This window comes from Cellulomonas sp. P2_F12 (assembly GCF_056403775.1).
On sequence record NZ_JBFUEV010000001.1, the window covers coordinates 966755 to 1024425 of the forward strand.

Annotated in this window: 44 protein-coding genes (2 of these 44 running past the window's edge); 17 read left to right on the forward strand and 27 right to left on the reverse strand. The window is 70.6% G+C overall.

The window, feature by feature from the left end; all coding sequences use genetic code 11:
- The 4 genes from lacZ to AC1DWH_RS04450 form a co-directional block, all read right to left on the reverse strand.
- On the reverse strand, positions 1-898 hold the start of the coding sequence (lacZ, locus tag AC1DWH_RS04435) for a beta-galactosidase, LacZ type (RefSeq protein WP_477092638.1). It extends 2111 nt beyond the left edge of the window; 898 of the gene's 3009 nt are visible here — the first part of the coding sequence; its start codon is at positions 896-898; the stop codon falls past the left edge of the window.
- Positions 895-1707 carry a carbohydrate ABC transporter permease gene (locus AC1DWH_RS04440; RefSeq protein ID WP_477092639.1) on the reverse strand — a complete coding sequence of 271 codons (813 nt, stop codon included), beginning with the start codon at positions 1705-1707 and terminating at the stop codon, positions 895-897. Before AC1DWH_RS04440 ends, lacZ begins: the two co-directional genes overlap by 4 nt.
- Positions 1700-2677, reverse strand: a complete 978-nt coding sequence (locus tag AC1DWH_RS04445) for a carbohydrate ABC transporter permease (protein ID WP_477092640.1) — start codon at positions 2675-2677, stop codon at positions 1700-1702. The genes AC1DWH_RS04440 and AC1DWH_RS04445 overlap by 8 nt, the downstream gene beginning before the upstream one ends.
- A gap of 88 nt (positions 2678-2765) precedes the next feature.
- On the reverse strand, positions 2766-4085 hold the full coding sequence (locus AC1DWH_RS04450; RefSeq protein ID WP_477092641.1) for an ABC transporter substrate-binding protein: 1320 nt from the start codon (positions 4083-4085) through the stop codon (positions 2766-2768).
- A gap of 359 nt (positions 4086-4444) precedes the next feature.
- Between AC1DWH_RS04450 and AC1DWH_RS04455 the strand changes: the two genes are divergently transcribed.
- The 3 genes from AC1DWH_RS04455 to AC1DWH_RS04465 all read left to right on the forward strand — a co-directional run bounded on the left by AC1DWH_RS04455 (position 4445) and on the right by AC1DWH_RS04465 (position 7959).
- A complete protein-coding gene (locus tag AC1DWH_RS04455; protein WP_456844750.1) occupies positions 4445-5476 on the forward strand; it encodes a LacI family DNA-binding transcriptional regulator in 1032 nt (343 codons plus the stop codon).
- 108 nt (positions 5477-5584) lie between these two features.
- The gene (locus AC1DWH_RS04460) at positions 5585-6571 is read left to right on the forward strand and encodes a phosphotransferase family protein (protein WP_477092642.1); all 987 of its coding nucleotides are present in this window, start codon (positions 5585-5587) and stop codon (positions 6569-6571) included.
- Complete coding sequence (locus tag AC1DWH_RS04465; protein ID WP_477092643.1) at positions 6568-7959, forward strand: MATE family efflux transporter; 1392 nt, start codon at positions 6568-6570, stop codon at positions 7957-7959. Before AC1DWH_RS04460 ends, AC1DWH_RS04465 begins: the two co-directional genes overlap by 4 nt.
- 36 nt (positions 7960-7995) lie before the next feature.
- Here the strand turns inward: AC1DWH_RS04465 and AC1DWH_RS04470 are convergent, their stop codons facing one another.
- From AC1DWH_RS04470 to AC1DWH_RS04480, 3 genes are all read right to left on the reverse strand, one after another.
- Positions 7996-8832 (reverse strand): glycosyltransferase family 2 protein, encoded by an 837-nt coding sequence (locus AC1DWH_RS04470; protein WP_477092644.1) that lies wholly within the window; start codon positions 8830-8832, stop codon positions 7996-7998.
- Positions 8833-8977: 145 nt separating this feature from the next.
- Positions 8978-12016 (reverse strand): glycosyl hydrolase 53 family protein, encoded by a 3039-nt coding sequence (locus AC1DWH_RS04475; protein ID WP_477092645.1) that lies wholly within the window; start codon positions 12014-12016, stop codon positions 8978-8980.
- 406 nt (positions 12017-12422) lie between these two features.
- Positions 12423-15806: a DUF5107 domain-containing protein gene (locus AC1DWH_RS04480; RefSeq protein WP_477092646.1), complete on the reverse strand. Its 3384-nt coding sequence runs from the start codon at positions 15804-15806 to the stop codon at positions 12423-12425.
- Between the two features lie 68 nt (positions 15807-15874).
- Here AC1DWH_RS04480 and AC1DWH_RS04485 point away from each other — a divergent pair, with 68 nt between their 5' ends.
- Together AC1DWH_RS04485 and AC1DWH_RS04490 are read left to right on the forward strand one after the other, a co-directional pair.
- Entirely contained in the window at positions 15875-16768 is an 894-nt protein-coding gene (locus AC1DWH_RS04485) for a helix-turn-helix domain-containing protein (protein ID WP_477092647.1), read from the forward strand.
- A 47-nt stretch (positions 16769-16815) separates the two neighbouring features.
- On the forward strand, positions 16816-19209 hold the full coding sequence (locus tag AC1DWH_RS04490) for a beta-galactosidase (protein WP_477092648.1): 2394 nt from the start codon (positions 16816-16818) through the stop codon (positions 19207-19209).
- Between the two features lie 69 nt (positions 19210-19278).
- On the opposite strand, the gene AC1DWH_RS04495 is transcribed toward AC1DWH_RS04490, so the two are convergent.
- The 3 genes from AC1DWH_RS04495 to AC1DWH_RS04505 all read right to left on the reverse strand — a co-directional run bounded on the left by AC1DWH_RS04495 (position 19279) and on the right by AC1DWH_RS04505 (position 22319).
- Positions 19279-19824 carry a cupin domain-containing protein gene (locus AC1DWH_RS04495; protein ID WP_477092649.1) on the reverse strand — a complete coding sequence of 182 codons (546 nt, stop codon included), beginning with the start codon at positions 19822-19824 and terminating at the stop codon, positions 19279-19281.
- Positions 19825-20530: 706 nt separating this feature from the next.
- Positions 20531-21049: a peptide-methionine (S)-S-oxide reductase MsrA gene (gene msrA / locus AC1DWH_RS04500; protein WP_477092650.1), complete on the reverse strand. Its 519-nt coding sequence runs from the start codon at positions 21047-21049 to the stop codon at positions 20531-20533.
- Between the two features lie 157 nt (positions 21050-21206).
- Positions 21207-22319, reverse strand: coding sequence for a LacI family DNA-binding transcriptional regulator (locus AC1DWH_RS04505; RefSeq protein WP_477092651.1), 1113 nt, complete (start codon positions 22317-22319; stop codon positions 21207-21209).
- 104 nt (positions 22320-22423) lie between these two features.
- Here AC1DWH_RS04505 and AC1DWH_RS04510 point away from each other — a divergent pair, with 104 nt between their 5' ends.
- Both AC1DWH_RS04510 and AC1DWH_RS04515 read left to right on the forward strand, forming a co-directional pair.
- Positions 22424-24130, forward strand: a complete 1707-nt coding sequence (locus AC1DWH_RS04510) for an acyltransferase (protein ID WP_477092652.1) — start codon at positions 22424-22426, stop codon at positions 24128-24130.
- A gap of 29 nt (positions 24131-24159) precedes the next feature.
- The gene (locus AC1DWH_RS04515; RefSeq protein ID WP_477092653.1) at positions 24160-25146 is read left to right on the forward strand and encodes a hydroxyacid dehydrogenase; all 987 of its coding nucleotides are present in this window, start codon (positions 24160-24162) and stop codon (positions 25144-25146) included.
- A gap of 21 nt (positions 25147-25167) precedes the next feature.
- Here the strand turns inward: AC1DWH_RS04515 and AC1DWH_RS04520 are convergent, their stop codons facing one another.
- From AC1DWH_RS04520 to AC1DWH_RS04545, 6 genes are all read right to left on the reverse strand, one after another.
- Positions 25168-27597 carry a glycoside hydrolase family 2 TIM barrel-domain containing protein gene (locus AC1DWH_RS04520; RefSeq protein ID WP_477092654.1) on the reverse strand — a complete coding sequence of 810 codons (2430 nt, stop codon included), beginning with the start codon at positions 27595-27597 and terminating at the stop codon, positions 25168-25170.
- Positions 27598-27750: 153 nt separating this feature from the next.
- Complete coding sequence (locus AC1DWH_RS04525) at positions 27751-28518, reverse strand: DinB family protein (protein WP_477092655.1); 768 nt, start codon at positions 28516-28518, stop codon at positions 27751-27753.
- Positions 28519-28582: 64 nt separating this feature from the next.
- Entirely contained in the window at positions 28583-29089 is a 507-nt protein-coding gene (locus AC1DWH_RS04530) for a GNAT family N-acetyltransferase (protein ID WP_477092656.1), read from the reverse strand.
- 252 nt (positions 29090-29341) lie between these two features.
- Positions 29342-30553, reverse strand: coding sequence for an MFS transporter (locus AC1DWH_RS04535; RefSeq protein WP_477092657.1), 1212 nt, complete (start codon positions 30551-30553; stop codon positions 29342-29344).
- Between the two features lie 162 nt (positions 30554-30715).
- The gene (locus tag AC1DWH_RS04540) at positions 30716-31246 is read right to left on the reverse strand and encodes a maleylpyruvate isomerase N-terminal domain-containing protein (RefSeq protein ID WP_477092658.1); all 531 of its coding nucleotides are present in this window, start codon (positions 31244-31246) and stop codon (positions 30716-30718) included.
- A 3-nt stretch (positions 31247-31249) separates the two neighbouring features.
- Positions 31250-32326, reverse strand: coding sequence for a cupin domain-containing protein (locus AC1DWH_RS04545; RefSeq protein ID WP_477092659.1), 1077 nt, complete (start codon positions 32324-32326; stop codon positions 31250-31252).
- 192 nt (positions 32327-32518) lie between these two features.
- Between AC1DWH_RS04545 and AC1DWH_RS04550 the strand changes: the two genes are divergently transcribed.
- From AC1DWH_RS04550 to AC1DWH_RS04570, 5 genes are all read left to right on the forward strand, one after another.
- A complete protein-coding gene (locus AC1DWH_RS04550; RefSeq protein WP_477092660.1) occupies positions 32519-33520 on the forward strand; it encodes a fumarylacetoacetate hydrolase family protein in 1002 nt (333 codons plus the stop codon).
- Complete coding sequence (locus AC1DWH_RS04555) at positions 33517-34536, forward strand: cyclase family protein (RefSeq protein ID WP_477092661.1); 1020 nt, start codon at positions 33517-33519, stop codon at positions 34534-34536. The genes AC1DWH_RS04550 and AC1DWH_RS04555 overlap by 4 nt, the downstream gene beginning before the upstream one ends.
- Positions 34537-34562: 26 nt before the next feature.
- The gene (locus AC1DWH_RS04560; protein WP_477092662.1) at positions 34563-35693 is read left to right on the forward strand and encodes an FAD-dependent monooxygenase; all 1131 of its coding nucleotides are present in this window, start codon (positions 34563-34565) and stop codon (positions 35691-35693) included.
- Entirely contained in the window at positions 35690-36730 is a 1041-nt protein-coding gene (locus tag AC1DWH_RS04565) for an amidohydrolase family protein (RefSeq protein WP_477092663.1), read from the forward strand. The genes AC1DWH_RS04560 and AC1DWH_RS04565 overlap by 4 nt, the downstream gene beginning before the upstream one ends.
- An 80-nt stretch (positions 36731-36810) precedes the next feature.
- Entirely contained in the window at positions 36811-37854 is a 1044-nt protein-coding gene (locus AC1DWH_RS04570) for a LysR family transcriptional regulator (protein WP_477092664.1), read from the forward strand.
- On the opposite strand, the gene AC1DWH_RS04575 is transcribed toward AC1DWH_RS04570, so the two are convergent.
- From AC1DWH_RS04575 to AC1DWH_RS04600, 6 genes are all read right to left on the reverse strand, one after another.
- Positions 37817-38827 carry a fumarylacetoacetate hydrolase family protein gene (locus tag AC1DWH_RS04575; protein WP_477092665.1) on the reverse strand — a complete coding sequence of 337 codons (1011 nt, stop codon included), beginning with the start codon at positions 38825-38827 and terminating at the stop codon, positions 37817-37819. The genes AC1DWH_RS04570 and AC1DWH_RS04575 overlap by 38 nt on opposite strands.
- Entirely contained in the window at positions 38827-39852 is a 1026-nt protein-coding gene (locus tag AC1DWH_RS04580) for a VOC family protein (RefSeq protein ID WP_477092666.1), read from the reverse strand. Before AC1DWH_RS04580 ends, AC1DWH_RS04575 begins: the two co-directional genes overlap by 1 nt.
- A 145-nt stretch (positions 39853-39997) precedes the next feature.
- Complete coding sequence (locus AC1DWH_RS04585) at positions 39998-40672, reverse strand: 3-oxoacid CoA-transferase subunit B (RefSeq protein WP_477092667.1); 675 nt, start codon at positions 40670-40672, stop codon at positions 39998-40000.
- The gene (locus AC1DWH_RS04590; RefSeq protein ID WP_477092668.1) at positions 40629-41435 is read right to left on the reverse strand and encodes a CoA transferase subunit A; all 807 of its coding nucleotides are present in this window, start codon (positions 41433-41435) and stop codon (positions 40629-40631) included. Before AC1DWH_RS04590 ends, AC1DWH_RS04585 begins: the two co-directional genes overlap by 44 nt.
- A 52-nt stretch (positions 41436-41487) precedes the next feature.
- Positions 41488-42324: a fumarylacetoacetate hydrolase family protein gene (locus AC1DWH_RS04595; protein WP_477092669.1), complete on the reverse strand. Its 837-nt coding sequence runs from the start codon at positions 42322-42324 to the stop codon at positions 41488-41490.
- A gap of 114 nt (positions 42325-42438) precedes the next feature.
- A complete protein-coding gene (locus AC1DWH_RS04600) occupies positions 42439-43680 on the reverse strand; it encodes an FAD-dependent monooxygenase (protein ID WP_477092670.1) in 1242 nt (413 codons plus the stop codon).
- Positions 43681-43756: 76 nt separating this feature from the next.
- On the opposite strand from AC1DWH_RS04600, the gene AC1DWH_RS04605 reads away from it, so the two are divergent.
- Positions 43757-44539, forward strand: coding sequence for an IclR family transcriptional regulator (locus tag AC1DWH_RS04605; RefSeq protein ID WP_477092671.1), 783 nt, complete (start codon positions 43757-43759; stop codon positions 44537-44539).
- A 9-nt stretch (positions 44540-44548) separates the two neighbouring features.
- Here AC1DWH_RS04605 and AC1DWH_RS04610 read toward each other — a convergent pair whose 3' ends face one another.
- The 5 genes from AC1DWH_RS04610 to AC1DWH_RS04630 form a co-directional block, all read right to left on the reverse strand.
- Complete coding sequence (locus AC1DWH_RS04610) at positions 44549-46780, reverse strand: glycoside hydrolase family 3 C-terminal domain-containing protein (protein ID WP_477092672.1); 2232 nt, start codon at positions 46778-46780, stop codon at positions 44549-44551.
- Complete coding sequence (locus AC1DWH_RS04615) at positions 46777-49431, reverse strand: family 78 glycoside hydrolase catalytic domain (protein ID WP_477092673.1); 2655 nt, start codon at positions 49429-49431, stop codon at positions 46777-46779. The genes AC1DWH_RS04610 and AC1DWH_RS04615 overlap by 4 nt, the downstream gene beginning before the upstream one ends.
- Complete coding sequence (locus tag AC1DWH_RS04620) at positions 49428-50249, reverse strand: carbohydrate ABC transporter permease (RefSeq protein WP_477092674.1); 822 nt, start codon at positions 50247-50249, stop codon at positions 49428-49430. Before AC1DWH_RS04620 ends, AC1DWH_RS04615 begins: the two co-directional genes overlap by 4 nt.
- A gap of 90 nt (positions 50250-50339) precedes the next feature.
- Positions 50340-51224 carry a carbohydrate ABC transporter permease gene (locus AC1DWH_RS04625; RefSeq protein WP_477092675.1) on the reverse strand — a complete coding sequence of 295 codons (885 nt, stop codon included), beginning with the start codon at positions 51222-51224 and terminating at the stop codon, positions 50340-50342.
- A gap of 74 nt (positions 51225-51298) precedes the next feature.
- Entirely contained in the window at positions 51299-52582 is a 1284-nt protein-coding gene (locus AC1DWH_RS04630; protein WP_477092676.1) for an ABC transporter substrate-binding protein, read from the reverse strand.
- A gap of 155 nt (positions 52583-52737) precedes the next feature.
- Here AC1DWH_RS04630 and AC1DWH_RS04635 point away from each other — a divergent pair, with 155 nt between their 5' ends.
- The 4 genes from AC1DWH_RS04635 to AC1DWH_RS04650 all read left to right on the forward strand — a co-directional run.
- Complete coding sequence (locus tag AC1DWH_RS04635; protein WP_477092677.1) at positions 52738-53883, forward strand: LacI family DNA-binding transcriptional regulator; 1146 nt, start codon at positions 52738-52740, stop codon at positions 53881-53883.
- Between the two features lie 35 nt (positions 53884-53918).
- Entirely contained in the window at positions 53919-54146 is a 228-nt protein-coding gene (locus tag AC1DWH_RS04640; RefSeq protein WP_477092678.1) for a hypothetical protein, read from the forward strand.
- Positions 54147-54452: 306 nt separating this feature from the next.
- Positions 54453-56681 carry an MMPL family transporter gene (locus AC1DWH_RS04645; protein WP_477092679.1) on the forward strand — a complete coding sequence of 743 codons (2229 nt, stop codon included), beginning with the start codon at positions 54453-54455 and terminating at the stop codon, positions 56679-56681.
- 436 nt (positions 56682-57117) lie between these two features.
- A protein-coding gene (locus AC1DWH_RS04650; RefSeq protein WP_477092680.1) for a DUF5597 domain-containing protein crosses the window boundary here: on the forward strand, positions 57118-57671 show its start. 1075 nt of this gene lie beyond the right edge of the window; 554 of the gene's 1629 nt are visible here — the first part of the coding sequence; its start codon is at positions 57118-57120; its stop codon lies off the right edge, out of view.

Consider the following 57671-nt stretch of genomic DNA (forward strand, 5'->3'; position numbering starts at 1 on the left):
GCTCGGTCAGCCGGCCCGACGCGTCGTACACGTCGAGCGTGAGGTCGTACCGGTGAGGATCTTCCGCGCTCCACAGCCGCGGACCCTCGATGCGGACCACGAGCTCGTCGTCGCCGACGAGCTGGCCGGCACCGGCGATCCGGGCGTCCACCCTGCCGTCGCCGGCCAGCACGACGCGCACGCGCACCGTCGCCTCGGAGAGGTCGTCGGCGACGTCGGTCACCACCCGGGCGTCCTCGACGTGCACGGTCGGCCGGCGGTACAGGACGACGTCCCGGAACAGGCCGGAGAACCTGAAGAAGTCCTGGTCCTCGACCCACGACCCGGCGCTCCACCGGACCACCTGCGCCACGATGACGTTCTCGCCGTCGACCAGGGCGTCGGTGAGGTCGAACTCCGACGGGGTGAAGGAGTCCGTCCCGTAGCCGACGTAGGCGCCGTTCAGCCAGACGGCGACGGCGCTCTCCGCACCGTGGAAGCTCACGCTCAGCCGCTCGCCGGGCCCGAGCGGGTGCTCGAGGGTGAACGTCCGACGGTAGGTCGCCACCGGGTTGTACCGCTGGGGAACCTGCCCCGGCTCCAGCTGCTCGTAGCCGTCCCACGGGTACTGCACGTTGGTGTACTGCGGGCGGTCGTAGCCGAGCAGCTGGACGTGGGCCGGTACCGGCACGTCGTCCCAGCCGGAGTCGTCGACGTCCACCCGCTCGAAGCCGGGGACGACGAGCGCGGGGCTCTTCGCGTAGTGCAGCTTCCACAACCCGTTGAGCGACTGCTCGAAGGAGCTCGTCCCGGTCGCCGACTCCTGGGGGGAGGCGAACCACCGGTGGTCGGAGTGAGCGTCGAGCCGGTTCTCCTTGACGAACTCGGGGTCGGTGATCCGGTCGAGGTCGAAAGTCACTTGATGGCCCCCGTGACGCCCTCGGCAAAGCTGCGCTGCAGCAGGAGGAAGACGACCACCGTCGGCACCGAGACGATGAACACGGCGAGCATGAGGCTCCCGTAGTCGGTGACGTACCCGGCGCGCATGTTCGACAGCAGCATCGGCAAGGTCTGGTACGCGTTGTCGACGAGGATCACCTTCGGCCACAGGAAGTTGTTCCACGAGAACAGGAAGGTGATGACACCCGCGGCAGCGAGGGTGGGCTTCATCGTCGGCAGGTAGATGCGCGCGAAGATGCTCACCTCGCCCAGCCCGTCGAGGCGCGCCGCCTCGATGATTTCGTGCGGGAACGTCCGCGAGGCCTGCCGGAACAGCAGGATCAGGAACGGCGTCGCGATCAGGGGCAGGATGACCGCGACCGTCGAGTTCACCAGTCCCAGCTGCGCGAAGAGGCGGAACAACGGGATCATCGTCGCCGCGAACGGGATCATGATCGCCAGGAGCAGGAGGCCCATGACGGCGTCCTTCGCCCGCGAGTGGTAGATCTCGAACGCATACCCGGCGATCGAGCACAGGACCAGGGCGAGCAGGGTCGTCGCGATGGCGTTGATCGCCGAGTGGTAGAACGCCGTACCCAGGGGCTGGGCGTCGACGAGCGCCTTGAAGTTGTCGAGGAGGTGGCTACCCGGCAGCAGCTTGGACGCCAGGACCTCGTTGCTCGTGTTCGTCGCCGAGACGGTCATGAAGTAGAGCGGGAAGACCGACAGGACGACGGCGAACGACAGGAACACGTATGCGGGAATCCGGCGAAGTGTTGTTCTAGTCACGCTTGTCGCCCACCTTCAGCTGGATGGCGGCCAGGATGGCCACGATGATGAGGATCGCGTAGGAGATGGCGGCCGCGTACCCGAAGTTCGGGCTGTTGCGGAACGACACGTTGTACAGGTAGTGCGAGACCGACATCGTCGTGTTGCCCGGGCCACCGGCGGTGAGGTTGAACGACTCGTCGAACATCTGCAACGTTCCGTTGGTCGACAGGATCGCGCAGAGCAGGATGATGGGCTTGAGCTGCGGCATCGTCACGTACCAGAAGGTCTTGAACCCCCCGGCACCATCGACGCGAGCAGCTTCGAGGGTCGAGCGGTCGATGTTCTGCAGTGCGGCCAGGAAGAAGATCATGTTGTAGCCGGTCCACCGCCACAGCAGGCCGAGGATGATCACCATCCGGGCCGTCCCCGTCTGGCCGAGCCAGTTGACGGGAGCGTCGAGTATCCCGAACTGCGTGAGCAGGTCGTTGGCGAGGCCGTCCGTCGCGAAGATCTGCCGGAACACCAGCGAGTACGACACGAGCCCCACCGCGCACGGCAGGAAGATCGCCGTTCGGAAGAAGCCCTTCCACCGCAGCCACGGCGCGTTGAGCAGGTTCGCCAGCAGCATCGCCAGCAGGAGCATGATCGGGACCTGGATGATCAGGTAGATGAACGTCGTGCTCAGCGTCAGCCGGAACTGGTCGTCCTGGAACAGCCGCTGGTAGTTCAACCACAGCGGTTCTGCCCAGGTCAGCTTGGTCCCGCGTCCCGTCTTCAGCGACAGGAAGAGCGCCTGGATCATCGGCCAGAAGTTGACCAGCACGATGATGGCTGCGGCGGGGATGATGAACGTCCACCCGGTCAGGCTGCGGCGGCGCGCGATCGCTGACAGGGGTGCCGATTTGGGCTGACGCCCTCGGGACGACTTCGTCCCAGGAGGGGGCGCGCTCGGTGCGCGGTCCTCGGTGGGAGCGGTGGGAGCAGACACGAGCGGCTCACCTCTTCTTCGCGGTGACGGACAGGACAGGAAAGCGGGCGGCGGAGCCGTGGACTGGTCTCCGCCGCCCGCCCTCAGGTCACCCCATGGCGAACTCGACGGTCTGCTGCGCCTGGTCGAGCTCGGCCTTCGGGTCCGCGCCGTTGAGGATGTTGGTGATGGCGACGCTCACGGCGTCCCGACCCTCGTAGTAGTAGGCACCCGTGTTGTTGCTGGGCACCTTCGCGGCGAACTTCAGCACGTCGGCGTAGATCGGCTGACCGCCGAAGAATGCCTGCGGCTCGTTGTAGACGTCCGAGTCACCCGCCGGGAGCCAGTTGGCCAGCGCGCCGGACTTCGGGAGGATCGTGTCGTAGAACTCGGTCGAGCCCGCGAACGTCGCGTCGAGGAAGTCGCTGGCGAGCGCCTCGTTGCCGTTCGGGGTGATCGCCCAGGACGAGCCACCGTTGGCGGTGTAGTTCGTCGCGCCGTCGACGCCGTCGAGCTTCGGGACGTTGGTGACGGCCCACTTGCCGGACTGGTCCGCGGCCGACTGGATGGAGCCGGAGATCCACACGCCGTTGACGACGCCGGCCGTGTTCGAGTTCACGATCGTGTTGATGTACTCGTCCCACGAGTTGACCTCGACGAAGACGCCGGCCTTGACCAGCTGGCCGTACATGTCGATGGCGGCCAGCAGCGCGTCGTTGTCGGTGATGGTCGGCTTGCCCTGGTCGTCGAACAGGCTCGCGCCGGCGCTCTGCAGCATCATCATGATCGTGTCGGCCGAGTTGGCCTGGCCGGTGAGCAGCGGCTTGCCCGTCTTCTCCAGCACGACCTTGCCCATCGTGAGGAACTGGTCCCACGTGATGTCGGTGAAGTCGTCGATCGTGTAGCCGGCCTGCTCGAGGAGGTCCGTCCGGTACGCGCCGATCGCGGCCCCGTTGTCGAACGGCACGCCGTAGTTGACGTCGTCGACCGTGGAGTACGCCACGACGGACTCGGGGAACTCGCTGAAGTCCACCTTGGAGTCGGTGAAGTTGGCGAAGATGTCCGGGTAGTTGATCACGTTCTTCTGGAACGCGTTGTTCTGCATGAGGAAGATGTCAGGCAGCTGGTCCGTCTCGCCCGACTGGGCCAGCGTGGTCAGCTTGGTCTGCAGGTCGTCCCACGGCGTCTCGACGATGTTGAGCTTGAAGTCCGGGTGATCGGCCTGGTAGACCTTCTCGGCCTCCTGGAGGGCGTAGATGTTGAACGCCGGGTCCCACGCCCAGACCGTCAGGGTGTTGTTGCCGGTACCACCGCTCGCGCCGGTCGTCTCGTCCCCGCTCGAGCCGGAATCTCCGCCGCTGCACGCGGCGAGGGCGAGTGTCAGCGTCAAGGCGGCGCCCAGCGCGCCGAGCGTGCGTGTCTTCTTCATCGGGTGATCCCTTCGGGCTGTTGGTCGTCCTTGACCGGTGCCGGCTCTCGCCGCGTCGCCGGCTCCGACTCGTCCGCCGCAACGTCGCGGCGGTCGAGCGGGATAGGTCGACAGTGCTGTTGTGAGGTCGTGCGCCGTGCTGTGGTGAGGCGGTTACCTGCTCCATGCCAAGGGGTCTGGTCCACTCCGACCACGAGCAAAACGGGCGTCGCTCGACCTTCTCTGGCGTTTGGTGACGTCACCATAGCAGCGGGTAGACATCCGTTCGGCGACGGTTTGGTAACGGAAAGACCAGCATTTCTGACTCGATAGGATCCTTTGGTGACGTCACCATTGCGCCCTACCACTAGCATCTGGCCATGACAACCGCGCCAGCGCCCGGCCGCCGCCGCTCGGGCCCCTCGATCGGCGACGTCGCCCGCCTCGCCGGCGTGTCGCCGCAGACGGTGTCGCGCGTCTCGACCGGCGCCGACTCGGTCCGACCGACCACCCGCGCACGCGTCGTGCAGGCGATGGACCAGCTCGGCTACTCGCCGAACCGGGCGGCCCAGGCGCTGCGGAACGGCACGTTCGGCGCCATCGGAGTGCTCTCGACCGGCTTCCAGCGCACCGGTGAGGCCCTCACCGCCGAGGCCCTGGTCGAGGCCGCCGCGCTCGAGGACTACTCGGTCACGCTGCTCCACGTCCGCAACCTCGCCCCCGAGAGCTGGGAGAACGCGGCACACCGCATCTCGCACCAGGCCATCGACGGCCTCGTCATCATGCGGGCCGAGCAGGCGTCGCCCACGACCCTGGTGCTCCCCGCGGGCATGCCGGTCGCGGTGTCGTTCTCCAAGTTCGCGGGCCACTACCCCACCGTCTCCGCCGACCAGGTCCAGGGCAGCGAGGACGCGATGCGCCACCTGCTCGGCCTGGGACACCGCACCGTGCACCACCTCGCCGGGCCGCGGGACTCGGAGCACGCCCTGGTGCGCATCGGCACGTGGCGCCGCTGCCTCCTGGAGGCCGGGATCCGTCCGCCCGAGCCCGTGTACGGAGACTGGAGCGCGCACGACGGCTACGAGGCGGGGCTGCGGCTCGCGGCGAACCCCGACGTCACCGCGGTGTTCTGCGCCAACGACGAGATGGCGCTCGGCCTCGTCCGGGCGCTGCACGAGGCCGGCCGCCGCGTGCCCGAGGACGTGTCCGTGGTGGGCTTCGACGACATCTCCGTCGCCGGCTGGACCTCACCGCCCCTGACGACCGTCCGGCAGGACTTCCACGCCATCGGCCGTGCGCTCATCACCCTCGTGGTCGGTCAGCTCCGGTCGAGGACCGTCCCACCGCCGGCCCTGACGGTCGTGCCCACGGAGCTCATCGTCCGGGCGAGCACCGGACCGCCTCCACGCTGAACCTCGACCTCGACGTCGCCCGGAACGCCTGACGTCCGTCGACCGAGATTTCCTGACGCGTTCGCCAACCCCGGGCCGCACGGCCCGCCGCACGACGATGAGGACTCAATGGAGAGCATCACGAAGAACCGCCAGACGCCCGCGACGCTCCTCGCGATGGTGGAGCGTGCCTACGGCGCCGAGCAGGTGCCCACGGGCGAGCCGGACACCTGGCTCGAGGAGCTCGGGCACGGCTGGTTCAACGTCGCGTACCGGATCGTGCTGCGCGACGGCCGGGCCGTGGCCCTGAAGATCGCGCCGCCGCGTGACGTGCCGGTGATGACCGCCGAGCGCGGCGCGATGCGCATCGAGCTCGCCTCGCTGGCGCTGATCGCGGAACGCACCGACGTCCCGGTCCCGCACGTCGACCACGCCGACCTGAGCCACGAGCTCGTCGACGCCGACTACTTCTTCATGCCGTTCATCGACGCCGACAACTTCGGCATCATCACGAAGAGCCTCAGCACCGAGCAGCGCGACGCGTACAACGAGGCGCTCGGCGCGGCCAACCGCGAGCTGAACTCGATCCGTGGGAGCTGGTTCGGACCGCTCGCCGGCCCGGGTCACTCGTCATGGCGAACCGCGTTCACCGGCATCGTGGAGGCCAACCTCGCCGACGGGGAGGCCCGCAACGTCGACATCGGCCGGGACTACGACGAGATCCGCAAGGTCGTCGCGCTGCACGCGGACGTCTTCGACGACGTCGTCGAGCCGAGGTTCGTCGAGTGGGACCTCTGGGACTCCAACGTCATGGTCCGCGACGGCAGGATCGTCACGATCATCGACCACGAGCGCGCCCTGTACGGGGACCCGCTGATGGAGGCCGGCTTCGCCGCCATCGACCTGCCCGACTTCGGCGACCCCACAGCGTTCATGCGCGGCTACGGTCAGGCGGACCTCACACCGAGGGAGCAGACGCGCCGGCGCCTCTACACCCTGCACCTGGTCGTGATCATGGCGATCGAGACCGTCTACCGCGGACACACCACACCGACCCAGTACGACTGGGCACGAGGGCAGATCGACAGGATGATGCGCCTGCTCACCGAGCCGTGAGCACCCGCACGCTCGACACCGCCGCCCTGGGCGAGCGGCCCGTCGGGCGGCTGCTGTGGCACGCCTGCACCCAGACCACCATCGCGGTCGGGGTCTACGGGATCTATGCGCTGACCAACGCCTGGTTCGTCGCCCGCGGCGTCGGGGCGACGGCGATGGCGGCGGTCAACCTCGTCGCCCCGTTGCTGCTGGCGCTGGGCGCGGTCTCGACCGCGCTCGGCGTCGGAGCAGCCTCGGTCGTCTCCCGGCACCTGGGTGCCCGCGACACCCGTACGGCCGCGCGCGCGGCCGGGAACGCGTTCATCGTGTTCTGGACCGCCGCCGTCACGACCACCGTGGTCGGGCTGAGCGGTCTCGAGCCGCTCCTGCGGCTGCTCGGCGCCCACGACGAGACTCTCGGCTACGCCCGCGACTACGCCGTGGTGATCCTGGCCGGCGCGATCGTCTCGACCGGGTTCTCCAGCCTCGTGCGCGCCGAGGGTCGGATGCGGTTCGCCACGATGCTCTGGGTCATCCCCGTCGCCGTCCAGATCACCCTCGATCCGCTCCTGATCTTCGGGCTGCACCTCGGCGTCCGTGGAGCGGCCCTGGGAACAGTCGGCGGCCAGGCCGTCTCCGCCGCCATGAGCATGTGGTTCTTCTTCGCCCAGAAGCACCGCCCCTACCGCATCCACAGGCCCGACCTGCGCCCCCACCTGCCGACGGTCCGGACCCTCGTGGGCATCGGTGCACCCTCGTTCCTCGCCGGCTTCGGCGCCACCCTGCTCGTCGTCGTCGTCAACACCGGGCTGTCCCGGGCCGCCGCCACCACCGCTGCGCTCGCCGCGTTCGCGATCTGCTCCCGCATCCAGACGTTCGTCGCGATGCCCCAGCTCGGCATCAGCCAGGGAATGCAGCCCATCGTCGGGTACAACGCCGGCCGCAGGCTCACCGCACGCGTCCGGCGCGCCCGGACCCTGTCGTTGCGCGCGACCCTCGTCTACAGCACCGTCGCCGCCGGCTCGGTCGCGCTGCTCGCCGACCCCATCACCGCCGCCTTCATCGACGACCCGACCGTCCACGCGGAGTCCGTCGAGGCCCTGCGCATCCTCGCGATCGGCTTCGCCGCAGCAGGCGTCCCCCCGCTGGTCTCCGCGTACTTCCAGGCACTCGGGCGGCCGCGACCGTCCTACGTCATCTCCGTCGGGACCCTCCTGCTCGTCAAGGTCCCGCTCGTGCTCGCCCTCGGTCGCACCGGCCCCACCGGCACCTGGACCGGCCTGGCCGCGGGCGAGGTCGTGTCCGCGGCCATCGCGCTCCTGGTCCTGTGGCGCCTCGACGGCTCCGCCTCCCGGGCTGGAAGGGCGAGATCGACGACGACCACGGCCGACCTGCCGCTCGTGCAGTGAGGGCCGGTGGGCCGACCCGCCGTCGGGAGGTGCGGGTCAGCCCCGGCGGACCGCGATCCGGACGGCTGCGGCCATGCCGCCGTCGCCGTACGTGACCTCCCCGACCGGCAGCGCCCGGTCCGCGGCCACGAGGTCCTCCCACCGCCCGGCGGCGTCCATGGCGCGGGCCTCGAGCGCCAGCAGCACCGCCCGCAGGTGCCGCTCGAAGACGGCGCGGTGCTTGTCGACGAGGCGGCCGTAGAGCTCGAGCCGGGAGTCCATGGACCGGACGTTCGCGGAGGCCGGCGCCGTCCGGTACTCGATGAGCGGCTCCGGCACGACCGTGATGTGCCCGCCCTCGCCGACGAGTGACAGGAAGAAGTCCCAGTCCTCGAACCCGCTGCGCATGTCCTCGTCGTAGCCGCCGCACGCACGCCAGGCGTCGCGTCGGATCACCGCGGTCGCGGGGCACGCGTTGCGGTGCAGGAAGTCGACCGCCGACCCTCCGCCGGGCCGCACGACCGCGTCGATCACGCCGTGCGCGCGCAGCCATGACGATGCGGCGAGCGCGCCGGGGTCGCCCTCCAGGACGGCGGTCGTCCGCTCGAGGAATGTCGGCGCGAGGCGGTCGTCGCCGTCCAGCACGGCCACGAGGTCGGTCTCGGCAGCGGCGATCCCTGCGTTCCGGGCCGCGGCGACCCCACGGTTGGACTGACGCAGCACGCGGACCCGAACGTCCCGCTGGAGCCGCTCGATGACGTCGACCGACTCGTCGTTGGTCGAGCCGTCGTCGACCACGATGACGGCCTCCGGGACGCGGGTCTGGCGCAGGGCCGACCCGACCGCCTCGGCGACCAGCTCGCCCTGGTCGAACGCGGTGACGATGACGCTCACGCTCAGCACGCCTGATGCTGGCACGGGCGGACCGACGGCAGGCCCGGACGTGCCGGCAACCCCGCCCGGGAGAGGTCCAGGCGGGGTTGCCGGGTGCATGTCGGCACCGTCGGAGAGGGCCGGGCGCCGACCGCGACCGTGCTGGTCAGCGCACGGTCAGCCGCAGAGGTGCCGCGATGCCACTGCCGACCCTGCTGTCGTCGCTCACGTAGACGACCTGCACGGTGTAGGTGCCCTTGGGCAGCTTCGCGAGCGTGACCGTCACGCTCCCGTTGTCGCTCGCCCGCAGGGGCACGGACGTCGACCTCGAGCCGTAGGTGACCCAGACCGTGCCGGTCGGCGACGCGAAGTCCGCCGCCCGCACGGTGACGGCGACCTTGGCAGCCTGCGACGGGGTGACGCTCGCGCTCGCGAGCTGCGCCGTCACGACCGCGGGTGTCCGGACGACCGCGACGAGACCCGCCGCGGCCGAGGACCCCGCCACGACCGCGTCGCCGGAGTAGGTCACCTTGACCGCGTAGAGGCCGATCGCCAGTCGAGGCAGCTCGACCGCGAGCCGACCCCCGTCCGCCTGCGTCAGCGCGACTTCCTTGGTCGCGGTGCCGTAGGTGACCGTGACCGTCCCGGTCGGGACCGTTCCGGCCGGCACCGAGCCGACCGTCACGTCGACGACAGCGGTGGTGCTCGTCGTGACCACGATGCTGCGCACGTGCGCGGTGACCTTCGACGCCAGCGTGACCACCGTGAGCGTGCCGGCAGACGCGCTCCCGGGCGCGACAGCCGCGTCACCGGCGTAGTCCACCGAGACGGGATACGTCCCGGCGGGGAGGACGGGCAGCGGCACGGTGACGTGACCCGCGTCCGCCGCCGTGAGGATCGCCACGACGGACTGCGGGCCGTAGTGCACGGTGACCTGGCCGGTCGGTGCGGCCGACGCGCCCGCGCCCACCGTCACCTGGACCGACGCAGCCGTCACGGTGTTCACGGTGGTCGCTGCCAACGTGGCCGTCACGGTCGGGGCCGCCAGAGCGCTGACCTCGAGGCCGGCGACGGCGCCGTTCACCAGCGCAGTCGCCGCCGCGACGTCGTCGGCGGTGGCGAAGCTCCCGGCGAGCACGACGTGCCCGACCTCCACCGCGTGGTCGAGCGCCGCGAGCGAGGCCTCCGTGTACCAGGCCCGGTGGACGGCACCGGCAGCCGCGAGCGCGGCGTCGAGCGCGGAGGTGTCGGGTGCGACGGTGCCGGTGCTCGGGGTCAGCACGACGTCGTCGAACCAGCCCCAGCCGTTCGCGGGGACGGCTCCCCCGACCGCGACGGTCACGACACCGTCGGCACCGACGACCACGTCGTCGACGGTCGGGTTCGCCCAGAGCGCCCAGCCGGTCTGCGGCATCGGCACGGACCAGGAGCCCGCCGACGTCACGGCCGAGAGGCTGACGCCACCGACCTCCGGCGCGCCGTGGTTCCACACGGAGAGCGTGTAGGCACCGGGCGCGACGCCCGTGACCTGGCGGCTCACGGAGAACGTGGCGTCGGTGGCGCTCCAGAAGTTCACGGCCATCGCGCCGCTGTGCACGTTCGCCGCCTCCTCCTTGACGTTCGCGACGTTCCAGTCGAGCGACCAGCCGGCGCCCCAGTTCTCGAAGCTGCCGTTGGGCACGACGTTGGCCGCCAGGACGGTCACGGTCGCGCGGGCCGCGTCGCCGTCGGCCGTCACCCCGCTGATCGTGTATGTGCCCGGCCCGCGGATCCACGAGGCGGAGTCGCTCCAGGTCACGGCGGTGTCCACGACGGTCTGGTCGTTGAAGGTGACCGCGACCGTGCTCGGAAGCACCACGGCCTCGCCGTCGGTGACCGTCACGCTGGGCGACTCGATCGAGTAGACCGCTCGCGGCGCTACCGCACCGGTCAGCACGTACCGGAACACCTGCAGGGACTCGAGCGGGTTCCCCGCGAAGTCGAACAGCGCCTGGTTGTCCCACTCGGAGCCGCCGTAGCGGGCGCCGGCGTCGGCGGGGTCGTACTCCGCGGCGTAGCTCGTCGCCCAGCCGGAACCGTCCCGCTCCCACAGCACCTTGTTGGCCTCGAGCGCGCTCGGGGGGCCGACGGGCAGCCACGCGGGCTCCCAGTAGAAGACGCCGATCCCGGCGTCGCCCGGCACGTCCGCGACCGCCTGCATCACATCACGGACCTCGTTCGCCTGGCCCTGCACCGAGTACGGGTAGGCCGGGTCGGTGACCGAGCCCTCGCGGATCACGTTGACCTGTCCGTCGCCGTCCTCGAGGGTCCGCGCCCACGAGGTCTCCGCGACCATGACCTTCTTGCCGTACGTCGTCGCGACGTCGCTGAGCACCGATGTCAGGTTGCTCAGCGTGCCGTGCCAGAACGGGTAGTACGACGAGGCGAAGACGTCGTAGTCCACGTTCCGCGCGGCGAGCTCTGCCGCGTACCCCGCGTACCTGCCCGCCGACTCGGGGTTGGTGAAGTGGAGTGCGACGAGCGCATCGGGCAGCACCTCCCGGACGGCGGCGCTGCCGGCGGAGAAGATCTGCGCCATGTCGTCCCAGCCCGTCACGCCCGCGATGCCGTTGTTCGTCTCGTTGCCCACCTGCACCATCGTCACGTCGACCCCGGCGTCCTCGAACGCCTGGAGGCTCTCCGCCGTGTAGGTCTCGACGGCGGCGGCCTTCTCGGCGACCGGCAGGCCGGCCCACGCCTTGGGGGCCATCTGCTTGCTCGGGTCCGCCCAGAAGTCGGAGTAGTGGAAGTCCACCAGCACGCCCAGGCCCGCGGCGGTCGCCCGCTCGCCGATCTCCACGGCCCGCGCGACGTCGACGTTCCCGGCGCCGTAGCCGTGGCCCTCCGCGTCCCACGGGTCGTTCCACACGCGCACGCGCACGTCGGTGACGCCGGAGTCCGCCAGCACGTCGAACAGGTCCGCGACCTGGCCGTGGGTGTCCCGGAACGTCACGCCGCTCTCCTCCAGGGAGAGGGCGGTGGAGACGTCGACGCCTCGCATGAAGCCCTCGGGCATCCCCTCGACCTTCTGCACGACGATCCCGGCGTCGACCGGGCCCTGGTCGGCGGCGGCGGCAGGGAGCACGGCTCCCGGGACCGCCGCGAGGATGAGCGACGCGGAGGCCAGGTAGGCGGCGGCCCTGAGTCGACGAGGCAATGAGGACACAGCGTTGTCCCTTCGTGTCGAACGTCATCGGTCGTACGTCGTCGTCGACCGTGGTCGAGCTGGTGCTGCGTGTCGAGAACCTGCGCGATGCCGGACAGATCGAGCTGGTCACAGACCCGTCCGCGGATCGCCCTCGCGAGCGCGCGGCTGTCGTGCGACGCCAGGACGACCGCACGAGATCGCGTCACCCGTGGGCCGGCTGGGTCCATGACTCTCCGTCGCGCCGGGCCGTGCGACTGTGCACGAGCCAGACTGTGACCGTGCACAGGTTATGCATCGACGTCGACGGCGCGAAAGCCCGCAAACCGGTCCGTTACCGGACTGTGACCATGCCGGCCAAGGCTTCGGTGCGCTCCTGGTACGCGCGGCGCCGGGCCCCTTCGTCGCGTCGGACCGTGCGACCGGGCTACCGCCCCGAGCCGGCAGAGAGCTCCCGCCGCAGGTCGAGGGCCCGCAGCCGGCTGGGCTCGCGGGCGAGGACGTCGTCGAGGCCCGCCGCCGCCGCGTCGACGTCGCCCTGCAGGGCGGCGACCTGTGCCTCCAGAAGCATCGCCGTCGTCGTCTGCGCGGCCTGCAGGTCGTCCTGGAAGAGCAACAGGGTCGGCAGGGAGGTCGCGAAGTAGTCGACCGTCGCGGACCTCGAGCGGAGCATCACCGCGTGGGCGGCGAGCCCGTCGACCAGGGCGTCGGCGCGGAGGTCGTCGCCGAGGCGACGTGAACCCAGCACCGCGTAGTAGGTCATCTCGGAGAATGCGACCGGGGCCATGCTCTGGAAGTCGCCCGTCGAGCGTGCGGCATGCGACCAGGCGATGCGGGCGGCGCCGTCGTCGCCCGTCGCCGCGAGCGCGTCACCGAGCATGAGGTGCAGCTGGGCGGTGTTGGCCAGCGGGTGCCGGGCCTCGCCGAGGCTCGCCACGGGCTCGAGCGCCGCGCCGACGCGCTCGAGCGCGAGCCGCCCGTCGCCGTCGTCGAGCGCTCGGCGGGCAAGGGCGAGGTGCGCCTCGTCCCATGCCGAGAGGACCTGTCCCTCGCCGCCCTCCCACGGCTGGAACCGGCGGGCACGGAGGAGCTCGAGCGCGACCTCGGGCCTGCCGGTGGCGGTGTGCAGCTGGGCGAGCTCGACGGTGAGGTCGTCGCGGGCGTCGACCGCCGACCGCTCGCCCGCGAGCACCGCGAGGCGCTGCACGGGCGTGCTGCCGGACCGCTTGGCCAGCTGGTCGCGCTCGTAGACGAGGCGGGGGTCGCCGGGGGCGACCGCGAGTGCGCTCTCGTAGTGCTGCCGCGCGCCGTCCAGGTCGGCCAGGACGTTGAACGCCGCGACCGCACGGTTGCGCCACACGACGGGGTCGCTCGGGTCCAGCTCCGTCGACGTGCACCACGCAGCGATCGCGTCGTGGTGACGACGCTGGGAGTACAGCCAGTGGCCGAGGATCGCCCAGGCCCGGGCGTCGTCGGGGTGGCCCTCGACGTGCGCCTGCAGCATGTCCACGTCGTCGAGGCGTGAGGCGAGGCAGTGCACGGCGGGCGCCGTCCGCGCCAGCTCGCGCTGCCGTTCGGCGGCCGGGTGGTCGCCGGCGGCCTCGAGGATCCGCGCTGCGTGCAGGTGCACCAGCGGCCGGACCTCGACCTGACCCAGGGCGGGCTCGGTCGCCGCCGCGGCCTCGAGCAGCCGAACCGCATCGCGCCACGCGCCGAGCGAGTCGTACTCCAGGGCGACATCGAGGAGCGTCGGGGCGTCGGCAGAGACGTCCATGCCCGCCAGGTCGCGGGTCCAGACGTCGAGCGGGTCTCGCTCGAGCGAACGCGCCAGGACTCTGTCGGCCTCACCGTCGCGGCCGGCGCGCCGCAGCAGGGCGGCCAGCACGGCGTGGGCCTGCAGCTGGTCCGGGTCGGCGTCGGCGGCGGCACGGGCATGGTCCAGTGCTGCGGCGTCGAGTCCCCGCGCGGCGTCGAGCCGAGCCATCGCGAGGAGCGCCGCGACGCGCCACGCCTGGTTCCACCGCGCCTTGCCCCACGCCTCGTAGGCCTCATCCGCACGACCGGTGCGCGCCAGCACCAGGCCGAGGCGGAACATCGCCTCACCGTCGGCCGGGTTCGTGTTCAGACGGGTCTGGCGTGCCAGCGCCGCGCGCAGGTGCTGCTCGGCCTGCGCGTACTGCCCGGCCCGGTAGCGCCGTCCGGCCAGCGCGAGGTTCGAGCGGTAGTCGCCCTCGTCGCGACGCACGGCCTCGAGCCAGTACGGCTCGGGCGACCGTGTCGCGTGCCGGTACTGGTCGAGGTGCACGCCGATGAGGTAGAGCTCGTCGACGGACGGGACGTCGGCGGGTGCACCCGGCTCCTGCGCAGGCTCGGGCATCTCGAGGTCGCTGTGCGCCGCACGGGGTCGCCACGCGATCACCTCGGCCCCGCCGTGCTCGACGACGAGCGTGAGGTCCTCCGGAGCCCACACAGCGTCGAGGTTCACGTCATGCACGATCGGACGATCCGGACCCGAGTCCGCCGCGACCTGCCACAGTGTCGCGCCATCGGGTCTGGTCAGGCGCACGGCGACGCCGACGCGGACCTGCGTCATCGCGACCGCGACCCGCGCGACGGTGCCCGCGGTGCCTGCGGTGCCCTGCGTGACGTCCAGACGGACGGCCGCCTCGAGGTTGGCCTGGTGGACGGGACCGGTCTCCTGGATCGGGTACCAGTACTGGCTGAACGTCTTCGTCTCACCCGGTGCCAGGAACGTGAAGTCCGGCTGGTTGTCCGTGAAGACGCCGGCCATCAGCTCGACGTAAGGCCCGTCGGTGTCGGTGAGGTTCGCGTCCCACGCCCTGCCGAATGCGCCGGTGCCCCAGGTCCACTGCTTCTTGCCGGGAGCCACCTGGTGGTCGGCCCAGTGCACGAAGCCTGCCCGGCGGCCGTGGTCGTAGCCGCCGAAGAAGTCGTCCTGCGTCCCGAGCGCCATGTACGACGTCGGCACCGGGATGTTGCGGTACCAGTCGATCCGGTCGCCGTCGGGGTGCTCGCCGTCCAGACGGGCCCGGTAGTCGATCCCGTAGTACGGGCGGTCGGCCGCGGGGAACGCGGTCACGGCGCGCTTGGCGTGGTCGGCGACGGCGTGCACGTCGGTCGGGAAGAACGACTGGTAGTCGTCGTTCACGGCAGCCGCGACGTTCGCCCACCAGAGGAACGTCTGCACCTCGTCGGTGCGGTTGAACAGCCTGGCGCGCAGCTCGATCACCGAGGAGTCCGGGCGCAGGCGGACACCGTGCATGCCCTTCATCCGGGCGAACGGGTCGTGGTCCGAGCACCACACCGTGACGGCGCCGTCGGCCTCGTGCTCGATCGAGGCCTCGACCGGGAGGAACGTCGCGGGGCGGTGGTGCTGGGGCCAGTTGAACTCGACGCCGCCCGAGAGCCAGGGCCCCGCGAGCCCGACGAGTGCGGGCTTGATGACGTTGTTGCGGTAGAAGAAGTCGTACCCGTTGGAGGTGTCCATCCCGACGTGGATGCGGCCGCCGAGCTCCGGCAGGATCATCAGCCGGATCCACGGGTTCTCGAGGTGGATCGCGTCCCAGTCGTGGGGCGCCTTGGTGGGGCTGATGCGCTCGTGGAACGGCAGCGGGTACACCCGGCCCGACGAGCCCTGGTAGACGCGGTTCTCGAGGAACGCCGGGTAGCGGTCCGCCGGGTCCGGCAGGTACGTGTCGATCGTGACCGGCTGGCGCCACGCGGCGACGGCCCGACCCGCGAGGTGAGCGGGCACGGCAGGGAGGTCCAGGCGGGACTCGTCGTCGAGCATGGGCACGACGCTACGTCCCGTCCGCATGCTGCAGAATGGGCGTTCTCCCGAGCCACATGGACGAATCGATGATCGAGACGCTGGACGCGCCACCCCGCCGGCGGGAAGGCTTCCCCGGCCAGCGCATGCGCGTGCTCCCGCGCCCGCTCGTGGCGCAGGCCCTCCGAACAGCACCTCTGTCGCAGCTGCTCGTCACCGACGTCGGATACTTCCCGCGCGCGTCGACCCACGGGCGCGTGCGCACGAACGGGGCCGCGCAGCACATCGTGATCGTGTGCGCAGCCGGCCGGGGGTCCTGCACGCTGCCGTCGGGCACGCACCAGGTGAGGGCGGGCCAGGCGCTCGCCATCCCTGCCGGCCTGGCCCACCGGTACGAGGCCGACGCGGACGAGCCCTGGACGATCTGGTGGATGCACCTCGTCGGTCAGCAGGTGCCCGACCTGCTGGCGGCGATCGGCGCGACGCCCGACCAGCCGGTCTTCGGCCTCGGCGACCCGGCCCGCGTCATCTCCCTCGTCGACACGATCATCCGGCGGATGGAACGCGACGAGACGACGGCGAGCCTGCTGGCGTCCGCCGGTGCCGCGTGGCACGCGATGGCGCTCCTGGCGGCCGACCGTCGAACGATCGGCCGTCAGCAGTCGGACCCGGTCGCAGCGACGATCGAGCACCTTCGCGCCAACCTCTCCACCCGCATCTCGCTGGCCGACCTCGCGGGGATGGCCGGGCTGAGCGTCTCGCACTACTCCGCCCTGTTCCGGCAGGCCACGGGCTACGGCGCGCTGGAGTACCAGACCCGTCTGCGCATGGGCACGGCCCGCGAGCTCCTCGACACCACCGACCGGCCCATCGCGTCCGTGGCCACCCAGGTCGGGTTCAGCGACCCCCTCTACTTCTCCCGCCAGTTCCACCGGATCCACGGGATGAGCCCGACCGAGTACCGCTCGCACGACAAGGGCTGAGCGACGGCATACTCAGCGACGAATCCAGGCTTGCTCCAAGGAGAGACATGACCAGCGCCGTTCGCCCGGGCACCCTCGTGGCGCCGCACCACCTCACCGTCGTCGCCCCGACGGCACCGCGCCGCGGCCACCTGAGCGTCGGCGAGCCGCCTGCGGGCGACGACCGGATCGAGGTGACCAGCAGGTGGGTCGAGCGGGGTGGCGTCCCGTGGTTCCCCATCACCGGCGAGATCCACTACTCGCGGGTCCCCCGCAACCGCTGGCGTGACGTCCTGGGCCACGCCCGGGCGGGCGGGCTGACCTCCGTGGCGACCTACGTGCTCTGGCAGGCCCACGAGCCGGAGCCCGGCGTCTTCCGCTGGGACGGCCAGCTCGACCTGCGCGCGTTCATCGAGGAGGCCAGGGCGCACGGCCTCGACGTCGTCGTCCGGCTCGGCCCCTGGGCCCACGGCGAGGCCCGGTACGGCGGCTTCCCCGACTGGCTCGTCGAGCGGGAGCTCGCCACCCGCACCAACGACCCCGCGTACCTCGACCTCGTGCACGCCTTCTACGCACAGGCCATCGCGCAGCTCCGCGGTCTGGCGCACGCCGACGGCGGGCCTATCGTCGGCGCACAGGTCGACAACGAGCTGTACGACCAGCCGCAGCACCTCGCACGGCTGCGCGAGCTGGCCGAGGAGCTCGGGCTCCGGGTCCCGATCTGGACGGCGACCGGCTGGGGCGGTGCGCAGGTCCCCGACACGCTGCTGCCCGTGTACAGCGCCTACTCCGACGGCTTCTGGGACGACGAGCAGACGGAGTGGCCCGAGTTCTCGGCGTTCCACTTCCGCTACAGCCCCGTTCGCGACGACCTGTCCGTCGGGGCGGACCTGCGCGAGGCTCTCGACGGGATCAGCCTCGACCCCGACGCGGTGCCGTTGAAGGACGACGACGCCGTGCCGTTCGTGACGTGCGAGCTGGGCGGCGGGATGCACGTCGCGTACCACCGCAGGCCGATCGTGGCCCCCGCCGACGTCGCCGCACTCGCGCTCGCCAAGGTCGGCAGCGGCTCGATCTGGCAGGGCTACTACATGTACGCCGGCGGGACGCAGCGCACGGGTGCCCACGGCTCCGAGCAGGAGTCTCACGCGACCGGCTACCCCAACGACGTTCCACGCGTGACCTACGACTTCGCCGCCCCGATCGGTGAGCACGGCCAGATCCGCCCCCACCACCACTACCTGCGGGCCCAGCACCTGTGGCTCCAGCACGACGGGCACCGCATCGCCCCGATGGCCACGACGGTCGGAGGCGGCAGCGCCGACCCGGAGATCCTTCGGTGGGCCGTGCGATCCGACGGTCGCAGCGGCTACCTGTTCGCCTCGACGTACCAGCCCGCGAAGGCAGCGCTGCCGGCACAGAACGACGTGCAGCTCACCGTGACACTGGACGGCGGGGACGTCACGGTGCCCACACAGCCGGTCACGATCCCGGCCGGTGTCTCGTTGGTGTGGCCCCTGCGGTACCCGCTCGCTGCGGGCGTCGTTCTTCGGAGTGCCACCGCGCGGGTCCTCACTCGCGTCTCGGTCGACGAGCGCGAGGTCGTCGTGGTGGGCGCCTACGACGACATCCCCGTCGAGCTCGTGCTCGACGGGCACCACGAGGTGGGTGGAGCGGGCGTCGCCGTCCACACGGACGGCGCGACGATCGTCTCGCTCACGGCGCCAGCCGGCCCGACCTGCGTCGTCGAGCTGGAGAGTGCGCGGATCGTCGTCCTGGACCGGGAGAGCATCGACCGGCTCTACCTCCTCGAGGTGGACGGCCGGGAACGACTGGTCCTGTCCTCGGCGCCGCTGTACGCCGTCGACGGCGCGCTCGTCGTGCAGACGGAGAGCCCGGACTTCACCGTCTCGGTCCTCCCGGCCCCTGAGACGCTCCGGGCCGAGGGCGGCGTCGACCTCAGCGCACCGTTCGACGACGGCCCCTGGCGCTCGTGGCACGCCAACGCGCACCATGTCGGTCGCCACACGCTCGTCTCCGGCCTCCGCCCGGAAGCGGCAGCGGCCCCGCGTCCGGAGCGAGGCGGTCCCCTGAACCGCCTCAGTGCGCCCACGGACTTCTCCGGTGCAGCCGTCGTCCACGTCGAGGTCCCCGCCCACCTGTTCGGCGATGCCGATCGCACGCTGCTCCGGGTGCGATGGACCGGCGACGTCGGTCGCGCCTACGTGGGCGACCAGCTGATCAGCGACCACTTCTGGCACGGTCGCGACTGGGACGTCGACCTCACGCCGTGGGCATCCGCGATCGCTCGACACGGTGTGCGGTTCGAGCTCCTGCCCTGGCAGCGCAGCACCGGTGTCTGGGTCGACCCGACGGTGCGGGATATCCCCGACGGGCTGCACGTCGCATCAGTCGACGTCGTCCGCGTCGGCACGGTCCGACTGACCGCGCGCGCGGGGTGACAGCCTCGTCGATCGCGACCTCCCACGGGGTACGTGCGTGCCGCGTGGGAGGTCGCCTCGATGAGGTCGTCAGACCCCGGCGCACACGCCAGGGTCTGGCTGGTCGGTTCTCGAGGACTCGCCCAGAGGCACACGCGGGAACGTGACGTAGAGGATGTAGGGGATCGTGCCGTTGTTGATGACTTGATCAACTTCGCCAGGCCGCTCGACGAACGCCTGCCCCGCGCTGTACGTCGTGGTCTCGCAGTCCTTGCCGACCGGTGAGTAGACGGTGAGCGAGCCCTGCTTGACGACGATGATCGCGCCTCCCGGATGCGAGTGCCAGCCAGAGGACCCACCCGGCTCGACCGTGATCTGCGCCATCACGATGTCGGTGCCGAACTGGAGCGGAATGGTCCCGTGCGACGTGTTGGTGCCGCGCGCCAGGGGGACGTTCGACAGCCCTGAGGGCGGCGTGGCCGCTGCAGACGCGACGGTCACCGCCGTGGCCACGGCTGCAATTGCCACGCTCCACATCGTCCAGCGGACGGCTCGCTTCCTTCGTCCGTCAGACGTCGATCGTTCTTCCGGGTTGCTGATCAGCCCGGTGGTCGTTCTGGGCAGCGGACTACTCATTTCCCTTGTTCCTTTCGAGGTTGATCTAGCGGATGTCGCGACGTGCGCTTTCCTGCTCGGATCAGCGACGGATGGGCGTCGTTGGGACAGGACGGCCACGACTCTGTGCCTGTGTCGAGGCGTTCCGGTTGTCCGTCGTTGACAGACGTCGTTCTCGGGGCCCGTGAATGATCTTGGAGACGCTGCTTACGTCGACGCTGGCCGTATGCGCGCTCCCGCACTGCACCGGTCGCCCACGCGAGCCGGGATCGGTCTCGGCCCTGCCGCACGGGTGGGGGCGCTCGACAGCGGGGCGTGCCGGCGATCCGCGTACCGCCTCGGCTCCACACCAGGTCCGTGCGGACCGGCTCCGTCGGTTCATCGCGGCCCCCTTTCGGACGTGAGGCCGTTACCTATGCAGACGAACCGCCGCATCTAAACGTTGAGTCGGCCGCCGGAGCAGCTTGCGACCGTAGCTCGGGGATCCCGCGGCGGCGCCGGCCCCGAGGGCGCGGGTGCTCCACATGGGCGTCCGGCCCGGGAAGCGGAGAGCTCATGCCCGGTCCTCGTTCCGGACAGGCGTCCGAGCAGGCTCGGTCGAGTCGCGGACTGACATCGTCGTCCACGCGAGCATCGTCGAAGGCGCGTGGCAAAAGAGTGCCTACCGCCGATTGCTAGGGGGTGCCACCACCTCGGGTGGTGGCGGGCCAGGCGAGGGACTCGGGTGCTACCCGACCCGCTGTTCGTCGCGGTGCGGGAGCCGCCAGCCCGGGCGCACGTAGTGGCACGTGTAGCCGTGCGGGATCTTCTCCAGGTAGTCCTGGTGCTCCTCCTCGGCCTCCCAGAAGTCACCGGCGGGCTCGACCTCGGTGACGACCTTGCCGGGCCAGAGCCCGGACGCGTCGACGTCCGCGATCGTGTCGAGCGCGACCCGGCGCTGCTCGTCGGAGGTGTAGAAGACGGCCGACCGGTAGCTGCGGCCGATGTCGTTGCCTTGCTGGTTCTTCGTCGACGGGTCGTGGATCTGGAAGAAGAACTCCAGCAGGTCCCGGTACGAGATCTGCTCGGGATCGAAGACGATCTCCACGGCCTCGGCGTGGTCGCCGTGGTTGCGGTAGGTGGCGTTCGGGGTGTCGCCGCCCGAGTACCCGACGCGGGTGGAGATCACTCCCGGGCGGCGGCGCAGCAGCTGCTGCGCACCCCAGAAGCACCCCCCGGCAAGGATCGCGGTCTCCGTCGTGGCCATCTGCGCCCTCCTTCATGGGGACGGCTGCAGCCGTCGTGCGATCTTGACCCCGCAGCGCGCTGCATCGCAACTGATGCCCGTGCCCACAAGGGAAGGCGTTCGCTGCATGGTGCGGCGCGAGCAGAGGGACGTGTCCCGCAGTGCACGATCCCCGGACTCAGGTGACGGCGGGAGAGGCCTTCCGGGAGACGCTCGACTCCCTCACGACCAGGTGGGGCGCGATCATGACGCGGTGCGGCGGCCGGCTGTCCCCCTCGGTCAACCGGGCCACCATGAGCTCGACCGCGAGACGACCCACCTCGTGCTTGGGCGGGCGCACAGCGCTGAGTGGTGGCTCCCCGAGCTCGGCGACCTCGTCGTCGTAGGCGACCAGTGCCAGATCGTCGGGGATCGCCAGCCCGCTGTCCGTGGCGTGCTGCGCGAGGCTCACCGCGAAAGGGTCCGAGTGGACCACCAGGGCGGTCGTCCGCGTGCGGGCGCACTCGGCCAGGACCGCGGACAAGCGTTCGCTGCGCCCGGGTGCGACGGCGCCGTCGCTGGTCCCGACGAGCTGCTCGGACGGGTCCAGACCCACCGCCAGCAGCGCGTCCTTCCACCCGCGACGCAGGTGCGGCGCGATGGCGCTGCTCCCCAGCACGAGCAGCCCGATGCGGCGGTGCCCCTGCTGGTGCAGGTGCCAGACCGCCGCGGCCGCGCCGGACGCATGGTCGGACGCGACCCATTCCAGACGCTGAACAGGGCTGATGTCCGGCGGGCGCCGCTCTGCGAGCACGACCGGCAACGGCAACGAGTCGAGCCAGCGCAGCAGGTCGCCGCCCCGCGGAGCGCCCACCTCGGGCGCGACGATCAGCCCGTCCACCCCGGCCGTCTCCGCGAACCGGCGCGACTGCCTCCAGTCCTCCTGCGGGTCGTAGGAGGTGGTCCGCAGGATCAGCCTGACCCGGGCGGTCGCGGCCGCTGCCCGGGCGCCGGCGATGATCGTCGGCCAGTAGTAGTCGAGCTGGGGGACGAGCATCCCCACGGTGAACCGGGACGGCCCGCCGGCGGGGGCGGTGCCGGCGCCCTCACGGTCCGGGAGCGTCGCACCGCCGTGGACGCGCGTGAGCAGGCCACGCGCGGCGAGGGAGTTGAGGTCCCTGCGCACCGTCATGCGCGAGACGTCGAGCGCCTCCGCCAGGGCGTCGACGGTGACGGCGCCCGCGGTCCGCAGCTCGCGCAGGATCTGCTCCTGCCGTGTGCGCGCCAGCGATCCAGCGATGGTCGTCGGCACCGGCCCTCCCGCCCATCGTCGTGTTCGACTGTGTTCACGAACCTATCGCTGTGCGATCGCCCACCCTCTACTGGGTGTACGAACGACGAGAGCGAGATCGACCGATGAGCGACGCGACGACAGCACCGGCGCCCCTGGCCTTCGACCGGACGGCGCTCGACTACACGCCCTGGGCCTTCTGGGACAACGCCGACCCCGAGGCCCAGCGGCGGCAGCTCGAGGTGCAGCGGCGGTTGTCGCGCGAGCGCGGCTACCGGTTCGCCGAGCGGGTCTTCGTCTCGGAGCTGGCCTCCGTCACCAACGACACCCTCGAGCTGGGCGACCGTACCTACGTGGCCGCCGGCGCCTACCTGAGCGGCTCGCTCCGGGCCGGACGTGACTGCACCGTCAACCCGTACGCGGTCGTGCGCGGCGAGGTCGTGCTGGGTGACGCCGTGCGCATCGGCGCGCACTCCTCGGTGCTGGGCTTCAACCACACGATGGACGACCCCGACGTCGAGGTCTTCCGGCAGCCGGTCTTCTCCCGAGGCATCTCGATCGGCGACGACGTCTGGATCGGCTCCCACGTCGTCGTGCTCGACGGCGTGCACGTCGGCGACCGGGCCGTGCTCGCCGCCGGTGCGGTCGTCACCAAGGACGTCCCCGCCGGCGCGGCCGTCGGCGGAAATCCCGCCCGCGTGCTCCGGTGGCGCGGGGCGTCGGCGACGACCTCCAGCCTCGCGGATGCCGTCGCGAGCTTCGCCGACCAGGCACGCGAGCAGGCTTCGGCAGTCCTCGCCCGCTCCTGGGACGAGCGACGGCAGCTGTTCTCCGACAAGCCGGGCGGCACCGCGACCGTCCGCGCCCAGTGCGACGCCATCGAGATCGCGGACCTGCTCCTGGGCGCCGCACCTCCGCAGCTCACCCCGGACGAGCAGGCGAGGCGGCTGCGGTCCTGGCAGGACCCCGCGACCGGCATGGTCGGCGAGCTGCTGGCCGGGGGCGGGGTGGCACCGGTGCGGCACGAGCGGTTCGACGACACCGCGAGCTACCACGTGCTGTGCGTCGGTTACGCGCTGGACGTGCTGGGCGAACGGTTCGACCACCCGGTCCAGGTCGTGGCTGAGGCGACGGCGGCGGAGCTGGTCACCGAGCTCGACGGCCTGCCGTGGCGCGACCAGGCGTGGGCCGCGGGGCACTGGGTGGACGTGCTCGGCACCGCGCAGCTGTGGAACCTTCGGCGCGAGGCGGCCTCGCAGCCCGGCGCGGTCGACGCCGTCATGGGCTGGCTCCTGCTGCACGCCGACCCGCAGACCGGGATGTGGGGGCGCCCGACCGCGACCGAGGGCCTGCTCCAGATGGTCAACGGCTACTACCGCACCAGCCGCGGGACGTTCGCGCAGCTCGGGGTTCCCGTCCCCCACCCCGAGGCCGTGATCGACACCGTGCTGACGCACCTGCGGGACGTGCGCTGGTTCAGGCCGGAACGACAGACCGCCTGCAACGTCCTCGACGTCGCGCACCCGCTCTGGCTCACGCGAGGGTCCGGCCACCGCACCGACGAGGTCGTCCGTCGGGCCGAGCAGCTGCTCCGGGACGCGCTGCGGTACTGGACCACCGACGCGGGGTTCGGCTTCCAGGCCCCGCACCCGACGACCGTCGGCACCACCGCGACGGCACCCGGACTGCAGGGCACGGAGATGTGGCTCGCGATCATCTGGCTGCTCGCCGACCTCGTCGGTGTCTCCGACCAGCTGGGCTACCGCCCGCGAGGCGTGCACCGGCCCGAGCCGGCGCTCGACCTCGCCGACCTGCGGCCGTGGTCGCGGTGACACGCGAGCTGCCGAGGACGCTCGTCGTGATGTCGCGTGACGCCTGGGAGCTGCAGTTCGACGACCGCCGCCTTGCGCGACTTGGCCGGCTGTCCCGCGACGGGCTGGTGACGTGGGTCGACTCGCTCGACGACCCCGCCGTCGCCGACCGTCTGGCCGAGGTCGAGGTCCTGCTGACCGGCTGGGGCACCCCGCTGGTCGGCGACACCGAGCTGTCCCGCCTGCCCTCCCTGCGCGCTGTGCTCCACTGCGCGGGAACCGTGCGCGGGATCGTCGCCCCGGCCGCGTGGGACCGCGGCGTCGTGGTCTCCAGCAGCGCCGACCTGAACGCCGACCCCGTCGCCGAGTTCACCCTCGCGGCGATGGTGATGGCGGGCAAGAAGGCACCGTTCCTCGCCGCCGACGCCCGGCGGTACCGGGATGACTGGTCGTACAGGGCGGGCCGCGGACCGCTGAGCAACACCGGCCGGACCGTCGGCGTCGTCGGCTTCTCCCGGATCGGTCGTCGGGTCGTGCGGCTGGCCGTGAACCGGCTCCCCGACGTGACGTGCCTGGTGGTCGACCCGTACGCCGACCCGGACGAGGTCGCACGGGCCGGCGCGCGGCTGGTCGGTCTCGCCGAGGCACTCCCCCGCCTGGACGTCCTGTCGATCCACGCCCCGCAGCTGCCCGAGACCTACCACCTGATCGGCGCTCCCGAGCTGGCGGCCCTGCCGGACGGCGCGACGCTCATCAACACGGCGCGGGGGTCCCTCGTCGACACGGCCGCCCTCGAGGCCGAGTGCGTCGCCGGACGTCTGCACGCGATCCTCGACGTCACCGACCCCGAGCCGCTGCCCGCGTCGAGCCCGCTCTACGACCTGCCCAACGTCATGCTCACGCCGCACGTCGCGGGATCACTGGGCTCGGAGACGTTGGCCATGACGGACGGAGCCCTGGACGAGCTGGAGCGTCTCGTCGACGGCAGACCGCTCGCACGCGCCCTGCACGTCGAGGACCTCGCGCGCATCGCCTGAGCACGCCCTTGTGATCGCTGATCAGGTTGGTCGGACCGACAAGGTGAGCGCCTGCTCGCCGAGGCCCTCGGCACTGACGACCACGGCGATCTCCCCCTGCCTCGTGGGGCGGATGACGGCCAACGCCCGGCCGTCGAAGGTCCGCCAGGTGCTGTCGGCGAACCGTTCGGTCGTGCGGGGGTTGGCGGAGCACATCCCGGCGAGCTCGCCGGCACCGGAGACCCGCACGGTGACCGGGCGGTCTGCGCCGGTCACCAGCACCCCGGCGGCGTCGCGAAGCTCGATCGCCACGTAGGCGAGGTCGTCGGCGTCGTCGCGCAGCACCACCCGGTCGGCCGAGGCTGTGAGCGTGACCGGCCCGGCCGTGCGCAGCGCGGTGCGTCCGACCTCGGCGCCATCCCGGAGGGCGACCGCCACGAGCTCGCCGGGCGCGTACCGCGTCTCGAGCACGGCGGTCTGCGGGCGTTCGACACCGACCTCGGCGCGCGCGACCGGTGCGCCGTCCAGCTGCAGCTCGACGTGGTCGGCGTCGGCGTAGACCTCGACGGTGACCGGTCGGCCTTCGTAGCCGGGCCACGTCCAGGACGAGACGCTGTCGCTCCACGCCCAGGGCGACTGGATGGTGACGCGGTGCTCGTGGTGCTCGGGGCGCCGGACCGCGATGTACGGCTCGGTGCGCAGGCCGAAGACGATCTCGCGGTAGAACGACGCCGGGCGCCGCCAGCCGGTCAGGTCGAGGTCGCCGCACCAGGCCGTGAGGTACGGGTACTCGCGTTCCAGCCCCGGCACCGCCTCGGGATCCTCGGCGTAGGCGGTCGAACCGATGCCGACCTCTCCGAGATAGTCCCACCCGGTCCAGGTGAAGTCGCCGATCACGTGCGGGTGCTCCTGGACCATCGGCCAGAGCCTGCCGATCTGGGTGGAGAACGTCTCCGAGCCGACGAGCACCCGGTGCGGGAACAGGTTCGCGTCCAGCGCGTAGCGGCTCTCGCCGTAGTTCAGCCCGACCACGTCGAGCACCGAATGCGACTCGGCGGTCCGGCGGGTCACCGCCTCGGACGCGGCGAGCGCAGACATGGTCCCGCCGATGTCCTGGGCCATCGCCTCGTTGAGTCCCTGGGACTCGATCACTGCGGGCAGCTCGTCCATCACCGCCAGGACCGAGTTGACCCCGTTGGTGATCAGGCGCGTCGGGTCGAGGAGGCGCACATGCTCGGCCATCTGCCTGGCCAGCCGTGAGCCGTGCGGGGTGCCGACCTCGGCGATCTCGTTGCCCAGCGAGTACATGATGACGCTCGGGTGGTTCAGGTCCTTCGCGACCATCGCGGCGAGGTCCTCGCGCCACCACTGGGGGAACTCGAACGCGTAGTCGTAGGTCGTCTTGGCCCGGGTCCAGCTGTCGAAGGCCTCGTCCATCACGAGCATCCCGAGCCGGTCGCACGCATCGAGCATCGCCACGGAGACGGGGTTGTGCGCCCCGCGGATCGCGTTGAACCCGGCCGCCTTGAGCAGCTCGATCCGGCGCTCCTCCGCCCGGCCGAACGCCGCCGCACCGAGCGGGCCGTTGTCGTGGTGCAGGCACGCGCCGCGCAGCAGGACGGGTTCACCGTTGATCCGCAGACCCTTGCGCGCGTCCACGCTGATCGTCCGGATGCCGAACGACACCGTGCGCGGATCCGTCGCCTCGGTCGCGTCCGGTACCTCCACCCGCACGGTCGCGGTGTACAGGGCCGGGTGATCCACGCTCCACAGCGCCGGGTCCGGCACGAGCATCCGCTGGCGCACCAGCACCGTCTCGCCCGGGGCGAGCGTCACCGGCGCGGTGTCGGCGTCGACCACCGCCGCGTCGAGGTCAGCGACGTCGGTCCGCACCACGACGGCCGCCGTGGTCATGCCCGCGTTCGCGAGCGTGGTGGCGATCTCCACGACCGCCTGGTCGTCCTCGACCCGCACGGTGGTCACCCGCACCCCGTCGGGCACGACCGCGACCGCGTCGTCGACGTGCAGCAGGACGGGTCGGTGCAGGCCGGCACCGGAGTACCAGCGCGAGTCCTGGCCCGAGCGCACCTCGATCCGCACCTCGTTCGCGGCGCCGAACCGCAGGTAGGGCGTCAGATCCACGAAGAACCGCGCATATCCATCGGCCCGGTTGCCCGCCAACTCGTCGTTGACGAAGACCTGGGCGCGGCGGAACGCGCCCTGCACCTCCAGCCGCACCGACCGCCCCGCCCATCCCGCCGGAACGTCCACGGTCCGCAGGTACGTGAAGGCCCCGGCCGGGTAGTACGCGGCGCTGCCGCGCGCCGGCACGTCGGCCGAGCGCTCGGCGTCCCGCAGCGCGTCGTGCGGCAGCCGCACCGCGGTGACCTGCGCCCCGGTCCCCTCGAACGCCTCGAACGGACCGAGCGGCCGGCGGCAACGCCACCCGTCCGCCAGGGTGATGACCGACATCAGGTCCTCCGGGTCGTTCGGGGTCAACGCACGGGTAGCGCCGCGCGAGAGAAGGGGGTCAAGCGGACGCGCGGCGACGCGAGCCCAGAGTAGGGCTGAGCTGCTGTGCGTGCTGTCGTCGAGCCCGGCCACGCCGCGCGCTCCTCGAGGCTGTCACCTGCGTTCTTCGAGCACCGTCAGGTCGCGCTCCGCGTACCGGCGGTGCCACCACTCCTCGTTGAGGACGACGCGGAGGCACTGCCGCGGAGTCAGTACCTCGCCCTCGTCGGGCCATCCCGGACCGACCAACGGTTCGCCGGGCGCGTCGAGCTGCTCGTCGGTCAGGCCGTCGACGACGCCCCGGACGAGCGCCATCGCCCGAAGGCGCAGCGCGAGGGCCTCGTCCAGCGTCGGCCGGGCGTCCCGGTCGTGCGGCACGCCCTCCCGGGGTTCCATCTGGTCCCACGGCAGGGACAGCGGGTGCCAGGGGCGCGGATCGGCGAGCACGCCGCGACCCACCCACGACTCGGACGCGAACGCGAGATGACGGAGGGTCTGGATGAACGACCACTCCTCGCCGACCGATTCGTGCAGCCGCTCCTCGGGCAGCCGACGCGCCCTCTCGACGGTGTCCGCCCACACCTGCTCGTTCACGTCCCACGCGGCCCGGAACCCGTCCGCCGTGGTGGGTCTGAACGCGCTGCGCTCGGGGTGGCGGCGGTCCAGCTCGGCCTCGACCAGCGGCACCACGTCGATCCCGTTGACCACGAGGCTCTCGATCTCGCCGTCGATCGTGGTGCCCGAGACCTCGACGTCGCGCATCACCACGTTCTGCAGCGCCACGGCGCGGAACGTCGAGCCCGTGAAGTCCACCCTGGTGAAGCGGGAGCCCGTCAGGTCGACGTTCTCCAGCTCGGTGCCCCGCCGATCCTCAAAGTCCATGCCACACACGCTAGAACCGGGGTCCGACATCGGGCACGCAAGGACGCCGGGCTCGCGGCGTCGCTCAGTGCTCGGCGGTGTCGAACGCGGGCGCGAACCGCAGCTCGCCACGCGGCGAGGGTCCCGTGAAGGTGACGTACTGGACGATGGCGCGGTCCAGGTCACCGTGCGACAGCGGCCCGTCGCCCGTGAAGCCCATCCGGCCGTAGATCGCCGGGTCACCGATCAGCGCGCAGCCGCGAGCCCCGCGCTCCCGCAGCCGCCGCAGACCCTCGGCCACCAGCGCCCGACCGATCCCCCGCCGCTGCCGGTCGAGCCGGACGGAGATCGGCCCGAGCCCGAACCAGCCGTCGTGCAGCCCGTCGATCGTCACGGGCGAGAACGCGACGTGCCCCACGACGTCGCCGTCGTCCTCCGCCACCAGCGAGAGCGTCAGGTCACCGGACGCCCGCAGTCGTCGGATGATCGGCGCCTCGGAGCCGTCGCTGAACCACTGCGGCTCGAAGGCGGCCACGGTCAGCCGATCGATCGCGTCGGCGTCGTCGTCTGGGCGTTCGGGTCGGATCAGCACCGTCGTCTCCGGGATCGCATGGCGCGCCCGCCTCGGACGCGCCTGGCAGCGTAGGGCCGGGTGGCGCGGAGCCGAAGCGGATTTGTGGGCGCAGCCCGTGCCGACGGGCGGTGGAACGCCGGCCCGCAGGCGACCGATGGCCCTCCTCAGTCGAAAGGCCGCCTCTCCGACGGGAGAAACGGCCTCTGACCTGCTACTTCGGTGGGTCTGAGGGAATTCGAACCCCCGACCCGCAACGACCCGACACGACGGTCACGCGGCCGCGTACCCCCGCGCCGCTCGCAGCATCAGGACGCACACGATCGCGGCGAGGACGCCGACCACCCCGACCGCCGGCGCCAGTCCGCCGACCGCAGCGGTCAGGCCACCCATGATCAGCGGGGTCAGGAACTGCCCTCCGAAGAACGCGGACTGCCACAACCCGGTCGAGCGGCCGCGCTCCTCGAAGCGGACGGTCGAGAGCGCCCAGGTCACCAGGGACGGCAGCAGCAGACCGGAGCCGGCCGAGGCGACGACGGCGCCGACCACGACACCTGGCATGCCGGGGACGAACGCGATCACGCCCATGCCGACCGCCTGCAACCCGAACCCGACGGCGAGCAGGACGGGCTTAGCCGTGGTCGACACCCGAGCGAACGTCAGGGCGCCTGCGGCAGTGGCCAGCGACGCGATCGCGGCCACCGCCCCGATGGTCTTGGTGTCCGTGTCGGCGACACCGGTGTCGACGACGAGGTAGCTGACCTCGATGACCAGGACGTAGAACGTGAAGCCGCCGAAGAGCGTCACGACCAGCGGCAGACCGAGCTGTCCCCACGGGATCCGCGACTTCGGAGCGGCCACCGCCTGCATCGCACGCTCCTCGTCACCAGTCGGCTCCCACAGCGAGAAGATCATGGGAACGGCGATGACGATGCTGATCGCGTAGACCCAGAACGGCGTGTGCCATCCGCTGACCCCCAGGGCGCCGCCGATCGCGATGAAGAGGGTTGCGGCCAGTGTCGTCACGACGGTCTGCAGCCCGAGATAGCGGTTACGTCGCTTGGGCTCGTGGAAGTAGTCGATGATCAGCGTGGTGCAGACGGTCATGATCGCGGCCTCGCACGCGCCGACCAGGACTCTGCTGGCGAGGATCGCGTGCAGGTCGTCGAGCCAGACCGGCGCAGTTCCCGCGAGGGCGTACGCGAACATCGCGACGATCAGCAGTGGCTTGCGCCCGAGCCGGTCGACGATCTGCCCGGCGAACGGCGCGAACAGCGCGATGATCAGCGCGGGGATGGCCACGATCATCGGGACGAGGATCTCGGAGCCGGGAACGGATCCGAACTCCTCGGAGAGCTGAGGAAGGATCGGGGTGATCAGGACTGCTCCGAGGACCGGCATGCAGCTGCCCGCCAGAAGCAGGACGGCCTGCCAGACGCCGGCTCGGCGCGTGATCGGCAAGGTGGCGGTCGGGCTGTTCGTCATTGAACCTCCAGGTGGGTGCCTGCTCGCGCACAGCGCCGCCGCGACACTGCGGCTGCGGGGCCTATTCGAGGGCCATCGGAGGTAGCCCGGCAACGGCCCATCTGCTGATGTCGCGCATCATCGGGCTCGATGGCTCGGGGCGATGCCGTGCGGCTGCCGGGATCAGGCGCCCCGCAGCGCGCGGCGGATCACGTCCGGCGCATCCTCGATCCGACCTCCGTTGCCGAGGCCTACCGCCGCCCACCACAGCGTCCTCGATCGGGCAGGGACGGTCGCTCTGAGCTCGATGGCCTGAACGTCGAGGCTGGGAACGCGTTCGTCCCATGCCGCCGGTCGCAGGTCGCGCCACTCGACGTCCAGGTGGATCGCGGTGTGCTGCGCGAGGTTGCGCAGCGCCTGGGACGGCAGGGTCGCGGTGAACGCCTCGACCTCGTCGCGCTCGGTGGGTGACGACCACATCGGTTCGTACACCCGGGTCTCGACCCACTCCGTGCTTCGCGTCAGCGCGCGCGCGTCCAAGGCGACGTGTGCCACCAGCCGACGTCGCGACCATCCGTTGACGTCGGACGGTTCGTCGAGCTGCTCGTCGGCCAGGCCGCGAAGCTGCCTCGCGTAGTAGGCCTGAGCACGACGCGCCACCAGCAGGTCGGCGAGGATCGACGCGTCGTCGGTGCGGTCTGTGCGAGCCGGCACCCTTCAGCCTCGACCGGGCAGGTACGTGCGCGCGAAGCCGAGCGCCTCGATCACCGGACCGTCGTTGAAGCGGAACAGATCGAGCTCGCTGCCCGCGGCGAGCGACCACGACGTCCAGCTCGGCACGGCGAACAGGTCCCCCTTGTCCACCGCGTGCTCGACTCCGCCGAGGATGGCGGTCCCCGTCCCCTCGAACACCTGCCACACGGACGAGCCGACCTCGTGCCGGACAGGCGTGACCGTGCCGGCCCGCAGGCGGTGGAACTCGGCGCGCAGCGTGGGCATCACGTCGCCGCCGGTCGTCGGGTTGATGTAGCGGATCGCCGCGTGGCCCTGCTCGACAGTCGCAGGCTGGCCCTCGTCCTCGAGCGCCAGCTGCTCCGTGAGGGCCCGGTCTGTGTGCTCCCACCGGTACGCCATGAGCGGCGAGCTGACGCGTGACCCCAGCTCGCTGAGGGGGCGGAGGCCCGGGTGCGCCCAGAGCCTCTCGTTGCGTGAGATGGGGGGCGATGCCTCGTCTGTGACGCGCTCGGCGCCGAACTCGAAGAAGCCGACGTCCGTGTAGTGCGACAGGGGCACGTCAAGACCGTCGATCCACGCCATCGGTTGGTCCGTGTCGTTGTGGTGACCGTGGAAGTTCCACCCGGGCGTCAGGAGCAGGTCCCCGCGGCGCATGGCGACCGGGTCGCCGTTCACGACGGTCCACACGCCCTCACCCTCGATCACGAACCGGAACGCGTTTTGCGCGTGGCGATGCTCGGGCGCGGTCTCGTGGCCGCCGAGGTACTGGATGGCGCACCAGAGCGTCGGGGTCGCGTAGGCCGTCCCCGGCAGACCGGGATTGGCCAGGCCGATCGCACGGCGCTCACCGCCGCGGCCGACCGGAACCAGCGCCCCGCTGCGCTCGGCGATGTCGAACAGCTGCTTCCACCGCCAGACGTGCGGCACCGCTCTGGGCGTCGGTGCCATCGGCATCAGGTCGTCGCGTTGAGTCCAGAGCGGGCTCGTGCTGATCGCGGCGAAATCCTCGTACAGGCGCGCCAGCTCGGGTGTGTCGGCGGTGCCGTCCATCTGCTTCATTGCAGCCCTCTCGTCGGAGACGAGTCGTTGCTATCCCACCGGTTCCGACGTCGACAAGGCGATCGGGCGCGTCCTGGCATCAGAACTCATGATGCGCGGGATCACTGATCAGCGGCTTCACGGTGCGGTTGCGCCGACCGATCCTTTAGCCGCCGACAACGGCGCACCGTGCAAAGAAGGACGGACGAACTCGTGAGCACCGCCACCCCCCTGCCGCCGACGACGGCGTACGCCGTCGGGACCTTCGACGCCGGCTCCGGCCCCTTCGCCGGCCTGATCGTCGGGTCCGAGGTGCTCGACCTCGCGTCGATCCCCGAGCACCTCGCACCGGTGCGCTCGACGGACGAGCTGCTCCAGCAGTGGGACGCCGTCGCTCCCCTGCTCGCCGGCCTCGCTGAGCTGCGGCCGGGGCGCTGGCTGCCGGTCGGCGAGCTGTCGGTCCTGCCGCCCGTCGCGCCCCGCCAGATCCTGCAGGCCGGGGCGAACTACCGCACCCACGTCCTCGACCTCGCGGTGAAGCACACCGAGCTCTCGGCCGGCCGCACGGAAGACCAGGTCCGGGTGGAAGCGGCGGCCATGATGGACGAGCGTGCGCGCACCGGCATCCCGTACCTGTTCAGCGGGGCATCGTCGGCAATCACGGGCCCGTACGACGACGTCGAGCTGCCGGGCTACAGCGAGCAGCACGACTGGGAGCTCGAGCTGGTCGCCGTGATCGGCCGCCCCGCCTACCAGGTCGGCCGCGACGACGCGCTCGCCTGCGTGGCCGGCTACACGATCGCCAACGACCTGACCACGCGGGACCTGATCTTCCGGAAGGACATGCCCGAGATCGGGACTGACTGGCTGCGGGCGAAGAACGCACCTGGATTCCTGCCCCTCGGCCCGTACCTCGTGCCGTCCGGACTCGTCGGTGACCCCGCCGACCTGCGCCTGACCCTGAGCCTCAACGGCGAGGTCATGCAGGACGAGTCCGCCAAGGACATGCTCTTCGACGTCGCCTCGCTCGTCTCGCACGCGTCCCACTTCGTCGCGTTGTCCCCCGGCGACCTCGTCCTCACGGGCAGCCCCGCAGGCAACGGCATGCACTGGCGACGGTTCCTTCACGCGGGCGACGTCATCGACGCCACGATCTCCGGACTCGGTGCCCAGCGGACGACGTTCGTCGACCCCACGACCGTTGACGTCGCATGACCTCGCTGGACGACATCGTCGACCTGGACCCGTCGACCCTCGACCGGTCCGACCCGGAAGGTCTCATCGGCGTCCTGGCCACCGCCTGCTCGAACACCGGGCGGTGGGGTGAGGACGACGTGCTCGGCACGCTCAACCTCATCGACGACGCGAAGCGTGCGGCTGCGGCTGCGCTCGTCCGCCGTGGCCGCACGTTCTCGCTGTCGCTGCCGTTCGACATGAATGGTCCGCAGAACGGTTGGCGTCGTCGCACGAACCCGGTGCACACGATGCTCGACACGGGCGTGGACGCCGAGCGTGGGATCCAGGGCTTTCCGCACGGGCTGGGCGGAGCAGACGACGTGGTGGCCATGCCGCTGCAGTGCTCGACGCAGTGGGACGGCCTGGGCCACATCTTCGACCACGGCCGGGCCTACAACGGTCGCAGGGCCGGCGACGTCGTGACGAGTGCCGGCGACCAGGTCACCGGGATCGAGACCGCCGCCGCGCAGATCGCCGGGCGTGGCGTGCTGCTGGATGTCGGCCGCCTGCTCGGCGAGGACGCCGGCGGTGCCGGCGGAGAGCTCGCCGACGGGTTCGCGATCACGACCGACCACCTCCGCGCGTGCATCAGCGCCCAGGGCCCGACCTCGACGATCGGGCCCGGTGACATCGTCCTGGTGCGCACGGGCCGCCTGGCGCGAGCCAAACGGGAGGGCTGGGGCCAGTACGCAGGCGGTCCCGCGCCCGGGCTCTCGATCACTACCGCCGGATGGTTGCGACGGACGGATGTCGCCGCGATCGCCACCGACACGTGGGGCTTCGAGGTCCGACCAAACGAGTTCGACGACGCGTTCCAGCCTCTGCACCAGGTCGTGATCCCCAACATGGGCCTGTTCGTCGGCGAGATGTGGGACCTGGACGCCCTCGCCGCGGACTGTGCCCAGGACGGTGTCTACGACTTCTGGCTCACGGCTGCCCCCATCCCTTTCACCGGTGCGGTCGGCGCCCCGGTGAACCCCCTCGCGGTGAAGTAACTCGCATCGTTCTCGAAGGAGCGAACATGCCAGCAGTCAGTAACGTCCTGGTCGTCGGCGGAGGTGCGGCCGGCGTCGCCACGGCCATCCTGCTCGCCGAGGGCGGCATCGAGGTCGACCTCGTCGAGATCAAGCCCGACATCGTCGCGTTGGGATCCGGCATCACGCTCCAGGGCAACGCCCTGCGGGTACTTCGGGACCTGGGCGTCTGGAGCGAGGTGGAGAAGGCCGGCTACGGGTTCGACACGCTCGGCCTGCGCGCGCCCGATCCTGCCGGAACGCTCCTCGCGGTCCTGCCCGACGCCCGGACCGGCGGCCGGGACCTTCCAGCGGCCCTCGGGATGCCGCGCCAGGACCTCGCTCGGGTGCTCCACGCGCGCGCTGCCGAGGTCGGCGTGAAGATCAAGCTCGCCACGACGTGCACCGGCATCGACCAGGACGAGTCCGGCGTCGACGTCGAGCTCTCGGACGGGTCGCGCGGCCGGTACGACCTGGTCGTGGGCGCGGACGGGATCCGGTCGTGGACGCGTCGGATGATCGGCGTACCACTCGAGACGCGGTCGACGGGGATGGGCATCTGGCGGGCGTTCACCACCCGCCCGGACAGCGTCACCCGCACCGACCTGTTCTACGGGGGTCCGCAGTACATCGCCGGCTACTGCCCGACGGGACCCGACTCCCTGTACGCCTACATCGTCGAGGAGGCCCAGGACCGCAGCGCGCTCACGCCCGACGAGCAGCTGAGCGAGATGGTGCGTCTCTCGGAGGGCTACGGGGGCCCGTGGGACGAGATCCGTCCGACCCTGACAGACGCGACCCGGGTGAGCTACACGTGGTTCGAGACCCACGTCCTCGACGAGCCGTGGAACCGGGGGCGCGTGGTGCTGATCGGGGATGCCGCCCACGCATGCCCGCCGACTCTTGCTCAGGGAGCGGCGCAGGCTCTCGAGGACGCAGCCGTCCTGGCGGAGCTGCTCCTCTCGAGCGACACGGTGGACGACGTCCTCTGGCAGTCGTTCACGGAGCGTCGCTACGACCGGGCGCGCGCAGTCGTCGAGGCGTCGGTCCAGCTCGGCCAGTGGCTCATCGATGGCGAGCGAGGCGACGTCCCCGGCCTCATGGGCCGCATCTCCGCGCTCGTGACGGAACCCGCATGAGCAGCGACACGTTCGGACGACTCCCGTCCGTCGACGTGCATGCACACGTCCTCGTCCCCGATGTCGAGCGGCTCGTCGCCGACCACCCCGGACTCGCCTCGCAACGCGACCTCGACCTGCGCCGGAACGGCGCGGAGTCGACGGCCGTGTCCGCCACGATGATCCGGGAACGCGGCTCGCTCCTCGTCCGGACCGACGAGCGCCTCGAGCTGATGGATCGCCAGGGTGTCGACGTCCAGGTGCTGTCCCCGTCGCCGGCCCAGTATCACTACTGGGCCGACGAGCCTCTGGCGCTCGACCTGGCGCGGCGCGTGAACGACGGCGTCGCGCAAGCCGTCCAGGCCGCCCCCACCCGGCTCACCGGCCTCGGGCTCGTGCCGCTCCAGCACCCGCACCTGGCGGCAGCAGCGCTCCGTGATGCCGTCGCGAAGGGGCTGCGCGGCGTCGAGATCTCGTCGCACGCGCCGGATCCTGCGGGCGGGATCGTCGAGCTCTCGGACCCGCGACTCGAGGAGCTCTGGGCTGAGGCGGCCGCGCTCGGAGTCGTGGTGTTCGTCCATCCGTTCGGCTGCACGCTCGACGAGCGCCTCGACACCTGGTACCTGTCGAACTCCGTCGGACAGCCCGTCGAGACGACTGTCGCGCTGTCCCACCTGATCTTCGCCGGAGTCCTCGACCGGCACCCGGGCCTGCAGATCCTGGGCGCTCACGGAGGCGGCTACCTGCCGACCTACCTGGGTCGCAACGACCGGGCGTGGCACGTGCGCGCCGAAGCGCGGACCTGCGCGAAGGCACCGAGCTCCTACCTGCGCACGATGTGGTTCGACTCCGTCGTCCACGACCGACGATCGTTGCGGACCCTCGTGGACTCGGTCGGCGTGGAACACGTCTGCATGGGAACTGACCACCCGTTCGACATGGGCTCGGACGACCCCGTGGCCGAGCTGCACGCGTCGGGGCTGACGGCCTACGAGGTCAATGCCATCCAACGCGGCAACGCCCATCGGCTCGGACTCCGCGCCGGCCTGCGGTCGTGACCACCTCGAACGCGCATCTCCTCGAGCCGCCCACGCCCGGTGCACCGAGCAGGGCGCCGAGTGCCGGGCGTGCTCCTACGATGAACCATGGCGCGCCCACCGACAACGACGTCCTGTGGCGCCCGTTCGCCGGAAGGCCGACGATGAACATCGCCAACCTGAACCTGAATCTCCTCACCGCGCTGGACGCCCTGCTGCGCGAGCGCAGTGTCACCAACGCCGCGGCGAAGCTCGGGCTGAGCCAGCCGGCACTCAGCGCCTCACTGGCGCGCCTGCGCCGGCACTTCAACGACCCGCTGCTCGTCCGGGTCGGAAACGCCTACGAGCTCACGCCGTTCGCTGAGCAGCTGCGGGAGCGGACTGGCGCGGCCATGGCGTCGGTGCAGCGCGTCTTCTCCGTCTCGCCCACCTTCCAGCCCTCACGGTCCGACCGGGTGTTCAGCGTGCTCGTCGCCGACTACTCACTCAGCGTGATCGGCACGGCGGTCAGCCAGATCGTCGCGGAGCGCGCGCCCGGGATTCGTGTCGAGTTCCACCCGCACACCCCTCAGCTGATCGAAAAGGCGGAGGAGGTGCTCCGCGAGGCCGACGCGATGATCTTGCCCCGGGGCTTCCTGTCGGGCCTGCCTCACCTCGACCTGTTCACCGACACGTGGGTCTGCATCGTCGACGCCGACCATCCGACGATCGGCGACGAGGTCACGTTGGCCGACCTCGCGCGCATCCCTTGGGTCGTCAGCTACCGCTCGTCATCAGCATTCACTCCCCCGATGCGCCAGCTCGAGAACCTCGGGGTCGACGTCCACGTCCAGATCGTCGTCGAGAGCTTCTTGGCCATCCCCCAGTTCCTCGTGGGCACCGACCGCATCGCGCTGGTCCAGGAGCGGCTCGTTCCGCACCTGATGCGCGGACACCGACTGCGCACGCTGCCGTGCCCCTTCGAGGTGATTCCCCTCGTCGAGGCGCTGTGGTGGCATCCCTCCCAGCAGCTCGAACCAGGTCACGCATGGTTGAGATCAGTCATCCTCGAGGCGGCACAGGGCGTCGATCCGTCCGAGGCGTCCGACCCCGACCAGTCGTCGGGACTCACACCACCACCGCGTTCGACCCGGACCGCGTCCTGACCCGGTCGCGGACGCGAGCCGCCCCCACGGCCCGGCCCGGTGCCCCGGCCGGGCGGTTCACCACGCGGTTCTCGACCACACCGAGCCCCTCGACCTCGAGCCGAACCACGTCCCCGGCAGTGAGCGGTCGCGGTTGTCGGGCGCCGGACCTCCCCCAGAGCTCTGCGAGGCATCCGCCGTTGCCGCACGTGCCCGACCCCAGCACGTCGCCGGCCCCCACCCACGATCCGCGAGAGGCGTGCGCGAGCATCTCCTCGAACGTCCACGATGCGTTCGACGAGAGGTCCTGACCCACGGCCTGGCCGTTGACCCATGCGCGCATGTCCAGGGCGAGGTACCCGTCCGCGTCGCGGAACTCCTCGAGCTCGTCGGCCGTCACCAGCCACGGGCCCAGGGTGTTCGCCGAGTCCTTGCCCTTGGCGGGTCCGAGGCCGACCTTCATCTCGACGGCTTGCAGGTCGCGCGCCGACCAGTCGTTCAGGATCGTGTAGCCGACGATGTGCTCGCGTGCGCGAACGGGATCGAGGTCCCGGCCGTGCTCACCGATCACCGCGGCGATCTCGAGCTCGAAGTCGAACACCTCGCAGCCCGGCGGGATCTCCACGTCGTCCCGAGCTCCGACAACGCTGTGCGGGTTGCCGAAGTAGAACGCCGGAGCCTGGTACCACTCCGCCGGAACGCCGGCACCGCCGGAGACGCTGCGCACGACCCCCTCGACGTGCTCCTCGAAGGCGACGAAGTCGCGGATCGAGGTGGGCCGCACAGGTGGGAGGAGCCGGACCTCCACGACCGGAACGGCCGGGGAGCTCGCCATCGCCCAGGATGCCGCCGCGGCCGCCGCATGGCGATCGAGGGTCGCGACGCCGAGGACGGTGGCACCCGGCGCGAGCGCCCGGACCACCTCGTCCCCGGCATCGCCGAGAACGATCCCTGCGTGCTGCTCCCCTCCGTGCCGGTACGAGGCGAGCTTCATCAGCCTCGGCCCTGGACCGCGTAGGGGTTCAGCAGCGCGTCCTCCGTACCGGGCAGGACGCCCTCCTCGGTTGCCGTCGGGTGGCCGGGGTCGTGAGGGAAGGACTCCGTCATCGACATCGGCATCGCGGAGTTCCGGTAGATGCTGTTGGAGCCGGTCGACGGCGTCCAGTCGTTCGGCGTCCAGTCGGGCACGTAGTTGCGGTAGCCGCCCGAGTTCAGCTCCACCCGCAGGCGCGACGGCTCCCGGAAGTAGAGGTAGGTCTGCTCGCCGATCCCGTGGATCGACGGTCCGTACTCGATCTCGACGCCGTTCTCCATCAGCACGTCCGCCGTGCGGACCAGCTCGGTGTCCGAGTCGGTCCAGAACGCGATGTGGTTGACGCGGCCCGGGATGCTCGACGAGTCCAGGACGACCCCGAGGTCGTGCGACTTCTCGTTGGTCGTGAGGACCCCAAACACGGTGACCGGCACGTGGTCGAGAACCGTGTACGCCATGATCCGGAAGTCCAGGACCTCGTTGTACCAGTCGCAGAAGCCCCGGACGTCGGAGGCCGCGACCGTCACATGGTCGAGGAAGCGCGGCGCGGCCGCGTGGCTGGACCGCTTCTCCGGCCGGTCCGGGAAGATCGACGCGTTCTCGTCGGTCGCGTGGTACTTCTCGATCTCCCAGAACAGCTCCATCGTGTGCCCGTACGGTCCGGTGAACTGGTACGACCGACCGTGCCCCTGGCGGCCCTCGCTCCACCGCCCGGTCACGCCGGCCGCCTCGATCCGGCGTGCTGCCTCCTCCAGAGCCTCCGGGCTCGCCGTCCGCCACGCCATGTTCTTGACCGACGGCTGGTCACCGGGCGACACGATCAGGCTGTACGCGTAGTGGTCGCCCCAGCACCGCAGGTAGACCGAGCCGTCCGCGTCCCGGTCGACGATCCGCAGGCCGAACCCGTTGACGTAGAACGCCGCAGACGCCTCGACGTCCGGCGAGGTGACCTCGAGGTGAGCGAGGTGCGAGAGGAGCTGGAACACGGCAGGTCCTTTCTCGGATCGGTCCGGGTTCTCCTCGGGACCGATCCCAGTGCTGGGTGGCACGGCGATGTGCGACGAGAAGACGATGCCTTCTCATGCGGCCGGTCGAGAAGACGAGATCGGCGATGCCCGGCATCGCTCCCGCCTATGCCTGGGCTCGGACAGCGCGCGCGCCGGAACGCCCCGCTCGGACGTCGCGCACTGGCGCGTCCGTGGCGTCGACGACCTCCGCCCAGGAGGTTCCGGGTGCGAGCTCGACCACGGCGAAGTGGTCTCCGGCGACGTCGAGGACGGCGAGGTCCGTGACGACCCGGTCGACGACCCCACGCCCGGTCAGCGGGAGCGTGCACGCACGCAGCAGCTTCGGTGCGCCGTCGCGGGTCAGGTGCTCCATCACCACGATGATGCGGCGCGCGCCGTGGACGAGATCCATGGCCCCACCCATGCCCTTGACCAGCTTTCCCGGAACCATCCAGTTGGCGAGGTCGCCGGCGGGACTGACCTGCATCGCGCCGAGCACGGCGACGTCGACATGGCCGCCGCGGATCATCCCGAAGCTCGCGGCGGAGTCGAAGAACGAGGCGCCGTCGCGAACCGTGACCGTCTCCTTGCCGGCGTTGATGAGGTCGGGATCGACGTGCGCCGACGCCGGGTAGGGCCCCACGCCGAGGATGCCGTTCTCGGACTGCAGGACGACATCGGCGCCGATCGGCAGATGGTCCGGGATGAGGGTCGGCAGGCCGATCCCCAGGTTGACGTACTGACCGTCGTGCAGCTCAGCCGCCGCACGTGCCGCAAGCTCGTCGCGCGTGAGCGCCACGGTCCACCTCCCGCCGCACGGTGACCCGTTCGATGCCCTTGGCCGCCGCTCGGGCCTCGTCGAGCGGCACGACGTGCTGGACGTAGATGCCCGGGAGGTGGACCTCGTCGGGATCGAGGTCACCCACGTCGACAAGCTCCTCGGCCTCGAGGATCGTGACGCGCCCCGCCTGCGCGGCCAGGGGGTTGAAGTTGCGCGCGGCCGCGTGAAAGACCGCGTTCCCGTGGCGGTCTGCGCGGGCAGCGCGCACCAGGGCGATGTCGGTGGTGATTGCTTCCTCGAGCACCATCTCGCGCCCTCCGAACAGGCGAACCTCCTTCGCCGGCGAGGCCGTGGCGACGGAGCCGTCGGCGCCGAATCTCCAGGGAAGTCCGCCCTCGGCGATCTGGGTTCCGACCCCGGTTGGCGTGTAGAACGCTCCGATGCCGGCCCCACCGGCGCGCAGCCGCTCGGCAAGGGTGCCTTGTGGGGTGAGTTCGACCTCGAGCTCGCCGGCGAGGTACTGCCGCGCGAACTCCTTGTTCTCGCCGACGTAGGACGCCGTGATGCGAGCGATGCGGCCCGCTTCGAGCAGCAGGCCCAGTCCGGCTCCGTCGATCCCGCAGTTGTTCGAGACGATGCTCAGGTCGGTCGCACCCTGGTCGAGCAGCGCCTGGATGAGGACGCTGGGGATGCCGCACAGCCCGAATCCCCCGACGGCGATGCTCGCGCCGTGCGCTATCGCACTCACGGCTGCCGCCGGGTCTGCGATCACCTTGTCCATCGGTGCGCCCTGTCCATGGCTGCGACTGACGTCCGGGAGCAGGACGAGGCGCTCACGAGTAGTCGCCCATGTACCAGAGGCCCGCCATGTGCATCGCCCAGTGCCCCCGCCCGCTCGCCTGCGCGGGGGCCCGGTCCGGGTCCGCTCCCCGAGCATCGGCCGGACCCGGTCGGCTCGTGTACGGGATGCTGTCGCGCGCCGTCACGCCCACCTCGAGTCGGCCGAGCCCGGAGATCTCGAGGACGACCGAACCGCCATCCGTCAGGGAGCCCACGCCTGCCGGTGTCCCGGTGGCGATGATGTCGCCCGGCTCGAGCGTCATCACGTGGCTGGCGTAGCTGATGAGCGTGGGGACGTCGAAGATCAGTTCCCGGGTCCCGACGGACTGACGCAGCTCGCCATCGACCCAACACTGCAGCGTGAGGCCCGCAGGGTCGGGCACGTCCTCCCGCGTCGTGATGTAGGGGCCGACCGGCGTGAACGTGTCGAAGGACTTGCGGGTCGACCGGTCCTCGCCGGAACGGACGGTGATGTCGAGGATCGGCACGTAGCCGAACACGTGCTCCAGGGCGTCGGCACGAGAGACGTGCCGCGCTCGACGGCCGATGACGACGCCGAGCTCACCTTCCTGGTCGGTGCGCTGGTCGGAGTAGGGCAGGCAGATGTCCTGGCCCGGTCCGATGATCGACGACGGCGCCTTGAGGAAGACCCCGTAGTCGGCGATCGACTTCTGCTCCCGCATCTCGACCTGGTGGTCGCGGTAGTTCACCGGCGCACCCACGATCTTCGAGGGCCGCGCGACGGGTGCGAGGAGCGCCGCATCGGCATCAGCGACGAACGGGGACGGCAGCAGGTCCAGCTGCCGCAGGTCGATTCCGCTCTCGATCACGGCACGGACGGGATCACCGTGCCCCGCGAGCCCCAGCTGATCGGTGACGTCCCACCATCCACCGTCTCCACGGACGGCGATCCTGTCTCCGGTCAATCGTGCGATGTGCATCTCTCACCTCTCGCTGGAAGCCGCGTCGACGTGCGCGAGCTCTCGGTCGGTCGTGGTGCGGGTCCTCTCGTCCTGGTCGAGATAGAGCCAGTCGAGCTCGTCGAAGAACTCGCCCCGCCGGCCCTTCAGGTAGGCATCGCGCAGGACCGCACCGATGCCGTCGACGTGGCAGATCTCGCCGAACGCCCGGGCCGACGACTGCACGCGCGATGTCCGAGGTTCACGCTGCGTGGCGACGTCGCGCAGCACGCGGTGCCACGAGTCGTCGCGCCAGGGTTGCGACGCTGCGACGATGCCGCCGAGCACCGCTGCGTCCTCGAGCGCCTGGCACGCCCCCTGGGCGAGGTACTGGAACATCGGGTGAGCCGCGTCTCCGAGCAGGAGCAGGCGTCCGTCGACCCACTGCGACGTCGGCAGGCGATCGGCGAGCGACCAGCACCGTTCGGTGCCGACGAACTCCAGTCCCGCGAGGACGTCCGGGTGGGCCATCGCGAACGCGTCTGCCAGCTCCTTCGGGTCGCCCGGCAGGGTGCGGTCGGACGTCGGTCGGCGCGTCCTGAACACCGCGACCTGGTTGAGCAGCTCACCGCCGCGCAAGGGGTAGCGCACGATGTGGCAGCCCGGTCCGACCCAGCACACGACGTCCTCGAGGCCGTGCGCACCGGGGACCTCGTCGATCGGCACGGTCCCGCGGTAGGCGACGTAGCCCGACGGCAGGGGCTGGTCGCCGACGAGTCGGGCACGCTGCCTGGAGCTCAACCCGTCCGCCGCGATGAGTGCGCCTGCCGCGAACCGACGGCCGTCGCTCGTGACGCCCACCACGCGGTCGTCGGCCTGGATCACCTCGTCGACGCAGGTGCCGGGCAGGAGCTCGACACCCGCGTCCCTCGCAGCGTCGAGAAGCACCGTGTGCAGGTCGGTGCGGTGTGTGACCAGGTACGGCGCGCCGTATCGCCGGAGGAACCGCCCGCCGAGGTCCTGCCGCCCGAGCACCGCATCGGTGGCGACATCCCGGATCACGAGGGCCTTGGGAGCGACCGCATTGACCCGGACGCGCTCCAGCAGACCCCAGGAGTCGAGCAGTCGAGTCGCGTTCGGGCCGAGCTGCAGCCCGGCACCGACCTCGGCGAGCTCGGGCGCCTGCTCGACGACCGTGACCTTCGCGCCCGCGCGGGCGAGGGCGAGGCCCGCGCCCAGGCCGGCGATGCCGCCGCCGACGACGAGTGCGTGACGTGTGATGTCCATCTGACAGTCCGTTCTTCGTTGAACCGGTGCGCATACAGTCGGGGCGGGCGTCTGCCAGATGCAATAGTGTTCTGCTGTGCAGAACACGCCGTTGCAGGAGACACCCGCGTACGTGATCGAGTCGGTCGACAAGGCCCTGCGCCTGCTGCAGATGCTGCGCGACGAGGGTCCGGTCCGGCTGACCGATGCGGCCGACCGCATCGAGGTCTCGCGCTCGACGACGCATCGCCTCCTGGCGATGCTCGTGTACCGCGGCTTTGCGGTGCAGCAGGCGGACAAGTCCTACGCGCCCGGACCAGGGATCCTCTCCGGGACTGCGCAGGCGGAGCTCGTGGCGCAGCTGCGATCGACGTGCCGACCCCATCTGGAGCTCCTCGCGCGCCGGTGCGGCGAGTCGGTGAACCTCATGATCCGGACGGGTCCCGTGGTGCGCTTCATCCAGACCGTCGAGGGCAGCGCGACGCTCCGCACGGCCGACCGGCAAGGTGCGGTGATGTCGAGCCTCGAGGCGTCCGGCGGCTTGGCCTTGCTCGCCGAGGCGCCACCGGCAGAGCTCGAGGCGCTCCGCGCGTCGTCACCCGGTCCGTGGTGGCCGACCGTCGAGCGCGAGATCGCGCGGGTGCGGCGCCACGGCTACGCCCTGAACCTCGCCTACACAGAGCCACAGGTCAGTGCGATCGGGCTGGCGCTGCACGACGACAGTGGCGCGGGCGTCGCCGCGTTCAGCATCTCCATGCCACAGAGCCGCTTCAGCACCCACCGCCGCGACGAGCTGGTGGTCCAGGCGCGAGCCACGCGGCAGGACATCGAGACGGACCTCGCGCGCGGACACGGTGGACGGCTCGTGGTCGCGGGCTGAGCGGGTCGGTCAGCCCGCGCCGCCCTGGCGCCGCGCCTCCTCGACCGCCGTGGCCAGCAGCTCCGGGCCGAGCGCCGTCGACGGGTCATCGAACAGTCGCTCGATCGGAAGGTCGCCGATCATCGTCAGGATGACCGGGTTGGAGAGGAAGCCCCTCGTCGAACCTCCCGGATCGAACGCGGCGGCCGACCGGAGCAACGCCGGTCCGACGGCGGGATCCGTGAGCCACTCTCGCAGGGTCGAGCGAGCGTTCAGCGTCGTCGCCGGGCCGGATGCCACTCTGCTGACCTCGGCCTGCAGGCGGATGTCACGTGAGGAAGCGCCGACCTCGATCGTGTACGTGCCGGCATCGACGACCCAGCCGTCACGGCGGTCGTCCCAGCGAGCGAACTCACGAGGCAGGACCGTCGCTCGGACTCGCGCAGCGCTTCCGGCGTCGAGCTCCACCTTGCCGAAGCCGGCGAGCGTCCGGACCGGCCGGTCGCCGCCCTCTCGCCGCTCGGGCTTCAGATAGACCTGCCAGACCTCGGCGCCCGCCACGGCACCGACGTTCCGGACCGTGAACTCGACAACGACGTCACCCGAACGCTCCCCGTCGTCGACCACCTCGACGTCGTCGTAGGCGAACCGGGTGTAGCTGAGCCCGTGACCGAACGGGAAGGCGACGTCGCGCTCGGCGTGGTCATACCCGCGGTAGCCGACGAACACCCCTTCGCCGTGGAACACGCGTCCGCCGTCGCCCGGGAACGACGGGAACGCGGGTGTGTCCGCCAGGCGGAGCGGGATCGTCTCGGTGAGGCGCCCGGACGGGTTGACCACTCCGGTCAGCACCTGAGCGATGGCCGTACCGCCGCCCTGTCCGGGAAGCCACGCCTCCACGAGTGCGCCGACGTCGGCGGACCAGGGCGAGGTCAGGACGATGCCCCCGTTGTCCAGGACGACCGCCGTTCGCGGATTGACCGCCAGCACCCTCGCGAGCAACGTGAGCTGATCGAGCGGAAGCTCGAGGGAGGCACGGTCGTATCCCTCGGACTCCGACCCCTCGCCGGGACCCAGGAAGACGACGGCGACGTCGGACTCCCCCGCGATCCGGACGGCCTCGTCAGCGAGGGCCTCGCGTTCTGTCGGCTCGCAGGAGTACCCGGCCGAGAACTCCACCGAGCGGTCGAGCGCTGCACGGAGGGCGGCCAGTGGCGTGTCCAGCCGTGTGGCCGACGCGCTGGCGCTTCCGCCTCCCTGGATGTGCGGGGTTCGCGCGAGCTCACCGATCACGGCCACCGGGCCGCCGGTCGTTCGCAGCGGGAGGAGGTCGTCGTTCTTCAGCAGGACGATCGATGCAGCGGAGGCCGTCACCGCGAGCTCGTGGTGCTCCTCGAGATCGGCCGGTCTCCCTGCCGGGGCCCCCCAGGTTCGGGCCAGGCGACGGAGCCGTTCGGCTGAGTCGACGACGACCGAGGCCTCGAGGTCGCCGCCGGCGACGGCGGCGAGAATCTGCCGGCGGGACGCGTCCGCAGGTCCGGGCATCGCGAGGTCCAGGCCTGCACGGAGCGCCTCGACCCGGTCGTCGACCGCACCCCAGTCGGACACGATCGCACCCTCGAAGCCCCACTCGTCGCGGAGGATCTCCGTGAGCAGACGACGGTCCTGCGTCACGTACGTTCCGTTGACGCGGTTGTACGACGCCATCACCATCGCCGGGCTTGCGCTCGCGACGACGTGCTCGAACGCCGACAGATAGATCTCCCGCAGTGCCCGTTCACCGACCTCGGCGCTGACCCGCATGCGGTCGGTCTCCTGGCTGTTGACCGCGAAGTGCTTCACGCACGCGCCGACCCCCGCGGACTGGACCCCGGTGACGAACCCGGCCCCGATACGGCCGGAGAGGAACGGGTCCTCCGAGTAGTACTCGAAGCCTCGCCCGCCGAGCGGCGACCGCTTGATGTTGATGCTGGGACCAAGGAGGACGTCGGCGCCTGCCGCCCGGGCCTCGCGTCCGATCGCCGCGGCCACCCGCGCAACCAGGTCGACGTCCCACGTCGCGGCCAGCGCGACCGGAGCCGGGAAGCAGGTCGCAGGAACCTTCCCGGACCAGTCAGGCAGGTTCATCGCGAGCCCGTTCGGGCCGTCGCTCAGGGTGAGCGCACGCGCGTCGTCGTCCGGTCGCGTGTGCGACATGTCGGCGCCGCTGAGCAGCGCTGCGTGCCGAACGAGCTCGGCCTCGGTCGGAGTCGACTCGGTCACGCGGTTGCTCCCTGCTCGGCCATCTCGAGGCGATCCTCCGGACTGTGGATGTTCCACAACCGCGGCATCGTCGGATCGTCGGTAGCGGCGCGGTAATGGGTCTGGAACGTGTGCGTCCCCCGGCCGACGCGGACCGTGCGCAGGGCGCCCGGCAGGTCGACGTCCGCCTCGACCCCGAACGGCAGGTCGACCTCGACGACGAGGTTGGCCCCGTTCCTCCGCCACGCGCACGTGACCATCCCGTAGGGCGAGAGGTGGGAGGCGGACGCATGCGTCAGCCCCCCGCCGGGAACCGGAGCGATCTTGACGCGCCGATATCCCGGCGCGGCGGGCGCGAGCCCAGCGACCGTCCGGTGCAGGAAGTCGACGACAGCGCCCAGCGCGTAGTGGTTGAACGACGTCATCTCGCCCGGGTTGACGGACCCGTCCGGGAGCATGCTGTCCCAGCGCTCCCAGACCGTCGTCGCCCCCATCGTCACGGGGAACAACCACGACGGGCTCTTCGTCTGCAGGAGCAGGTGGTACGCGGTGTCGACCGACCCGGTTGCCACCAGTGCGTCGCAGACGAGCGGCGTACCGATGAACCCGGTCCGGATGAGATGGTCACCCTCGCGGACGAGGTCTGCGAGGCGCTTGCCGGCTGCCGCCCGCTGCTCATCCGTCGGCAGGAGGTCGAAGCAGATCGCCAGGGAGAGCGCTGTGACGGTGTCGCTCACGACGCGGCCCGACGGCGTGACGTACTCGTCCAGGAAGGCACGGCGCGCGCGCTCGGCGACGGCTTCGTAGCGCCGCGCGAGCGACGTCCGGTCGAGGACGTCGCATGCACGTGCGGTGAGGCCGGCCGTGTGCGCGTGGTAGGCGGTGGCGACGAGGTAAGGATCTGTCGCCGAGTCCCCGGGCCGGTCCGGCGGCGCCTGCGGGTCGAGCCAGTCGCCCAGCTGGAACCCACCGGCCCACAGGCCGGTGCCGCCGGTGAGCCGCTCAACCTGGTCGACCCAGGCGGTCATGCTCGGCAGCTGCTCCTCGAGGAGGCCGAGGTCACCGGTCCGCTGGTAGAGCGTCCACGGGACGAGGACCGCCGCATCGCCCCATCCCGCAGCCGGATCGGCCGGGAACCCGCAGTCCAGCCACGGGTGGAAGTTCCGGACCGAGCCGAAGTCCCGCTGCTCGGCCGCGAGATCGCGCAGCCAGTTCCGGAGCACGCCCGTGCTCTCGTACAGAAAGGTCGCCGCGGGCGCGAAGGCCTGGATGTCGCCGGTCCAGCCCAGCCGTTCGTCTCGTTGCGGGCAGTCCGTGGGGAGATCGACGAAGTTGTCGCGCATGCTCCAGACCACGTTCTCGTGGAACTGGTCGAGCAGGGCGTTCGAGCTGCTGAACCAACCAGCACGCCGCATGTCGGAGTGGATGACCCGGGCCACAACATCGATCGCCTGGCCCTCGGGCCACCCGTCGATCTCTGCGTAGCGAAAGCCGTGCAACGTGAAGCGCGGTTCCCAGGTCTCCGGGCCGTCGCCGCGGAACGTGTAGCGGTCGATCGAGGTCGCGGTCCGCAGCGGTCGCACGCACAGCTCGTCGTTCTCGAGCACCTCGGCGTGGCGAACGGTGAGCTCGTGATGGCGAGGGGCGGTCGCCGTCAGGCGTACGCGACCGGAGATGTTCTGACCGAAGTCGAGACGGACGCGGCCGTCCGGGCGCCGCTCCACTGCCACCGGCGCCAGCTCGTCGACAGCCCGGATCGGAGGACCCGCCGGACCCTCGATCTCCGCTGAGAAGCTGCCACGCGACAAGAGTGTTGTCGGCGCCCAACCGCTCTGGTCGAAACCGACTCGACTCCAGCCATCCCGGTGGAGCCGAGCATCGTGAGACTCGCCCTCGTACAACCCCGTGGCCGTGATCGCCGACAAGGCCGTGCGCCAGTCCAAGGGGGTCCGCTCGAGGCGCCCGTCCTCGTGGAGGAGCTCGAGCTGGACCATGACCGCGACGTCATCGCCGTACACGTTCCAGAGACCGCCGTTGAAGCCGAGTCGTCCGCGGTACCAACCGTCCGCGAGCCAGATCCCGAGGGCGTTGCGGCCGGCGCTGACCAGGTCGTCCAGGTCGAATGTCTGCGCGCGAAGTCGGTGCCGAAAGCTGGTCCAGCCCGGCGACAGGATCGCGTCGTCGGCCGGTGAGCCGTTCACCTCGAGGTCGTAGACGCCGTGGGCGGCGACGTACGCACGCACTCGTCGCACGGTCGAAGGAACGTCGAACTCGGCCCGCAGGAGGTGGGCCGGCCGCGCCCCCGTCCGTGCCGCAGCGACCGACGGCGACACGAAGTCGACGTCCCAGTCGGCAGCGTCCAGTCCGCGCTCGACGAGCGTCGGCTCCGACCATGAGCTCGACGCGTCGTCGTCGAAGACTGCTCGCACGCGGACGGATGCGCGTTCGCGCGGCCGCAGCGGCGGTCCGGGCCAGCCGACGAGTACCGACTCGGCTCCGTCGATGCGCGTGCGCCTCGTCGCGTCGCTGTCCCGGGCGATCTCCACCTCGTAGGCGATCGGGTCGGCTCCCCGCCCCCCGCTGAGCCTCCAGCTGAGACGCGGCTCGGCCTCAGAGATGCCGATCGCTCGATCGAGGTGCTCGATCGTGACGGCGGCCACGGTGGTGGTCACCCCTTCACCGACCCAGCGGTGAGGCCCGTCATCATGCGCTGGTTGAGGAAGAGATAGATCAGCAGGGTGCCGAAGACGTTCAGGCAGATTGCGGCCATGGTGGGGCCGTACTCGACCTGGCCGAACTGGCCCTGGAAGCTCAGCAGCCCGACCTGGATGGTGCGCAGGTCGTCCCGGTTGGTGAACGTCAGGGCGATGAGCAGGTCGTTCCAGATGAAGAAGAACTGCACCAGAGCGACCGTGAAGACCGCGTTCCTGACGAGGGGAACTCCGACCGTGAAGAACGAGCGCAGCATGCTCGCCCCGTCGAGCGTCGCGGCTTCGAACACCTCGCGCGGCACGGCGCGGAAGTAGGTCGCCATCATGAAGACCGTGAGCGGCAGGCCGATCGCCGTGTAGGTGATCACCAGCGGCCAGAGCGAGCCCGTCAGGCCGAGCTTGAAGTAGATGGTGAACAGGGGCAGCAGGATCATCTGACCCGGGACCATGATGCCGGCCAAGAAGAGCAGCAACACCGTGCCGCGCCCCTTCCAGACCATCACCTCGAGGGCGAAGCCTGCTGCGACCCCGAGCGCGATGGTCAGAAACAATGACGGCACGACGGCAATGACGCTGTTCTTGGCGTACGTGCCGAGATTTCCTTCGGTGATCGCGCGTGTGTAGTTGTCGAAGTTCAGCCAGTTCTCCGGCAGTGCGAAGGCGGCATTGTTCAGGAACTCGGACTGCGTCTTGAGCGAGCCCAGGACGAGCCACACGAGCGGGAACACGACGACGACGATGAGGATCGCGGACACGATGCCGACGCCGACGGATCGCATGCGCCGCTTCTTCGGAACGCGATGGCGCTGCTCGATGCGCGGCGGCGCGAGGGGCTGCGAGGTGGTGGGTGCGGGAGCGAGGGACATGGATCAGGCCTTCGTCAGATCTCGGCGTGCCGAACGGAAGATGAACAGGGTGACGGACAGGCACACCACCGTGAGAAGGAACGCGATCGAGCTGCCGTAGCCGTACTTTCCGTAGGCGAACGACGTCTGGAACATGTACATCGTCAAGGGCGTCGTGCTGCTGCCAGGCCCCCCGTTGGTCAGGGCGAGCACGGAGTCGAAGATCTTCAACGTGCCGTTGATGCTGAAGATGATCGCCGACAGCAGGACCGGCCACGACAGCGGGATCACGATGTGCCGAACGAGCCCGATGCCGGTCGCGCCGTCAAGTCGCGCAGCCTCGAGCGTGTCTTCGGGGATGTCCACCAGGCCGGCGTACAGAAGGATCGCGTAGAAGCCCATCGACCTCCAGGACTCCATGACGATCAGGACCCAGAAGGCGGACGTGCTCGAGCCGAACCAGTCCACGCTCGGGATGCCGAACAGATTCAGCAGCAAGTTGACGGGGCCGACGCGCGGGGCGGACTCGAACAGCTGCTGGAAGAGGAGCCCCACGGCAACTGTGGGCAGGACGATGGGGAAGAACGCCAGTGTTCGCACGAGGTTCGAGGCTCGCCGCAGGACGAACACGTAGAGCAAGGCCAGTCCGTACCCGAGCGCGACCTGGACGATCGTGAGCACGATCGCGAATCGGACCGTGAACGACAGGGCCTCGCGCACGTCACCGTCGGTGAAGAGCTGCTGGAAGTTGTGCAGGCCGACGAAGTCAAAGCCCGTGATGGCGTTGCCTTCGAAGAACGTGTAGCCGAACGACCAGAACACGGGGACGAGGATGACCAGCGTGTAGATCGTCAGCGCGGGCGCCAGGAGCAGCGTGATGGTGCGGCGGTCGCCAAGAACTTGCTTCATCGGGAGATCTCTCACACTTCTTGTTGCATGGTTGCCGCCGGGCGCGCCCCGTTCGGAGCGCGCCCGGCGCTAGCTCAGCCCTCGTCCAGGTCCGTCTGGACCTTGCTCATGAAGTCCTCGGGGCTGATGCCGCCGGTGACCAGGAGCGAGGCGTTCGTCTGGCTCGTCGTGGAAGCCTTCGGCGGGAACAGCGCCTCGAACCACAGGACGGTCTTGCTGGTCTTCGCGATCTGGTCCTGGACCGACTGGGTCAGTGCGGGGACCTCGCCGACGTCACCGTCGACCTTGAACCCGGTGATGACGCCCTGGTCCTTGAGGGACTGAGTACCGAAGTTCTTCGCGATGCAGTTGAGCCACTGCTTGCTCCCGTCGTCGTAGCGGAGCTTCGACATCGCAAGCGGCACACCGACGTTCGCGGCGAGCTCGTCGGCCGATCCCTTGCCGCCCGTGACCGCGGGGAACGGCATGAAGCCGATGTTGTCGTTGCCGATCTGGTTCGCGGTCGGGTCGTTGAAGTTCCCGAGGACCCAGCTGCCCATGTAGAACATGGCCGCCTTGCCCGAGAGGAACTCGTTGACCGCGGTCATGTAGTCGATCGAACCGACGGACGGGCCGAAGTAGCCCTTCGCGCCGAGGTCTGCGACCTGGCTGGCCGCCTCGACATAGGTGGAGTCGGTGAGCTTCGCGCTTCCATCGGCGACCTTGGACAGGGCGTCCGAGCCGAGGCTGCGGTAGATGTAGTTGCCGACGAGGCGGGTCAGCGGCCAGCCGTCCTGGCCGTCGGCGGAGAACGGCTGGACACCGGCCGCGTTGAGCTTGTCTGCCGCAGCGACGAGGTCGTCCCAGGTGGCCGGCACCTCGATGCCGTTGTCGGCGAAGAGCTTCTTGTTGTACCAGAAGCCCTCGACGTTGAACTCGGTCGGCAGGACGTACACCTTGCCGTCGTAGAGCGACTCGATGGTCGACTTTGCGGCGGGGATGATCGCGTCGTCCAGCCCGGCGGCCGTGAGCTCCGCACCGATGTCGACCAGGGCACCCGACGACTGGATGTCCTTGGCGACCTGCGGCGAGTTGCCGCTCGCCAAGAGCGACGGCAGGTCGCTCTGCCCGGCGCGCAGCTGGAGCGACTGGTCGTAGCTCGCCTGGGGAGTGGTGTCGATCTTGAGCTTCGCCGCCGCATTCGCGTCGCTGCACGCACCTGTGGAGAGGGCAGTCAGCGTGTCCTGGATCGACGTGTTCTCCGCGAACGACAGGTAGGTGAAGTCCTTGCTGGGGCCGCTCGTCTCCGATGCCGAACCACCGCTCGAGCCTGAGCATGCCGAGAGCAGCAGTGCTCCGGCCGTAGCGATACCCAGCATCGAGGTGATCTGGGTTCGCTTCCGTGCACGCGTCAACATCACACTTCCTCCTTGAAATGTTTTGGTGGGGCGCATTGAAGCGCTTCAGGGCGAGACAGTAACTTCGCGATATCGCCGGATCAAGCCACGAAACCGCGGTAGAACAAGATCAAATAATGGACATTTGTCGTCCTGATGCGGACGTGTTTCGAGCGCTTCAAAAGCGCGTTATCGTTACCCGACCGAGACCAATCAAGGGAGATCTGGTGCAACGCAACATCCGTCTGGGAGGCACAGAGGCCCGCGCGGACATCTCCGATGTCGCATCGCTTGCGGGCGTCTCCCAAGGCACGGTCTCGAACGTCCTGAACCACCCGGACCGCGTGGCGCAGGAAACGCGGGGCCGGGTCGTGCGGGCCATCGAGATGTTGAACTACGTACCCAACGGACTGGCACGATCGCTCGCAGCGGGAACGAGCACGACCCTCGGGCTCGTCGTGACGGACCTCAGCAACTCCCTCTTCATCGACATCTCCCGTGGTGCGGAACGGGCTGCGGACCTCGCCGGCGTGAACCTCATGCTGGCCAACAGCGACGGTCGGCTCGACCGCGAGGAGCGCTACCTGACCCTGTTCGCCGAGTCGCGCTTCGCAGGGATCCTCATGACCCTCAACGACGAGCACCACTTCGCCGCCATCGCTGCGATGGCGACCGGAAGGACTCCGCTCGTCATGCTCAACTTCGACGCTCCTGAGTCACGGTTCTGCAGCGCTTCGGTCGACAACGAGCTCGGCGGCTACCTCGCCGCGCAGCACCTCCTCGAGCTCGGCCGACGGCGCCTGGTCTTCGTCGGCGGCCCGGACGAGCTCAAGCCGGTCCAGGAGCGTGGGCGCGGATTCCGACGTGCTCTGCGCGAGCGCGGGATGACCGGCAGTCAGGAGCTGATGCCTGAGCGAATCAACCGTGCCGACGGATGGGAGATCGGCTTGGAGCTCGCGGGCGCGATCTCCCGCGGCGAGGTCGATGGGATCTTCGCGTCGTCCGACCTGCTCGCGGCAGGGATCGTCCAGGCGCTCGCCGGCGCGCCGGGCATCTCGGTCCCTGAGGATGTCGCCATCGTCGGCTTCGACAACAACCAGGCCGCGTGGGACAGCCCGATCCCCATCACGACCGTGAGCCAGCCGGGCGAAGAGGTCGGCCGCATCGGCGCCGAGCTGGCGCAGGAGGAAGCCCGGACGCGTGCGCGGGATCATCAGCACCGCTCGGTGGTCCTCGCTCCCGAGCTCGTCGTGCGCCAGTCGACGTCGCTGCGGACGCACTGACGCGGAGAGGTGGCGCACGGCGCCGACGGCGGTCCATGATCGGTGTCGGGGCTGGTGACGAGCCGCATCAGCACAGAGGCCTTCCCCGTGCGTTCCGCTTCGTCGATCGTGGCTCGATGGACATGAGCGACGAGGCTTCGTTCATCACGGGTGCCGAGATCCCGGTCGACGGCGGCATGACTGCCCACGGTGGCGTGAAGTCGGTCAGCGACGCGATGCGGGTCGCAGGGGTGACGACGCCTCGAGAGCAACGGTCGCCGTGACGTAGCGGGTGGCCAGGCCGCGCCCATGCTTGGTCAGGGCGAAAGATCGTTGAACGACGTTGCGCCGCTTGTAGGTCTCGGCGTCCAGCGAGCGGGGTCGCCCGCCAGCCGAGCCCCCGGCGTTCGCGGGGGGCGGCCGAGTCCTTCTGCTCCGGGTACCACCGCGTGCGCGTAGGTGCTCGCGCACCGGGCCGGTGGGAGAGCCCTACCCCGGTTTGGTGGGGCTGCGCCCCTGACCGGGATGGCGGGGTTCGGGAGCATGGGAGTCAGTCAGGACACCCCCGCCACCCCCCGCAAGGAGCCGTCATGTCCACGGTCAGCACCCCGACGCGCCCGCGCACCGCGCCAGCCCCGCCCCACGTCCCCACTGCGCAGCGCATCGCCCGGTGGAGCGCGACGCACCGATGGGCGGCGCTCGGTCTGTGGGTCCTGCTCGTCGCGGGCACGCTCGTCGGCGGGCTCGCCGCCGGCACACGCTCGCAGACGGCAGCCGAGCAGGGGACGGGCGAGTCCGGGCGGGCCGACTTGGCGCTCGAGCGCGCCGGCTTCCCGCCGGACACCTCCGAGCGGGTGCTGGTGCAGGCGCCCGTCGGCACTGCCCTCAGCGATGCTGCCCTCGCCGCGGTCACGACCGACCTGCACGACGCCTGGGCCGACCTGCCCGAGGTCGCCACGACCGGCGATCCCGTGCGATCGACCGACGGACGCTCCGCCCTCGTGCCGCTGACGCTCGGGGTCGGATCCGCGACCGGTGCGGCGGCCGACGCGGCGGCGAGCGAGGCCGTCGTCCCGGTCATCGCGGCGACGAACCAGGTGGCCGCCGTCCACCCCGACCTGGCGATCCACGAGGTCGGCAGCGCGTCCCTCGACGTCGCGATCGACGACCAGGTGAGCAGCGACTTCGCGAGCGCCGAGAAGCTCAGCCTGCCCGTGACCTTCGCGATCCTGCTGCTCGCGTTCGGCGCGATCCTCGCGGCCGGGGTGCCCGTGCTGCTCGCGCTCTCGTCCGTGGGGTCGGCGATCGGGCTGGCTGCGCTCGTGTCGCACCTGATTCCCGCGACCGACACGCTCAGCAGCGTCATCCTGCTCGTCGGCATGGCCGTCGGCGTCGACTACTCCCTGTTCTACGTGCGCCGCATGCGCGAGGAGATGGCCCGCGGCGCGGACCGTCGCTCGGCGATCGACATCGCCGCTGCGACGAGCGGGCGCGCCGTCGTCACGTCGGGCCTGGCGGTCATCGTGTCGATGGCAGGACTGTTCTTCGCCGGCGCGTCGGTGTTCACGTCGATGGCGGTCGGGACGATGCTCGTCGTCGCCGTCGCGGTGCTCGGCTCGCTCACGGCGCTGCCCGCGATGCTGTCGCTGCTCGGCGGCGCCATCGACCGGCCCCGCATCCCGCTGCTGCACCGCCTGAGCCGTCCCGGCAAGCCCCGGTTCTGGCCGGCCGCCATGCGCGTGATCCTCGCCAGGCCCGCCGTCTCGCTGGTGCTGGCGACCGTCGCGCTCGTCGCCCTCGCCCTGCCCGCGCTGGGCATGAAGACCGGCGAGGCGAGCATGGAGACGATGGGCGAGTCCGTCCCGGCGATCGCCCCGTACGTCGCTCTCACGGAGGCGTTCCCGCAGGAGGGGTCTGCCCACACGATCGCCGTCTGGTCGACCGACGACGCCCCGCTCGACCTGTCGGCCACGAAGGCTGCGACCGACGGCCTCGTCGCCGACGCGTTGTCCAGCGGGCGGTTCGCCGACCTGTCCGGCGTCTCGTTGGACGTCTCCCCCGACGGCCGGACTGCGCGCCTGGACCTGCCCGTCGCCGGTGACCCGAGCGGCGCCCCGGCCGCCGCATCTCTCGCCCTGCTCCGCGACGACCTGGTGCCGGCGCTGCACTCCGAGCTGCCCGGGACGTCGGTCGCGGTGACCGGCGACGCCGCCCGGACGGTCGACTTCGGCAGCACCCTCTCCTCCCACCTGCCGCTCGTCATCCTCTTCGTCGTCGCCACGAGCTTCGTCGTGCTGCTGATCGCGTTCCGGTCGCTCGTCGTCGCGGCGACCGCGATCGTCCTCAACGCGCTGTCGGTCGGTGCCGCGTACGGACTGCTCGTGCTGGTGTTCCAGCACGGCGCGGGTGCCGACCTGCTCGGCGTCACGGACACCGGCTTCGTCGTCGACTGGCTCCCGCTGTTCCTGTTCGTGATCCTGTTCGGGCTCTCGATGGACTACCACGTGTTCGTCGTCAGCCGGATCCGCGAGGAGCACGTGCCCGGCGTCACCACGCGCGTCGCGGTCTCGCGCGGGGTCACCGCGTCGGCGGGCGTCGTGACGAGCGCAGCGATCGTCATGGTCGCGGTGTTCGCGATCTTCGCGTCGCTGTCGCTCGTCGAGTTCATGCAGCTCGGGATCGGCCTGGCGGCCGCCGTCATCATCGACGCGACCGTGGTGCGGGCCGTGCTGCTGCCGTCCGCGATGACACTCCTGGGCCGCTACAACTGGTGGCTGCCGCGCTGGCTCGACCGGATCCTGCCCGCGGCACACGCCTGACGCAGAACGGCCCATCGCGTGTGGGGCTCGGCCCCGATCAGCACGACGAGGGCCGTCGGCTTCAGATCGCCGCGCTCCTCGTTCATCAGGTCACGGACGACGACCTCCTCGAGGCTCCGGGGTCGCCTCGCAGCTCCGCAACCTCGCGTCTGCACCAGACGCGTACCCGTGGCGCCGAGACGATCGAGTCAGCGAGGTAGCGGACTCGTCGCGGAAGTCCACGATCGCGCAAGGCACTCCTGGCGCTCAGTGTCGCCGTCGCGTTGGACAACGCCGAGGTCCTCGGGCAGAACAGGTTGCTTGGTCGCTCCTGATCCTTGAGGACCTCGACGACATGACCCCGGCACTCGGCTCACCGGCGAGCCGCCAACCCCGCCACAAGGTCGAAGGGCCTTGAATGGGACGCTCGTCATCGAGCGCGCCCGAAGGAGACCTCATGACCGAACTTCCCCGCCTGGAGCGAGCCGGCAGCCACACGCGGCTGATCGTGGACGGCTCACCGTTCCTCTGCCTGGGCGGCGAGCTGCGTAACTCCAGCGCCTCGGATCCCGTGCACATGGCACCCCTCTGGCGCGCGATCGGGAGGTCCGGAGTGAACTCGATCATCGCTCCCGTGGGGTGGGACCAGGTGGAGCCGTCCGAGGGTGAGTTCGACTTCCGCGTCGTCGACGAGCTGCTCTCAGGTGCGCGCTCGGCGGGCGTCCGCCTCGTCCTCATCTGGTTCGGTGCGTACAAGAACGCCTTGTCCACCTATGCACCGACGTGGGTTCGCCAGGACTCCGACCGATTCGAGCGAGCCGACCGGGGACCCTCTCCTGTGCGGGCTCCTTTCAGCTACGAGGGATCGATGCCTCGCCCCACGCTGTCCGTGTTCTCCAGGCCTCTGCAAGAAGCGGACCAGGCAGCCTATGGAGCTCTGATGACGCACATCGCCCAGGTGGACGAGGATCACACCGTCATCATGATGCAGGTGGAGAACGAGGTAGGGCT

Coding starts and splice junctions, on each gene's coding strand:
- AC1DWH_RS04450 (WP_477092641.1), bottom strand. CDS start 4,085: ATGAAGAAGACACGCACGCTCGGCGCGCTGGGCGCCGCCTTGACGCTG.
- AC1DWH_RS04455 (WP_456844750.1), top strand. CDS start 4,445: ATGACAACCGCGCCAGCGCCCGGCCGCCGCCGCTCGGGCCCCTCGATC.
- AC1DWH_RS04460 (WP_477092642.1), top strand. CDS start 5,585: ATGGAGAGCATCACGAAGAACCGCCAGACGCCCGCGACGCTCCTCGCG.
- AC1DWH_RS04480 (WP_477092646.1), bottom strand. CDS start 15,806: ATGCTCGACGACGAGTCCCGCCTGGACCTCCCTGCCGTGCCCGCTCAC.
- AC1DWH_RS04485 (WP_477092647.1), top strand. CDS start 15,875: ATGATCGAGACGCTGGACGCGCCACCCCGCCGGCGGGAAGGCTTCCCC.
- AC1DWH_RS04490 (WP_477092648.1), top strand. CDS start 16,816: ATGACCAGCGCCGTTCGCCCGGGCACCCTCGTGGCGCCGCACCACCTC.
- AC1DWH_RS04495 (WP_477092649.1), bottom strand. CDS start 19,824: ATGAGTAGTCCGCTGCCCAGAACGACCACCGGGCTGATCAGCAACCCG.
- msrA (WP_477092650.1), bottom strand. CDS start 21,049: ATGGCCACGACGGAGACCGCGATCCTTGCCGGGGGGTGCTTCTGGGGT.
- AC1DWH_RS04510 (WP_477092652.1), top strand. CDS start 22,424: ATGAGCGACGCGACGACAGCACCGGCGCCCCTGGCCTTCGACCGGACG.
- AC1DWH_RS04515 (WP_477092653.1), top strand. CDS start 24,160: ATGTCGCGTGACGCCTGGGAGCTGCAGTTCGACGACCGCCGCCTTGCG.
- AC1DWH_RS04520 (WP_477092654.1), bottom strand. CDS start 27,597: ATGTCGGTCATCACCCTGGCGGACGGGTGGCGTTGCCGCCGGCCGCTC.
- AC1DWH_RS04525 (WP_477092655.1), bottom strand. CDS start 28,518: ATGGACTTTGAGGATCGGCGGGGCACCGAGCTGGAGAACGTCGACCTG.
- AC1DWH_RS04535 (WP_477092657.1), bottom strand. CDS start 30,553: ATGACGAACAGCCCGACCGCCACCTTGCCGATCACGCGCCGAGCCGGC.
- AC1DWH_RS04545 (WP_477092659.1), bottom strand. CDS start 32,326: ATGAAGCAGATGGACGGCACCGCCGACACACCCGAGCTGGCGCGCCTG.
- AC1DWH_RS04555 (WP_477092661.1), top strand. CDS start 33,517: ATGACCTCGCTGGACGACATCGTCGACCTGGACCCGTCGACCCTCGAC.
- AC1DWH_RS04560 (WP_477092662.1), top strand. CDS start 34,563: ATGCCAGCAGTCAGTAACGTCCTGGTCGTCGGCGGAGGTGCGGCCGGC.
- AC1DWH_RS04565 (WP_477092663.1), top strand. CDS start 35,690: ATGAGCAGCGACACGTTCGGACGACTCCCGTCCGTCGACGTGCATGCA.
- AC1DWH_RS04570 (WP_477092664.1), top strand. CDS start 36,811: ATGAACCATGGCGCGCCCACCGACAACGACGTCCTGTGGCGCCCGTTC.
- AC1DWH_RS04575 (WP_477092665.1), bottom strand. CDS start 38,827: ATGAAGCTCGCCTCGTACCGGCACGGAGGGGAGCAGCACGCAGGGATC.
- AC1DWH_RS04590 (WP_477092668.1), bottom strand. CDS start 41,435: ATGGACAAGGTGATCGCAGACCCGGCGGCAGCCGTGAGTGCGATAGCG.
- AC1DWH_RS04600 (WP_477092670.1), bottom strand. CDS start 43,680: ATGGACATCACACGTCACGCACTCGTCGTCGGCGGCGGCATCGCCGGC.
- AC1DWH_RS04620 (WP_477092674.1), bottom strand. CDS start 50,249: ATGCGATCCGTCGGCGTCGGCATCGTGTCCGCGATCCTCATCGTCGTC.
- AC1DWH_RS04625 (WP_477092675.1), bottom strand. CDS start 51,224: ATGAAGCAAGTTCTTGGCGACCGCCGCACCATCACGCTGCTCCTGGCG.
- AC1DWH_RS04630 (WP_477092676.1), bottom strand. CDS start 52,582: ATGCTGGGTATCGCTACGGCCGGAGCACTGCTGCTCTCGGCATGCTCA.
- AC1DWH_RS04635 (WP_477092677.1), top strand. CDS start 52,738: ATGGACATTTGTCGTCCTGATGCGGACGTGTTTCGAGCGCTTCAAAAG.
- AC1DWH_RS04640 (WP_477092678.1), top strand. CDS start 53,919: ATGATCGGTGTCGGGGCTGGTGACGAGCCGCATCAGCACAGAGGCCTT.
- AC1DWH_RS04645 (WP_477092679.1), top strand. CDS start 54,453: ATGTCCACGGTCAGCACCCCGACGCGCCCGCGCACCGCGCCAGCCCCG.